This is a genomic window from Allobosea sp. GW822-FHT05A11 (genome assembly GCF_058800455.1).
The window spans coordinates 681,101-737,583 of sequence record NZ_JBXAMI010000002.1; the positions used below are offsets into that span (position 1 = coordinate 681,101).

At 66.8% G+C, this 56,483-nt stretch carries 52 protein-coding genes (2 of these 52 running past the window's edge); 31 read left to right on the forward strand and 21 right to left on the reverse strand.

Going from position 1 to position 56,483, the window contains the following annotated elements; genetic code table 11:
- A protein-coding gene (locus AC1RLU_RS08500; protein WP_492794963.1) for a hypothetical protein crosses the window boundary here: on the forward strand, positions 1–269 show its 3' portion. 85 nt of this gene lie to the left of the window's left edge; only the last 269 of its 354 coding nucleotides appear in the window; the start codon falls outside the window, past its left edge; its stop codon occupies positions 267–269.
- Positions 270–350: 81 nt separating this feature from the next.
- Here the strand turns inward: AC1RLU_RS08500 and AC1RLU_RS08505 are convergent, their stop codons facing one another.
- Positions 351–554, reverse strand: coding sequence for a hypothetical protein (locus AC1RLU_RS08505; RefSeq protein ID WP_492794965.1), 204 nt, complete (start codon positions 552–554; stop codon positions 351–353).
- On the opposite strand from AC1RLU_RS08505, the gene AC1RLU_RS08510 reads away from it, so the two are divergent.
- Positions 553–936, forward strand: coding sequence for a hypothetical protein (locus AC1RLU_RS08510; protein WP_492794966.1), 384 nt, complete (start codon positions 553–555; stop codon positions 934–936). The two genes, AC1RLU_RS08505 and AC1RLU_RS08510, sit on opposite strands and share 2 nt — an antisense overlap.
- A 76-nt stretch (positions 937–1,012) precedes the next feature.
- Here the strand turns inward: AC1RLU_RS08510 and AC1RLU_RS08515 are convergent, their stop codons facing one another.
- The 4 genes from AC1RLU_RS08515 to AC1RLU_RS08530 all read right to left on the reverse strand — a co-directional run bounded on the left by AC1RLU_RS08515 (position 1,013) and on the right by AC1RLU_RS08530 (position 4,801).
- Positions 1,013–2,257: a L,D-transpeptidase family protein gene (locus AC1RLU_RS08515; RefSeq protein ID WP_492794967.1), complete on the reverse strand. Its 1,245-nt coding sequence runs from the start codon at positions 2,255–2,257 to the stop codon at positions 1,013–1,015.
- 302 nt (positions 2,258–2,559) lie between these two features.
- Positions 2,560–3,072, reverse strand: a complete 513-nt coding sequence (ldtR, locus tag AC1RLU_RS08520; protein ID WP_061964053.1) for a transcriptional regulator LdtR — start codon at positions 3,070–3,072, stop codon at positions 2,560–2,562.
- Positions 3,073–3,302: 230 nt separating this feature from the next.
- The gene (locus AC1RLU_RS08525) at positions 3,303–3,743 is read right to left on the reverse strand and encodes a DUF6163 family protein (RefSeq protein ID WP_091855549.1); all 441 of its coding nucleotides are present in this window, start codon (positions 3,741–3,743) and stop codon (positions 3,303–3,305) included.
- Between the two features lie 2 nt (positions 3,744–3,745).
- Positions 3,746–4,801 (reverse strand): enoyl-CoA hydratase/isomerase family protein, encoded by a 1,056-nt coding sequence (locus tag AC1RLU_RS08530; protein WP_492794969.1) that lies wholly within the window; start codon positions 4,799–4,801, stop codon positions 3,746–3,748.
- Positions 4,802–5,025: 224 nt separating this feature from the next.
- Between AC1RLU_RS08530 and hemB the strand changes: the two genes are divergently transcribed.
- From hemB to AC1RLU_RS08595, 13 genes are all read left to right on the forward strand, one after another.
- Positions 5,026–6,075: a porphobilinogen synthase gene (gene hemB / locus AC1RLU_RS08535; RefSeq protein WP_492794971.1), complete on the forward strand. Its 1,050-nt coding sequence runs from the start codon at positions 5,026–5,028 to the stop codon at positions 6,073–6,075.
- Positions 6,076–6,313: 238 nt separating this feature from the next.
- Positions 6,314–6,652, forward strand: coding sequence for a GatB/YqeY domain-containing protein (locus AC1RLU_RS08540; RefSeq protein WP_185745237.1), 339 nt, complete (start codon positions 6,314–6,316; stop codon positions 6,650–6,652).
- Positions 6,653–6,784: 132 nt separating this feature from the next.
- Entirely contained in the window at positions 6,785–8,164 is a 1,380-nt protein-coding gene (locus tag AC1RLU_RS08545) for a branched-chain amino acid ABC transporter permease (RefSeq protein WP_492794973.1), read from the forward strand.
- Positions 8,165–8,206: 42 nt separating this feature from the next.
- Positions 8,207–9,451 carry a threonine ammonia-lyase gene (locus tag AC1RLU_RS08550; RefSeq protein WP_492794975.1) on the forward strand — a complete coding sequence of 415 codons (1,245 nt, stop codon included), beginning with the start codon at positions 8,207–8,209 and terminating at the stop codon, positions 9,449–9,451.
- 58 nt (positions 9,452–9,509) lie between these two features.
- Positions 9,510–9,983 (forward strand): RDD family protein, encoded by a 474-nt coding sequence (locus tag AC1RLU_RS08555; RefSeq protein ID WP_185745235.1) that lies wholly within the window; start codon positions 9,510–9,512, stop codon positions 9,981–9,983.
- A gap of 114 nt (positions 9,984–10,097) precedes the next feature.
- Positions 10,098–10,862 (forward strand): arginyltransferase, encoded by a 765-nt coding sequence (locus AC1RLU_RS08560; RefSeq protein WP_091855553.1) that lies wholly within the window; start codon positions 10,098–10,100, stop codon positions 10,860–10,862.
- 112 nt (positions 10,863–10,974) lie between these two features.
- Entirely contained in the window at positions 10,975–11,622 is a 648-nt protein-coding gene (locus tag AC1RLU_RS08565; protein ID WP_492794977.1) for an RraA family protein, read from the forward strand.
- 30 nt (positions 11,623–11,652) lie between these two features.
- Positions 11,653–11,967 (forward strand): UxaA family hydrolase, encoded by a 315-nt coding sequence (locus tag AC1RLU_RS08570; protein ID WP_142115231.1) that lies wholly within the window; start codon positions 11,653–11,655, stop codon positions 11,965–11,967.
- The gene (locus AC1RLU_RS08575) at positions 11,964–13,160 is read left to right on the forward strand and encodes a UxaA family hydrolase (RefSeq protein WP_492794979.1); all 1,197 of its coding nucleotides are present in this window, start codon (positions 11,964–11,966) and stop codon (positions 13,158–13,160) included. Before AC1RLU_RS08570 ends, AC1RLU_RS08575 begins: the two co-directional genes overlap by 4 nt.
- A gap of 60 nt (positions 13,161–13,220) precedes the next feature.
- Positions 13,221–13,610, forward strand: coding sequence for a hypothetical protein (locus AC1RLU_RS08580; protein WP_492794980.1), 390 nt, complete (start codon positions 13,221–13,223; stop codon positions 13,608–13,610).
- 36 nt (positions 13,611–13,646) lie between these two features.
- A complete protein-coding gene (locus tag AC1RLU_RS08585) occupies positions 13,647–15,008 on the forward strand; it encodes a PepSY-associated TM helix domain-containing protein (protein ID WP_492794982.1) in 1,362 nt (453 codons plus the stop codon).
- 154 nt (positions 15,009–15,162) lie between these two features.
- Complete coding sequence (locus AC1RLU_RS08590; RefSeq protein ID WP_492794984.1) at positions 15,163–16,185, forward strand: DUF2336 domain-containing protein; 1,023 nt, start codon at positions 15,163–15,165, stop codon at positions 16,183–16,185.
- A gap of 91 nt (positions 16,186–16,276) precedes the next feature.
- Positions 16,277–16,876: an outer membrane protein gene (locus tag AC1RLU_RS08595; RefSeq protein WP_061964086.1), complete on the forward strand. Its 600-nt coding sequence runs from the start codon at positions 16,277–16,279 to the stop codon at positions 16,874–16,876.
- Between the two features lie 157 nt (positions 16,877–17,033).
- On the opposite strand, the gene parC is transcribed toward AC1RLU_RS08595, so the two are convergent.
- The 3 genes from parC to AC1RLU_RS08610 form a co-directional block, all read right to left on the reverse strand.
- Positions 17,034–19,280: a DNA topoisomerase IV subunit A gene (gene parC / locus AC1RLU_RS08600; protein ID WP_061964088.1), complete on the reverse strand. Its 2,247-nt coding sequence runs from the start codon at positions 19,278–19,280 to the stop codon at positions 17,034–17,036.
- 121 nt (positions 19,281–19,401) lie between these two features.
- Positions 19,402–20,163, reverse strand: a complete 762-nt coding sequence (recO, locus tag AC1RLU_RS08605; RefSeq protein ID WP_492794985.1) for a DNA repair protein RecO — start codon at positions 20,161–20,163, stop codon at positions 19,402–19,404.
- A 54-nt stretch (positions 20,164–20,217) separates the two neighbouring features.
- A complete protein-coding gene (locus AC1RLU_RS08610) occupies positions 20,218–20,601 on the reverse strand; it encodes a tautomerase family protein (protein WP_091855561.1) in 384 nt (127 codons plus the stop codon).
- 112 nt (positions 20,602–20,713) lie between these two features.
- On the opposite strand from AC1RLU_RS08610, the gene AC1RLU_RS08615 reads away from it, so the two are divergent.
- Positions 20,714–21,553 carry a LysR family transcriptional regulator gene (locus tag AC1RLU_RS08615; protein WP_492794987.1) on the forward strand — a complete coding sequence of 280 codons (840 nt, stop codon included), beginning with the start codon at positions 20,714–20,716 and terminating at the stop codon, positions 21,551–21,553.
- 110 nt (positions 21,554–21,663) lie between these two features.
- On the opposite strand, the gene AC1RLU_RS08620 is transcribed toward AC1RLU_RS08615, so the two are convergent.
- The 3 genes from AC1RLU_RS08620 to AC1RLU_RS08630 form a co-directional block, all read right to left on the reverse strand.
- On the reverse strand, positions 21,664–23,874 hold the full coding sequence (locus AC1RLU_RS08620; RefSeq protein ID WP_492795247.1) for a RelA/SpoT family protein: 2,211 nt from the start codon (positions 23,872–23,874) through the stop codon (positions 21,664–21,666).
- A 186-nt stretch (positions 23,875–24,060) separates the two neighbouring features.
- Positions 24,061–24,450, reverse strand: coding sequence for a DNA-directed RNA polymerase subunit omega (gene rpoZ / locus AC1RLU_RS08625; RefSeq protein WP_061964096.1), 390 nt, complete (start codon positions 24,448–24,450; stop codon positions 24,061–24,063).
- A 102-nt stretch (positions 24,451–24,552) separates the two neighbouring features.
- The gene (locus tag AC1RLU_RS08630; protein ID WP_492794989.1) at positions 24,553–26,262 is read right to left on the reverse strand and encodes an ATP-binding protein; all 1,710 of its coding nucleotides are present in this window, start codon (positions 26,260–26,262) and stop codon (positions 24,553–24,555) included.
- A gap of 213 nt (positions 26,263–26,475) precedes the next feature.
- Here AC1RLU_RS08630 and AC1RLU_RS08635 point away from each other — a divergent pair, with 213 nt between their 5' ends.
- Together AC1RLU_RS08635 and acpS are read left to right on the forward strand one after the other, a co-directional pair.
- On the forward strand, positions 26,476–27,225 hold the full coding sequence (locus tag AC1RLU_RS08635; protein WP_492794990.1) for a pyridoxine 5'-phosphate synthase: 750 nt from the start codon (positions 26,476–26,478) through the stop codon (positions 27,223–27,225).
- Between the two features lie 69 nt (positions 27,226–27,294).
- The gene (acpS, locus tag AC1RLU_RS08640; RefSeq protein WP_061964102.1) at positions 27,295–27,696 is read left to right on the forward strand and encodes a holo-ACP synthase; all 402 of its coding nucleotides are present in this window, start codon (positions 27,295–27,297) and stop codon (positions 27,694–27,696) included.
- Between the two features lie 107 nt (positions 27,697–27,803).
- Here the strand turns inward: acpS and aqpZ are convergent, their stop codons facing one another.
- Complete coding sequence (gene aqpZ, locus AC1RLU_RS08645) at positions 27,804–28,517, reverse strand: aquaporin Z (RefSeq protein ID WP_061964104.1); 714 nt, start codon at positions 28,515–28,517, stop codon at positions 27,804–27,806.
- A 218-nt stretch (positions 28,518–28,735) separates the two neighbouring features.
- Here aqpZ and lepB point away from each other — a divergent pair, with 218 nt between their 5' ends.
- The 5 genes from lepB (at position 28,736) to AC1RLU_RS08670 (ending at position 32,476) form a co-directional block, all read left to right on the forward strand.
- Complete coding sequence (gene lepB / locus AC1RLU_RS08650; protein WP_061964106.1) at positions 28,736–29,503, forward strand: signal peptidase I; 768 nt, start codon at positions 28,736–28,738, stop codon at positions 29,501–29,503.
- Entirely contained in the window at positions 29,455–30,231 is a 777-nt protein-coding gene (gene rnc / locus AC1RLU_RS08655) for a ribonuclease III (protein WP_082617022.1), read from the forward strand. The genes lepB and rnc overlap by 49 nt, the downstream gene beginning before the upstream one ends.
- Positions 30,224–31,141 (forward strand): GTPase Era, encoded by a 918-nt coding sequence (gene era, locus AC1RLU_RS08660; protein WP_061964108.1) that lies wholly within the window; start codon positions 30,224–30,226, stop codon positions 31,139–31,141. Before rnc ends, era begins: the two co-directional genes overlap by 8 nt.
- Positions 31,142–31,158: 17 nt before the next feature.
- Complete coding sequence (locus tag AC1RLU_RS08665) at positions 31,159–31,704, forward strand: sugar O-acetyltransferase (RefSeq protein WP_492794993.1); 546 nt, start codon at positions 31,159–31,161, stop codon at positions 31,702–31,704.
- A gap of 139 nt (positions 31,705–31,843) precedes the next feature.
- Entirely contained in the window at positions 31,844–32,476 is a 633-nt protein-coding gene (locus AC1RLU_RS08670; RefSeq protein ID WP_113585578.1) for a LabA-like NYN domain-containing protein, read from the forward strand.
- 12 nt (positions 32,477–32,488) lie between these two features.
- On the opposite strand, the gene smpB is transcribed toward AC1RLU_RS08670, so the two are convergent.
- Entirely contained in the window at positions 32,489–32,962 is a 474-nt protein-coding gene (smpB, locus tag AC1RLU_RS08675; RefSeq protein ID WP_492794995.1) for an SsrA-binding protein SmpB, read from the reverse strand.
- Positions 32,963–33,125: 163 nt separating this feature from the next.
- Positions 33,126–34,019 (reverse strand): 4-hydroxy-tetrahydrodipicolinate synthase, encoded by an 894-nt coding sequence (dapA, locus tag AC1RLU_RS08680; RefSeq protein ID WP_492794996.1) that lies wholly within the window; start codon positions 34,017–34,019, stop codon positions 33,126–33,128.
- A gap of 167 nt (positions 34,020–34,186) precedes the next feature.
- Here dapA and AC1RLU_RS08685 point away from each other — a divergent pair, with 167 nt between their 5' ends.
- The 5 genes from AC1RLU_RS08685 (at position 34,187) to AC1RLU_RS08705 (ending at position 40,367) form a co-directional block, all read left to right on the forward strand.
- Positions 34,187–36,265, forward strand: coding sequence for a lytic transglycosylase domain-containing protein (locus tag AC1RLU_RS08685; RefSeq protein ID WP_492794998.1), 2,079 nt, complete (start codon positions 34,187–34,189; stop codon positions 36,263–36,265).
- Positions 36,266–36,519: 254 nt separating this feature from the next.
- The gene (locus AC1RLU_RS08690; RefSeq protein WP_492795000.1) at positions 36,520–37,674 is read left to right on the forward strand and encodes an amidohydrolase; all 1,155 of its coding nucleotides are present in this window, start codon (positions 36,520–36,522) and stop codon (positions 37,672–37,674) included.
- Positions 37,671–38,966 (forward strand): MFS transporter, encoded by a 1,296-nt coding sequence (locus tag AC1RLU_RS08695; RefSeq protein ID WP_492795002.1) that lies wholly within the window; start codon positions 37,671–37,673, stop codon positions 38,964–38,966. The genes AC1RLU_RS08690 and AC1RLU_RS08695 overlap by 4 nt, the downstream gene beginning before the upstream one ends.
- A gap of 13 nt (positions 38,967–38,979) precedes the next feature.
- Complete coding sequence (locus AC1RLU_RS08700) at positions 38,980–39,405, forward strand: MarR family winged helix-turn-helix transcriptional regulator (protein WP_492795004.1); 426 nt, start codon at positions 38,980–38,982, stop codon at positions 39,403–39,405.
- Between the two features lie 71 nt (positions 39,406–39,476).
- Positions 39,477–40,367 (forward strand): alpha/beta fold hydrolase, encoded by an 891-nt coding sequence (locus AC1RLU_RS08705; protein ID WP_492795005.1) that lies wholly within the window; start codon positions 39,477–39,479, stop codon positions 40,365–40,367.
- A gap of 6 nt (positions 40,368–40,373) precedes the next feature.
- On the opposite strand, the gene AC1RLU_RS08710 is transcribed toward AC1RLU_RS08705, so the two are convergent.
- The 6 genes from AC1RLU_RS08710 to AC1RLU_RS08735 form a co-directional block, all read right to left on the reverse strand.
- Positions 40,374–41,108, reverse strand: coding sequence for a helix-hairpin-helix domain-containing protein (locus AC1RLU_RS08710; protein ID WP_492795007.1), 735 nt, complete (start codon positions 41,106–41,108; stop codon positions 40,374–40,376).
- Between the two features lie 9 nt (positions 41,109–41,117).
- Entirely contained in the window at positions 41,118–43,478 is a 2,361-nt protein-coding gene (locus AC1RLU_RS08715; protein WP_492795008.1) for an OmpA family protein, read from the reverse strand.
- A gap of 268 nt (positions 43,479–43,746) precedes the next feature.
- Positions 43,747–45,042 carry a porin gene (locus tag AC1RLU_RS08720; RefSeq protein WP_492795010.1) on the reverse strand — a complete coding sequence of 432 codons (1,296 nt, stop codon included), beginning with the start codon at positions 45,040–45,042 and terminating at the stop codon, positions 43,747–43,749.
- Between the two features lie 408 nt (positions 45,043–45,450).
- Positions 45,451–49,770 (reverse strand): translocation/assembly module TamB domain-containing protein, encoded by a 4,320-nt coding sequence (locus tag AC1RLU_RS08725; protein ID WP_492795012.1) that lies wholly within the window; start codon positions 49,768–49,770, stop codon positions 45,451–45,453.
- Positions 49,770–51,782, reverse strand: coding sequence for an autotransporter assembly complex protein TamA (locus AC1RLU_RS08730; protein WP_492795014.1), 2,013 nt, complete (start codon positions 51,780–51,782; stop codon positions 49,770–49,772). Before AC1RLU_RS08730 ends, AC1RLU_RS08725 begins: the two co-directional genes overlap by 1 nt.
- A gap of 105 nt (positions 51,783–51,887) precedes the next feature.
- The gene (locus AC1RLU_RS08735; protein ID WP_492795016.1) at positions 51,888–52,643 is read right to left on the reverse strand and encodes a hypothetical protein; all 756 of its coding nucleotides are present in this window, start codon (positions 52,641–52,643) and stop codon (positions 51,888–51,890) included.
- A gap of 139 nt (positions 52,644–52,782) precedes the next feature.
- Here AC1RLU_RS08735 and AC1RLU_RS08740 point away from each other — a divergent pair, with 139 nt between their 5' ends.
- Complete coding sequence (locus AC1RLU_RS08740; RefSeq protein ID WP_061964138.1) at positions 52,783–53,304, forward strand: DUF4142 domain-containing protein; 522 nt, start codon at positions 52,783–52,785, stop codon at positions 53,302–53,304.
- Positions 53,305–53,317: 13 nt separating this feature from the next.
- Here the strand turns inward: AC1RLU_RS08740 and AC1RLU_RS08745 are convergent, their stop codons facing one another.
- Positions 53,318–54,583 (reverse strand): alkyl sulfatase dimerization domain-containing protein, encoded by a 1,266-nt coding sequence (locus AC1RLU_RS08745; protein ID WP_492795017.1) that lies wholly within the window; start codon positions 54,581–54,583, stop codon positions 53,318–53,320.
- Between the two features lie 248 nt (positions 54,584–54,831).
- Between AC1RLU_RS08745 and AC1RLU_RS08750 the strand changes: the two genes are divergently transcribed.
- Together AC1RLU_RS08750 and AC1RLU_RS08755 are read left to right on the forward strand one after the other, a co-directional pair.
- A complete protein-coding gene (locus AC1RLU_RS08750; protein ID WP_492795019.1) occupies positions 54,832–55,968 on the forward strand; it encodes an ABC transporter substrate-binding protein in 1,137 nt (378 codons plus the stop codon).
- Positions 55,969–56,119: 151 nt separating this feature from the next.
- A protein-coding gene (locus tag AC1RLU_RS08755; protein ID WP_492795020.1) for a branched-chain amino acid ABC transporter permease crosses the window boundary here: on the forward strand, positions 56,120–56,483 show its start. The gene runs 515 nt beyond the window's last position; the window shows 364 of its 879 coding nt (coding positions 1–364); the start codon lies at positions 56,120–56,122; its stop codon lies off the right edge, out of view.

Sequence of the window (56,483 nt, forward strand, 5' to 3'; positions counted from 1 at the left end):
TCGGCAGTGCGAGCGTCTTCGTCCTGTCGATGCCGCTGATCAGCCAGGATGCCGCAGCCGAAGGCTGGCAGGTGACCAGGCAATACTACCCGGGCGGCTCGACCAGCGTCCATCGCTGGTTCGACGGCGACGGCGACGGCAGCATCACGCGCCTCGGCAACCCCGCGCCGCGAAACAACTGCCCCGTCCCGGCCTTCGAGGTCATGAATCCAGGGCCCGGAGAAGCGCGCTGCGTCGGTTACGTCATGCCGTCCTGGCTGACGCGCTGAAGCCTGCCGGCGCCGGCTTCTCCAGTCTCGCAAGCAGCCAGCGCCGTTCAATCGCAGTGCAAGATCTCATCGAGATTCCTTCTAGCCTGTCTTGTCGTAGAGCGTAGCAGTCAAGATCACCGCCTTGCCAGCATCATGGGCGGAGAGCCGGCTATTGAGCAGGAAACGATAACTTAGTTGGCAGCCTTTCATTCGGGCCTGCCCCATCGACATCACGAAACGCTTGCCGTTGCTCATGCCATGCCCGAAGGTAGCCCCTTCAATAGCTTCAGGGAGGGCAGACATGCGCGTGCTCATCACCATGATCACCTACGTCGCCGTCGGATATTCGACACTTTCGGCCGCTCAGGCGGCCTGCACCGGAACCAACGGAAGGGGCTGGGGCACCGGCAACGGGGCCGGCCAATTCGAGATGAGCATAGCGGACAAGACATGCCGCATAAGCTTCCCGGGTGTGATCAACGAAACCGCCAAGACGAGAATCCCGGCAACCCAGGTCACCGTCACCAGAGCACCCGGCTCGGGCAAGGTCGCTGTGACAAGGAGCGGACTGACCTACACGCCCAACAAGGGTTTCCAGGGCAGCGACACGTTCTGCACCAGCAACACCACGCCGAAGGTACCGGGCGTCACCCTTTCGGGATGCATCACAGTCACCGTGCGCTAAGCCCCGCGAAGCCGCTCTCAAAGAAAAACCCGCCGGATCACCGGCGGGTTCGAAAAGCACAGCCGAAACCGGAGCGTCAGATGTCCTGATCGCCCTGCAGCGCGGCGACCGGCGCCGGCCCGAGGCCGTCCTTGTTGTAGATGTCGTCGCGGAACTGCACGCCGCCATCGGGCGTGGCCCAGGCGGTGATATAGACCCAGTAGCACGCCACCGGATCGGCGATGCGGGCGTTGACGCGCTGGCCGGACTGGATCGTCTCGTCAATCTTGGCGCGATCCCAGCCGGGCGTGTTCTTCAGGAGCCAGGCAACGTAGTCGCGCACGTTCTGGACACGCATGCAGCCCGAGGAGACGAAGCGATAGTCGTCGCCGAAGATGCCCTTCGACGGCGTGTCGTGCATGTAGACGCCGTGCGGGCTCGGAATGTTGATGCGCACGAAGCCGAGCGAGTTGAACTCGCCGCCCGGGTCCTGCCGGAAGGTGTAGCGCGTCGCCTCGTCCGAATTCCAGTTCACGCTGGCGGGCGAAATCTCGCTGCCGCTGGACGAGATGATGCGGATCTTGTTCTCGGTGAGATAGCCCGGCTCCTTGCGCATCTTCGGGATCAGATCCTTGCGGATGATCGAGGCGGGAACCGTCCAAGTCGGATTGAAATTGACTTCGGGGATCCGGGTCTGGAGCAAGGGCGACTGGCGGTCGATCTTGCCGACGCCGGCCGCATGGCGCGTCGCGACATGGCCGTTCTCGACGGTCTCGACCATAGCGGCCGGGATATTCGCGACGACATAGCGGCCGCCGAGATTGCCGGACCAGCTGCGCAGCCGGACGACATTGGTCTCGAGCTGGCGGATGCGGTGGTCGATCGGCACGTTGAGGGCAGCGACGGTCGCACGATTGATTGCGCCCGTCGTCGACAGGCCGACGCGCGACTGGAAGCGGCGCACGCCCGCCTCGACATAGGAATCATAGATGTTGCTGTCGCCGGCCGCGGCATCGAGATCGCCGGTGATGATCAGGCGGCGACGCAGGGTCACGACACCCTGCCCCTTGGCGCCTACGCCCATGCGATCGGGCAACTGGACCTGCGGCCAGCCGCCGCGCGCGGCGAGGTCACGGTAGGCCACGATCGCCTGCTCGGTCGCCTGCAGGGCCTCGGCCGACAGCATCGGCGTCGAGGATCGCGCCACGGCATTGCGCGCGCCGGCATCGTAGCTCTGGCGCCACTCGGCCTGCTGGGCGAGCACCGGTGCAGCGGCGACCGTGGCGGCGCCCGAAAGCAGGGCCAGCACCGTTTCGCGGCGGGTCAGGCTCAATTGCGACATCTCTTCCCTCTTCAAGGCTTCACGCTTGCAACGCAGGCCACAAGAAAACGCCGCCTGATGGGGCGACGCTGGCGACGCAATGGTGCGACGGCGACCTCTCGGCGATCGACGGTGTCCTAGCACAGTTAACGAGGCGTGATGACAGAGGCGATTTTAGGGCATGGCCACGTTTTGCCGCATGCATGGCAGCAAAACCACAGTCGAGGCTCAGCGCCGACCGAAAACGCGCCGGCGCGACCGGGACGTCGTCCCAGCCGCGCTCAGGCAGGCGGATATGATGCGGTTAGGAAAACCGCTTTATCTCAGAGCTTGTAGCGGATCTGGTCGGTCCAGAAGCGCTCCAGGCGCAGCAGGGCGTTGTTCATCCGCTCGAAATCGTCGGCCGCGATGCCGCCGATCTGTTCGACCGTGCGGACATGCTTGTCGTACACGCCCTTCACGATATCGTGCACGCTCGCGCCCTTTTCGGTCAGGCTGATGCGAACCGAGCGGCGGTCGATGCGCGACCGGGCGTGGTGGAGATAGCCGAGCTCGACCAGCTTCTTGACGTTGTAGGAGACGTTCGAGCCAAGGTAGTAGCCGCGGGTCCGCAGCTCGCTGGCCGAGAGCTCGGCATCGCCGATATTGTAGAGCAGCAGCGCCTGCACGCTGTTGACGTCGTCACGGCCGCGGCGCTCGAACTCATCCTTGATGACGTCGAGCAGGCGGCGATGCAGACGCTCCACCAGCGTGAGGGACTCAAGATAAAGAGGCTTCACGTTGAGATCTGCATCACCAGTCTTGGCAACCTCAGAAGTCTTGACGCTCGCTTTCATGGTATATCCCGCCTGTTGTGTGTCGGCCAGGATTTGTCTCCCGGTCCGCTTCTGAAACACACCATAAGCTGGACCGGATGAAAACGAGTTTAAATATCAGGATGAATCAGGGATTTACCCCTTTGGGTGAATCGTAAGTGAAGCCAGAAACGCTTAAGCTAAAGCGATTCTTACCATGACTCGGAGCAATCGACGGGCCGCGCGTGGTGGCCGGGCTGTCGCGGCACCCGCTATTCCGCCTCGTTCTCGGCCGCCCAGGTCGCCAGAAAATAGACGGCGATCAGCCCGATATAGAGGCCGACGAGCCAGGCCGTCATCGGCACGAAGCGCGGGAAGAGGAAGCCGAGCAGCATCTGGCTGATCGCGGCCAGCAGCCAGAGCACGCCGCCCCAGGTTGAGGTCAGCCAGAGGCCGACGGCGGCGACGAGGTCGATTACCGCGAAATAGACGATGATCGCCTGATAGCTCAGCAGGCGGTTCTCGAAGGGCGGCTGCGGGTTTCCGGGCAGGCCGAAGATCACGGCCCAGGCCGTCAGTCCCTTGGCGAGCCAGAAGGCCGAGAGCAGGCGCAGGAACCAGACGAGGACGAGCCGCCACCGGTTCGCCTGCTTGCCTTCGGCCTCGCCCGTCCCGGTGCCGCGCAGGGCCTCGCCGTTCCCACCCAAACCCAAGCTCAGCCCTCCAGCTTCAGTTCACCGGTGCCGAGCGACGCAAAATAGGCAGCGATAGCGGCCGGATCGACCGCATCGAGCGTCGATGGCTGCCAGCGTGGCGCCTGATCCTTGTCGATCACCACGGCGCGCACGCCCTCATAGAAGTCATGGCCGCGGGCGATGCGCGAGACGATGCGGTATTCGGTGCGCATCGCTTCCGCGAAATCGAGGTCGCCGCCGCGGCGCATCTGTTCGAAGGCGATGGCGACGCTTGTCGGCGATTTGACCGCGATGGTCTGCAGCAGCTTGCCGGCAAAGCCACTTCCGTTTTCGGCAGCCTGGCGCAGGCGCTGGATCACCTCCGGCAAGGTCGCTGCCGTGAAGGCCTCAGCCATCATCGCCCGCTCGCCATGCAGGGGGCCGGGCCCGCGCTGCAAGGTGAAGCCGGCGAGAATGTCGTCGATCGCGCCCGGCCGGGTGAGCGCATCCGCGAGTTCCGCCATCCGCTCGCTGGGCACGCCATGGGTCGCCAGCCCAGACGAAATCGCATCTGCCGCGCCGACGCGCTCGCCGGTCAGGGCCAGGAAGCTGCCGAAGCCGCCGTCGAGACGCGGCAAGGCATAGGTCGCGCCGACATCCGGGAAGAAGCCGATGCCGACCTCCGGCATGGCGAAGAGATAGCGGTCGCCGGCGATGCGGTGGCTGCCATGCAAGGAGATGCCGACGCCGCCGCCCATGACGATGCCGTCGATCAGCGCGACATAGGGCTTGGGATAGGTCTTGATGCGGTGGTTGAGGATGTATTCCTCGCCCCAGAAGGCGAGTATCTCGTCATGCCGCCCGGCCTTGCCGCAATCATGCAGCCAGCGGATGTCGCCGCCGGCAGAGAAGGCCTTCTCGCTCGTGCTGACGACGACGACACGCGCGACCTGCGGATCGTTTTCCCAGGCGTCGAGCGCGCGGGCGAGTTCGCGGACCATGCCGAGGCTCAGCGCATTCAGCGCCTTCGGCCGGTTGAGCACCACGACGCCGGCGGCGCCGCGAATCTCGCAGATGATCTCGCGATCCTGAATCATGGTCCGATCCCGCTTCGATGGGCTGCGGTTCTGGAAGGCGGGGCAAGGCTTGTCAACGCGACGGATCGGCGGGCGGCAGGCGGCCATGACCAGGGCGACGCCGGCAAACTTGCGACCATGCGCCCTGTTTTGGAATCGTTCCGATGTGTTATGGAAAGCCTCGGCCGGTTTCGCCCGCATGACGAAAGCCGCGCCTGTACCGATTATCGCTTGAGGCAATTGCCATGGAATCCCGGGTCGTGCGGCCTTTCCCCACCCCCCTGTCCCGCCAGGACGAGGCGCCTTCGCTCGGCCTGACGCGCCGCATGCGGCGCAACCGCAAGGCGGACTGGTCGCGCCGGCTGGTGCGGGAATCTGCGCTGACGACCGACGACCTGATCTGGCCGATCTTCCTGATGGATTCCAGCGAAGCCCGGTCCCCGGTGGAATGGATGCCCGGCGTCGACCGGCTCAATATCGACGAGGCGGTCCGCCAGGCGGCGGAAGCGGCCGCGCTCGGCATTCCCGCCATCGCGCCCTTTCCCTATGTCGACAAAGCCCTGCGCGACCCCACCGGCTCGGAAGCGCTCAATACCGGCAACCTGATGTGCCGCGCCGTGCGCGCGATCAAGCGCGAGGTGCCCGGGATCGGCATCATCTGCGACGCCGCGCTCGACCCTTACACCTCGCATGGCCATGACGGCGTCATGGAGGGCGAGCGCGTCCTCAACGACGCCAGCGTCCAGATCCTCGTCGGACAGGCGCTCGCACTTGCCGATGCCGGGGCCGACGTGATCGCCCCCTCCGACATGATGGACGGGCGCATCGGTGCGATCCGGGCCGCGCTCGACGGCGACGGCCATGAGGACGTGCAGATCATGGCCTATGCGGCGAAATACGCTTCGGCCTTCTACGGCCCGTTCCGCGATGCGATCGGCACCAATGCCACGCTCGTCGGCGACAAGCGCACCTACCAGATGGATCCGGCCAATTCCGACGAGGCGATCGCGGAAGTGATGCTCGATCTCGAAGAGGGCGCCGACATGGTCATGATCAAGCCCGGCCTGCCCTATCTCGACGTGGTGGCGCGGGTGAAGGACCATTTCCGCGTGCCGACCTTCGCCTACCAGGTCTCCGGCGAGTACGCGATGATCATGGCCGCCGCGAATAACGGCTGGCTCGACGGCGACAAGGCGATGCTTGAAAGCCTGCTCGCCTTCAAGCGTGCCGGCGCCGACGGTGTGCTCACCTATTTCGCGCCGCGCGTGGCGAAGAAGCTGAAGGCCGGCGCGTAAGCAAAAAGCGCAGCAGCAGACAGAGCATCGCCTCAGAGGGTGTCATCCCGCACGCGCTGCGGCGCGACAGTGCTGCTGCGCAGATGCGGGATCGCTTGCAGGAAAGGCGCCTTCTCGTCACGCGGTCCCGTGTCTGCGCAGCGGCATTGCATGCCGCAGCGCGCACGGGATGACAGCGCGGCCCAGGACCATCTACGGTTTCGACATGACGACGGATGAAAGCCAGAGCTTCCTGACCGTGCTGAAGGCCGACTTGCGGACGGCTATGCGGGAGCGGAACGCCGCCGAGGTAACAACCCTGCGCGGCTTGATCTCCGCGATCGACAATGCGCAGGCCGTTCCCGTCGGGGACAAGCACGACACCTATGTCTTCCATGCCTTCGGCGACAGCGCTGTTGAGGTGCCGCGCCGAGGACTGAGCCAGGATGATATTCGCCAGTTGGTCGAAGCCGAAATTCGGGCCCGGAACGACGCGGAAGCGGATTATCGGCGCCTCGGCCGGGATGACAAGGCGCAGGAACTGACGGACGAGGTTCAGATCCTGAGCCGCTATCTCGGCTCGCACGCTTCGAGCTAGCGCGTCTTCCCGCACGCGCTGCGGCGTGCAATGCCGCTGCGCAGATGCGGGACCGTCCCCAGGAAAAGGCGCCTCTTTCTGCCGACGGTCCCGTGTCTGCGGAGCACCGCTTCGCGCTGCACCGCGCACGGGATGACACCCCTGCCCCGCAAGCGCTACCGTGGTGCCAGCATGCGCTCGCTCCTCCTGTCGATTCTGGCCGTCGTTACGCTCGCCCTCGCGGGCTGCGGCAGCGATTTCGATACCGACCAGATGCGGCTCTGCCGACAGGCGATCCCGCCGCTCAATCCGCCGAACGCCCGCATCGAGATCGAACGGACCACCAACGGTCCGGTGCCCCGGGCGCTGCGGCTGTTCTACCGGGTCCAGCTCGGCGACGGGCTCTCGCGCCACCGGAGCATCGACTGCCTGTTCGCCGGCGAGGGCAGCGGGCCGAGCCGCGGTGCGCTTGTCGGCATCGCTTCCGATGGGCGGCCGATGGCCGATGCGAGCTTCTATCTGCTGCGACGCTTCTATCTGGAGGATCGGGCCTCGCCGCCGCCGGACCCGGCCGAACCCGCTGCCGAGACGCTGCCGGCGATCCCGGCCGGCCTCGCCTATGGCCTGCAGCAGGGTCTGAGCGCCCTGCCCTCTGCCGCGATCTACGGCATGCTCGCGGCGGCCTATGCGCTCGTCTACGGCCTGACCGGGCGGATCATCCTGAGCTTCGGCGAATTCGCTGCGCTCGGCGCGCTCGCCTCCGTCGTCGGGGTCGCGCTATTGCTCTCGCTTGCGATCTCGACGCCGCTCTCGGGCCTCGCCGTCGCCTTCACCGTCGCGATCGCTGTCTGCGCCCTGCACGGCTTCGCCATGGGCCGGTTCGTGCTGCGTCATCTCGAGCGCGCCACCGGCCAGCAGATGCTGATCGCCACGATCGGGCTCGCCATCGCGATGTCCGAATATCTCCGGCTGGCGCAGGGGCCTGAACTGCGCTGGCTGCCGCCGGTGTTCAACACGCCGATCGCGCTGGCGCATGCCGGCGATTTCGTGGTCACGCTGAATCCGCTCGCGCTGGCACTTGCCGTCATCGGCCTTGGTGCCACGCTCGGCGTCGTCCTGCTGATCCGGCGTACGGCCTATGGCCGGGCCTGGCGGGCGGTATCGGACGATGCGAAGACCGCCGCGCTGTTCGGCGTCGATGCCCGCGCCGTCCATGACGTCGCCGTCATCATCGCCTGCGCGGCCTGCGGCATCGCCGGTGTCATCGTCACCGCGATCTATGGCGGCATGGGCTTCGCGGGCGGCTTCTCGCTCGGGCTGAAGGCGCTCGTCGCGGCGATCCTCGGCGGCATCGGCTCGGTCAGCGGGGCGGCGCTCGGCGGCCTCTGCATCGCCGCCTTCGAGGCGGTCTGGTCGGCGGCGCTGCCGATCGAGCAGCGCGACCTTGCCGTCTATTGCCTGCTCGCCATCGTGCTGATCTGGCGCCCCGGCGGCTTTTTCGGCGATGGCGAATTGACGCCGCGACGGGTGTGAGGCCTGTTCTCCACCTGCGTCGACCGGAATCGAGACCCGAGCATGAGCGAGAGCTTCGCGATCACCCCCGAGGATATCGACGCAGCCGCCGGCCGGATCGCGGGGCATGTGCTGCGCACGCTGCTGGTGCCAGCGCCGCGCCTGTCGGAGCTGACGGGCGCGACCGTGCTGGTGAAGCACGAGAACATGCAGGCCACCGCCTCCTTCAAGGAGCGCGGCGCGGTCAACAAGCTACTCTCGCTGAGCGAGGCCGAGCGGGCGCGCGGCGTCATCGCGATGTCGGCAGGCAACCATGCCCAGGCCGTCGCCTACCACGCCAGGCGCTTCGGCACGCCTGCGACGATCGTGATGCCGGAGACGACGCCGCTGGTGAAAGTCGAGAACACCCGCGCCCATGGTGCCCGCGTCGTACTGCATGGCGAGACCCTCTACGAATGCGCCGACAAGGCTCACGAGCTCGCAGGCAGCGAGCAGCTCACCTTCGTCCACCCTTATGACGACGCGGCGGTGATGGCGGGGCAAGGGACGATCGCGCGCGAGATGCTGGCCGACGAGCCCGATCTCGACGTGCTGGTCATCCCGCTCGGCGGCGGCGGGCTGATGGCCGGCAACGCGATCGCGGCCAAGGCGATCAAGCCCGGCATCGAACTGATCGGCGTCGAGGCCGCGCTCTACCCGTCCTTCTTCAATGCCGTGCAGGCGCAGGACAAGCCGATCGGCGGGCCGACGCTGGCCGAAGGCATCGCAGTCAAGACCGTCGGCCAGCTCGCCCTGCCGGTGATATCGAGCCTCGTCGGCGACATCGTCCTCGTCGGAGAGGACCTGATCGAGCGCGCCGTCAACGCCTATGCGAGCCTTCAGCACAGCCTGGCCGAGGGGGCGGGCGCAGCGGGCCTTGCGGCGATGCTCAAGGAACCGGAGCGCTATGCCGGCCGCAAGGTCGGACTCGTGCTCACCGGCGGCAATATCGACACGCGCCTGCTCGCAGCGATCATGGTGCGCGAGCTGGAGCGCGAGGACCGCATCGTCGCCTTCCGCCTGACCACCAGCGACCGGCCGGGCCTGCTCGGCCGGATCGCGAGCCTGCTCGGCGAGGAAGGCGCCAATATCCTCGAGGTCAGCCATGGCCGCCTCTTCCTCGACGTGCCGGCCAAGGGCGTCTCACTCGACGTCACGGTGGAGACGCGCGGGGCAGCGCATTCGCGCGCGATCGAGGATGCGCTCGCCAAAAACGGCTTCGCACCACGGCGGATTCTGCCGCGCGGTCTTGCGGAACCGGCCCGTTGATCAAACATTATCTCCCGGGCGCCAATTTCCCGCGCGCCGATGGAGGATCGAAATCCCGATGAGCGATACCCGTTATGGCCAGCCGCCGATCACGGCGCTGGAGCCGCGTCCCTACCAGAACGTCAGCGGCGTTCTCGGCTCGCGACTGTTCGCCTGGCTCGTCGACATCGTCGCGTTGTTCTTTCTGGGCTGGCTGGTCTTCTTCCTGCTGTTCGCGCTCGGCATCGTCACCTTCGGCGCGACCTGGCTGCTGATTCCGATCGCCACGGTCGCGACCGCGCTCGGCTATGCCGCGCTGACGATCGGCGGGCGCAAGCAGTCGACCTGGGGCATGCGTATCGCGGGCTTGCGGGTCGAGACCGCTTCCGGCGGACGCCCCGACGGGCTCGCCGCTGCCGTGCATGCGCTGCTCTTCTATGTCGCGGCCGGCACCTTCCTGCTCTGGCTCGTCGACGTCGCCTGCGGCTTCGCCCGCGCGGACCGGCGCATGGGCCACGACCTGCTGACCGGACTGGTCGTCGTGCGCGCCTGACCGGTTGAGCCAGATCAAAAAGCCGAGAACCGCTTCCCGATCGGCCGCGCCGCGCTTGTTGCCGGTGCGGCCGATGCTACATTGAAGGTGGAAGCTTCCGGGGAGCCAACCGACGTGACGCGCCCATTGCGGGATGCCCCGCAATTCTACCTGACCTCGCCGACCGCGTGCCCCTATCTGCCGGGGCGCGAGGAGCGAAAGGTGTTCACGCACCTCGTCGGCTCGCAGGCGCGCGAGCTCAACGACGTGCTCTCGCAGGGCGGCTTCCGGCGCTCGCAGAGCATTGCCTACCGGCCGGCCTGCGAAATCTGCCGGGCTTGCGTCTCGGTCAGGGTCTGCGTCGACGATTTCCGCCTGTCGCGTAGTTTCCGCCGCGTGCTAGCCCGCAACAGCGACCTGATCGGCGAGGCCCTGCCGCCGCGACCGCGCTCCGAGCACTATTCCCTGTTCCGCTCCTATCTCGACGAGCGCCATCCCGATGGCGGCATGGCGACGATGTCGGCGCTCGATTTCGCGATGATGGTCGAGGACAGCCATGTCGAGACCAGCCTGATCGAATACCGCCGCCGCGGCCCCGATTCCGGCTTCACCGGACGCGGCGAAGGCGATCTCTTCGCGATGGCCCTGACCGATACGCTCAGCGACGGGCTCTCGATGGTTTATTCGGTCTATGACCCCGGTCTGGAGCTGCGCTCGCTCGGCACCTTCATGGTGCTCGACCATATCGCCCGGGCGCGCCGGCTCGGCCTGCCTTACGTCTATCTCGGCTACTGGGTCGAGGGCTCGCCCAAGATGGCCTACAAATCGCGCTTCCTGCCGCAGGAGCGCCTGATGCCGCAGGGCTGGGAGCGCGTCGACCACAACGATTCAACCGATTGAAACGCATTCGCGACGCGCGGAAAACGCGCTTGCCGCGCCTCGCTCCTCCCGACACTCTATCGCTAGCGGCCCGGCAGCAGATCCGCGCGACAGGGGCCGAACCGGAGGAATGATGAGCCAGGAACTGACCGACAGGCTGGAGCGCTGCTATACCGGCATCATCCACGACACGATGCGGGCGATGGGCCTGAAGGACTTCGTCCTGCCGCCGGAACTGCGCCCGCTCCTGCCCGGCCAGAAACTCGCCGGCCCCGCCTTTACGGTCGAGGGCAAGACCGGCGAATTCGACGCGCATGAGACGCTGCTGGGCTGGACCGGCCTGCTCTCCGCCGCCAAGCCCGGCCATGTCTGGGTCTGCCAGCCGAACACCAACGAGATCGCGCTGATGGGCGAGCTCTCGGCCGAGACGCTGAAGAACAAGGGCGTGCGCGGCTGCGTCATCGACGGTCTGTCACGCGATACCGAGTTCATGGTCGAGATGGGCTTCCAGGCCTATTTCAAGGCCTATACGCCACGCGACATCGTCGGCGCCTGGCTGCCCAAGGCGGTCGACGAGCCGATCAAGATCGGCGAGGTCTGGGTTCGGCCGGGCGACTACATCCTCGCCGACCGCGACGGCGTCGTCCGCATTCCCGTCGAGATCATCGAGGAGGTGCTGGACAAGTCGGAGACGGCGATCTCGGCCGAGAACAAGGTCCGCACCGCGATCCTCGCCGGCACCGATCCGCAGAAGGCCTATCTGCAATACGGCAAGTTCTGACGCGATCCCTCCTTCGAAGGGCGGCTCACCATGACCCACGATCCGCGCCTCATCCTGCTCGATCCGCGCGACAATGTCCTCGTCGCGCGGGTTCGGCTGAAAGCCGGCGAGAGCGTCGAGACCGGCGCCGGCCCGGCCGCGCTCGACCGCGACATCGCGCTCGCCCATAAGGTCGCGCGGCGCGCCATCGCAGCCGGCGAGAAGATCCTGAAATACGGCGCGCCGATCGGCGTCGCGACCGAGGCGATCGCGCCGGCCGCGCATGTCCATGTCCACAACATGCGCAGCGACTACACGCCGACCTACCATCTCGAAGACGAACGCAAGGCGGGAGCCTCGGCATGAGCACGATGCGCGGCTATCTCCGGTCCGACGGGCGCAAGGGCATCCGCAACACCGTCGCGGTCGCCTATCTCGTCGAATGCGCCCACCATGTCGCCCGCGAGATCGCCCTGCCCTGGCGCGAGGAAGGCGTCCACGCCATCGGCTTTCCCGGCTGCTACCCGAACCCCTATGCCGAGCGGATGATGGAGCAGCTCTGCACCCATCCGAATGTCGGCGCCGTGCTGCTCGTCTCGCTCGGCTGCGAGAGCTTCAACAAATACGCGCTGGAGCGGGCCGTGCGCGCCAGCGGGCGGCCGGTGAAGACCATCATCATCCAGGGCACCGGCGGCACCCGCGCTTCGATCCGCGAGGGCCGGGCCTGGATCGAGGAGCAGCGCGCCCTGCTCGACACGCAGGAGACCGTGCCGATGGCCGTCTCCGAACTCGTGATCGGCACGGTCTGCGGCGGCTCGGACGGCACCTCCGGCATCACCGGCAATCCGGCCGCCGGACGCGCCTTCGACCAGCTCATCGCCGAAGGCGCCGCCTGCATCTTCGAGGAAACCGGCGAATTGATCGGCTGCGAGCACATCATGGCGGCACGCGCGATTACGCCAGAACTCGGCGCCGAGCTGGAGAAATCCGTGGCCAAGGCGGCCCGCTATTACGCGACGCTGGGATACGGCTCCTTCGCCGCCGGCAATGCCGAGGGCGGGCTCTCGACCATCGAGGAGAAATCGATGGGTGCCTATGCCAAGTCGGGCGCCTCGCCGATCTCCGGCCTGATCAAGCCCGGCGACGTGCCGCCGCATGGCGGGCTCTACCTGCTCGACGTCGTGCCGGATGGCGAAGTGCGCTTCGGCTTCCCCAATATCAACGACAATGCCGAGATCGCCGAACTGATCGCCTGCGGCGCGCATTGCGTGCTGTTCGTGACGGGGCGCGGCTCGGTCGTCGGCTCGGCGATCTCGCCGGTGGTGAAAATCTGCGCCAATCCCGAGACCTACCGCCGGATGTCCGAGGATATGGATGTCGATGCCGGGCGCATCCTCGAAGGCCGTGCCGGGCTCGACGAGGTCGGCACCGAGATCCGCGATCTCGTCGTCTCGCTCGGCCAGGGCGGCCGGACCAAATCGGAAGAACTGGGCCATCAGGAATTCATCCTGACCTACAAGAGCTTCGAGCCGCTCGGCCCGGCCTGCCTGCCGGCATAAGCAAGGGCGCGTCACGAAGCCCGCTTCCGCTGGTCGAGCGGATTGGCTAAGCCTCGTCCCATGACGGGAACGGCAGGACGGACAAGCTGGCGGAGGAGCGCGATCGCGCTCGTCGCCGTCTATGTCCTCGTGCTGCAGACGACGCTGGTCGCGCTTGCGGCCGGCTTGTCGGCGCAGCCTTCGCCCGGCCTCCTGCATCCGCTCTGCGCGCCCGGCCAAACGGCTCCGTTCGACCCGGCTTCCGATAGCGGTGGCGCGAAACTGCCCGATTGCTGCGCGACGCTGTGCCTGTCGACGGCGATCGCGCTGCCGCCGCCATCTCCGGCCGCTGTCTTCGTGGCGCGCCGGCCCGCCGTCGCATTCGCCCGCCATCTGCCGTCCGAGCAAGTCTCGGCGCCGCCTGCGCCGGGCTATCCGCTGGGTGCCCGCGCTCCTCCTGTCCTGGTCTGAAGCCCTTCTCCCTTCAGCTCAGACCAGGATTTATCCATGACAATCGTCTCAACGGCGACGGCCGCGCCCGAACGCGCGGGCGGACCAGCCGCATCCGTCTATCGCGCCGTCTGGCGCTGGCATTTCTATGCCGGACTGATCACCCTGCCCTTCCTCATCCTGCTGGCCGTGACCGGCGGGCTCTACTTGTTCAAGGCTGAGATCGACGGCCTGATCCATCGCGACGTCAAACAGGTCGAGGCCCGCATGACGGGCGAGCGGCCGCCCAGCGAGATCGTGGCGCAAGCGGTGAAGGCCTTCCCCGGCCAGGCCGTGAAATTCATCCCGCCGGAAAGCGCGACCGCCTCCGCCGAGGTCACCATCCGCGATGCGGCGGGGGCGCGGATGGTCGTCTATATCGATCCCTACGATGCCCGCGTGCTTGGCCAGATTCCGGACAAGGGCACGGTGATGTGGGTGATCCGGCAGATCCACAGCCTCGCCTATTTCGGGCCGGTCGCGAATGGCGCCATCGAGATCGCCGGCGGCTGGGCGATCCTGCTGGTGCTGACCGGCCTCTATCTGTGGTGGCCGCGCAAGCAGAGCGGCGGGGTGGTCACGGTCAGGGGCAAGCCGCGCCAGCGCGTGTTCTGGCGCGATCTTCATGCCGTGACCGGGCTCGTCGCCGGTGGCTTCATCCTGTTCCTGGCGATCACCGGCATGCCCTGGTCGGTGCTGTGGGGCAACAAGGTCAACCAATGGGCCAACGGCCATAATTTCGGCTATCCGGCCGGTGTCCGCGTTGCCCTGCCGATGTCGGACGAGCATCTCGCCCATGTCGCACCGACCACATGGTCGCTGGAGCAGGCCAAACTACCGGTATCGCAGGTTGCAGGGGGCGAACCGATCGGCCTCGACGCCGCCGTCGCGGCCTTCGACCGTCTGGGCCTGACCCGCGGCTATGCCGTCAATCTCCCGGGCGGTCCGGGCGGCGTCTATACCGGCTCGGTCTACCCGAAGGACATGGCGCTCCAGCGCGTCATCCATCTCGACCAGTATAGCGGCAAGCCCCTGATCGACATGAGTTATGCTGATTACGGCCCGCTCGGCAAGGCGCTGGAATGGGGCATCAATGTCCATATGGGCCAGGAATTCGGGCTGGCGAACCAGCTCGTGCTGCTGGCTGCCTGCCTGGCTATCGTCCTGCTCTGCATCTCCGCGCTGGTGATGTGGTGGAAGCGGCGTCCGCAAGGGTCGCTCGGCGTGCCGCCGCTGCCTGCGGAGAAGGCGACGCTGCGGGGGGTCGTCGCACTGCTCGCCATCGGCGGGCTCGCCTTTCCGCTGGTGGGCCTGTCGCTCATCGTCATGGTCGCAGTCGACGGTATTCTGGTAAGAAAAATGCAACCTATAGGTGCATAAATGAAGATGCCTGCCTCTCCGAGCGGCAGGCCTCCACGGTCTGAACAACGGGGCACCATCGCCCCGTTGTTCAGATAAAGAGCGTTGTCGCCTTAAGAGTAAATCAAGCCGGACCTGCGCAGAGTGCTGCCACTGCTTTGCCGTGGGAGCCATCATGCTGCGTAACCTGACCCGGATGCCGGCGGACATGTCGTCGGATTCGCGCCGGCAGCTTCTCCATGCCGTCACGGACCTGTTCCTGCTCGACCACGACCCCAACGAGGCCGCGAAGGAGCATTACGGGGAGATCGCGGCAGGCTCGCTCGGCCATCTCGGCGACGAGGATCGCAAGGGCTATGCCGACCGCGTCGCCACCATGCCGACCCTGCCGCACAATGTCGCCGTTACGCTCGGCGGCGACAGCAATGCCGAGGTCGCGCGGCTGGTGCTGTCACTTTCCCCGGTCCTGACCGATACCGACCTCGCCGCGATCGCCGTCAGCCAGTCGCAGCAGCACCTCGTCGCCATCGCCGAGCGTGCGCGCCTGTCCGAGGGCGTCACCGACATCCTGGTCGAGCGCGGCGACCAGAAGGTGCTGCATACCGTCAGCGCCAACGAAGGCGCGGCCTTCTCCGATCGCGGCTTCGACCGGCTGCTCGAACGCGGCGAGGGCGACGCCGCCATCACCGACGCGCTCGCCCGCCGCTCCGATCTCGCGCCGAACCGGGCCCAGCGCGTGCTGCGGATCGTCGAGCAATTCTCTGACGGCGGCGGCGCGGCGCCTGCCTCGGACGCGAATGTCTCGCTCGCCCGGCAGGCCCGCCAGCAACGCCTCGAGGTCAAGCTCCTGCTCTCCGATCTCGCCGCCAAGGTGCGCGAAGTCGACGACGTGCTCACCATGCTGGCGGACGAGGATCGCGCCTATCACCTCTCGCAGGTGCTCGCGGAAATCGGCGGCATCTCGATCGAACAGGCGCTGCGCGTGCTGATGCAGCGGGATTCCAGCGGCATCGCCGTCGCCTGCCGCTCGCTCGGCATCGGCTCCACCGCCTTCCGCGCCATCCTGCAATTGCGGGCACGGCGGCTCTATTTCTCCTCCCGCGACGTCGACGACGATGTCGACGCCTATGACAAGCTCGATCTCGCGACGGCGGAGCGGACCCTGCGCTTCCTCAAGCTCAGGACCAAGATCGCCTGAGGCGCGGCCGGGCCCGGCCACAAAACCGCGACATTCGCCCCGCTCCATGCTAGCTTCCAACGGGGCACGCTGTCGCGAGGACGCTTTCGACGTGAGATTTCCGCTTCTTTCCGCCGCGACGCTCGCCGCCTTGCTGGGAGCCGGCGCATCGGCTGAGGCGCAGGCGCTCCTGCCTCTCTCCGGCTTCGCGCCGCTGCCCTCCTTCGCCTGGGACCAGCCCAGCCTCTCGCCGAAATGGGAGGGGTCCTATGCCCGAATCTCCTCGGGCTTCCAGGTCACCAGCGGCAAGCACATGCGCACCAGCGCCGGGCCGACGATCGGGCTTGAAGCCGGGACGATGCGGCGGGAAGGCAATTTCGTCTATGGCATCGCCGGCGCGATCGACTACATGCCGGCCATGGGCGGCTACGGCTATCCGAGCTTCGGCAATGCCGCCTATACGCGCGACCTCGCCGGCGCCTTCAAGGTCAAGGCCGGCGTCCTGGTGACGCCTGACGTCATGCTCTACACCACGGTCGGCATGAGCGCGGCCAACGAGACCTGGCGCTTCGGCCCCACCAATTTCTCCTCGCCTTTCAGCCGCAGCAGCATCGCCGTGCGGCCCGAGGCCCGCGCCGGCGTGCTCTGGGCCGTCACCGACAAGATCACGATGGGTCTCGAAGTCGGCGTCGTCGGCGAGGCGATCCGCTGAGGATTTGATTCAGGCGGTTACGGGATTGATTCCGCTTTCTCGCATAAGCTTTTGATCTGGCGTCGTTCTCGGGCTTGATCCGAGAATCTCATGCCGGGAGTGTGCTGGTTTCCGAGAGGCTCGGGTCAAGCCCGAGCATGACGCGGGGCGCCTCCCCTCATCCCCCGAACGTATTGCTCTTCGGGAAGCCCTTGGGCGGCAGGCGGCCGGCTTCGGCGCGGTGGCCGAGCCATTCCAGCAGATCGGCCTGCGTCACCGTCCAGGTCCGGCCGGAGGTGTCGAGCCAGGTCAGCCCCTCGGCAAGGTTGAAGGTCTTCGCGTCGGAGAGGCCGCCATCCTTGTAGCGCTGCAGGCGCACGCCCTTGCCGCGGCCCATCTCCGCGACTTCCGAGATCGGGAAGCAGAGCAGTTTGCGGTTCTCGCCGATGATCGCGACATGGTCGCCATCGGCCGGCACCGCCAGCACCGCGACCGTCTTGCCATCGACATTGAGCACCTGCCGCCCTTTACGGGTATTGGCGACGACATCGTCGGCCGGCGCGACAAAGCCCCTGCCCTCGCTCGTGACCATCAGCAGCTTCGAGCCCGGCTTGTACGGGAAGGCAGAGACGATCTCGGCCGTCTCCTCCAGTTCGATCATCAGGCGGATCGGATCGCCGAAGCCGCGCCCGCCCGGCAGCTTGGAAGCATCCAGCGTGAAGACCTTGCCGTTCGAGGCCAGCACCAGCACCTTCGCCGTGGTCTCGGTGAAGAAGGCGGTCTGGAGCGCGTCGTCTCCCTTGAAGGAGAAGCTGGAGCGGTCCTGGACATGGCCTTTCAGCGCCCTGATCCAGCCCTTCTTCGAGATGACCACGGTGATCGGCTCGCGCTCGACCATGGCCTGGGTCAGGTCGATATCGGTGGTGTCCGGCATGTCCGCGAAATCGGTGCGGCGCTTGCCGATCGCCGTTTCCGGGCCGAAAGTCTTCTTCACCTGCCGGATATCCCAGGCGATCGTCTTCCACTGCGTCGCCTCGGAGGCGAGCAGGCCTTCGACCTGCTCCTTCTCCTTGGTCAATTCGTCGAGCTCGGTCTTGAGCTGCATCTCCTCGAGCTTGCGCAAGGCACGCAGCCGCGTATCGAGGATCGCGTTGGCCTGGACTTCCGTGAGCTCGAAATACCGCATCAGCTCGATCTTCGGCTCGTCCTCCTCGCGGATGATTTTGATCACCCGGTCGAGGTCGAGATAGACGATCAGCAGACCGCGCAGGATTTCGAGGCGCTTGTCGATCTGGCCGAGCCGGAAGCGCGAGCGCCGCTGCAGCACCTCGCGGCGATGGTCGAGCCAGGCACGCAGCGCCTCGGCAAGGCCGAGCACGCGCGGCACCAGCCCACCGGTCAGCACGTTCATGTTCATCGAAATACGCGCTTCGAGCTCGGAGAGCCGGAACAGCGATTCCATCATCAGGTTGGGATCGACATTGCGGGCGCGCGGCTCGATGACGATGCGGATGTCTTCGGCGGACTCGTCGCGCAGGTCGGCGACCAGCGGCAGCTTCTTGTCATTGAGCAGTTCGGCGATCTTCTCGATCAGCCGGCCCTTCGAGACCATGTAGGGGATCTCGGTGACGACGACCTGCCAGGCACCACGGTCGAGATCCTCCTTCACCCAGCGGGCGCGGGTGCGGAAGGCGCCGCGGCCGGTGCGGTAGGTCTCCGCCATCGAGGCGCGGGTCTCGACGATGATACCGCCGGTCGGGAAATCCGGGCCGGGGACGAAGGTCATGAGCTGTTCGGAAGAGGTTTCCGGATGCTGGATCAGGTAGAGCGCGGCGTCGCAGAGCTCGGCCGCGTTGTGCGGCGGGATCGACGTCGCCATGCCGACCGCGATGCCCTGCGAGCCGTTGGCGAGCAGATTCGGGAAGGCGGCCGGCAGCACGACCGGCTCCTCGTCCTCGCCGTTATAGGTCTCGCGGAAATCGACCGCGTCCTCGTCGATGCCCTCGAGGAGGAGCCGCGCGACCTCGGTCATGCGCGCTTCGGTGTAACGATAGGCGGCGGCGTTATCGCCGTCGATATTGCCGAAATTGCCCTGCCCGTCGACGAGCGGATAGCGCTGGGCGAAATCCTGGGCGAGGCGCACCAGCGCATCGTAGACCGACTGGTCGCCATGCGGGTGGAACTTGCCGATGACGTCGCCGACGATGCGGGCGCATTTCTTGTGGACCTGGCCGGGATCGAGCCGGAGCAGCCGCATCGCGTGCAGGATGCGACGGTGGACCGGCTTCAGCCCATCGCGCGCATCCGGCAGGGCGCGATGCATGATGGTGGAGAGCGCATAGGCGAGATAGCGCTCTTCGAGCGCCGATTTCAGATCGATGCGCTCGGCTTCATCTTCCGGCGGCGGATCGACCGGTTTGCCCATGCTGCGTCAGCCCTCGTCTCGTCGTATTTCGCGCGGTCTCTATGGCACAGCGCGAGTCGCCCCGCCAGAACAATGCAGGTACGAAGCGGCCCGCGCAAACGCGGAAGCCGCTATTTCGCGCTTAGTCGGTGGATGATTCGGCCGAGGGCGAATTCGCCGCAGCGCGCGTCGCCAATTCGACCAGTCGCGCCCGCTCCGGAGGCTCGCGCAGGCCACGCGGATCCAGGATGTGGCGGCGCAGGAAGAAGCCGGTCAGGGCGAAGCCCGCGAGGATATCGGCCGGCGAAGGGCGGCGCCCGCCCTGCCCCTCGACGAGGAACGCTGGCAGCTTCAACAGGCGATCGAGATAGGGTTGCGCTGCCCGCCGGCTGACGGCCTTGCCGGATTTCGGCGAGACATGGCTGAGATCGTCAGGCGAGCCGGTGACGGCGCAGCGCGCCAGATCGAGCCCGAAGCCGAGTTCGGTGAGCATCGCCAGTTCGAAGCGGATGACCAGGGCCGGCGCCATCTCCGCCTCGTCGAGATGAGCGACGAGAACGGAGAGCCCTTCATGGAGGCCGGGATGCGGATCGCGCTCCGGCAGGAGGCGGAGCAGGCCGGCGATCGTGCCGAGGCCATAGAGCGCGACCGGCGCGGCGATCAGGCGCGCGGCATGCGACGTCAGCAGCTCGACCTTGTACTCGCCGAGATGCTCGTCGAGCCGGGCGCGCCAGGTCAGCGAGACATGATTGCCTGGCTGGAGCGAGGCTTGCGCCTTGGCCGAGCGCCCGCCCCTGACCAGGCCGAGATGGCGGCCATGCCCGCGCGTCATCGCCTCCAGGATCACGGCGCTCTCGCCATGAGCCTTGAGGCCGATGATCGTGCCCTCGTCGGTCCATTCCATGAGGACAGGATTTAGGGCAGGAGCGCTTCGGAGGGAACCGCGGGCGCAGCGCCTTCAGGCTACGTATTGCGCGATGCCGCCGCCGAAGGACCAGTCCTCGCGCTTGACCTCGACGAGGTTGATGAAGACGTCGTCGGGCCTGAGGCCTGGTTCGCGGGCGAGGTTCGCGGCGATAGCCGCATAGAGCTTCTTCTTCTGCGTCACGCCGCGGGTATTGGCGACGGTGAGCTGAATGATCACCAGGCTCTCGCTGCGGTTGAAGCCGAAATAGTTGGCGTCGAAGACGAACTCGTCGGCGTCGTGCTGGTGGACGATGGCGAAGAGGTCCTTCTCGGGAACCTCGAAGGTCTCGCGCAGCGCCTTGTAGACGCCGTCGACGATGGCGGCGGGCTCGGAGGCCGGGCGGCCACGGCGCATGGAAATCCGGATCAGGGGCATGGCTCGTTTCCTTGTCGAGGCGCGACAGCGCCTTTCGAGGGCAACCCTAGGCCAGCTCCAATGATCTGAAAACCATATCTATCTCTATATCAATGATATGGTATAATGATGTATGATTTCACTGGATATCGACGCCGTCGCCTCCTTCCTGCGCGCGGCCGAGCTGAAAAGCTTCACCCGCGCCGCCGAGGCGCTCGGCACCACGCAGTCGCTGATCAGCACGCGCGTGAAACGGCTGGAAGACGGGCTCGGCCGTTTGCTGCTGCAGCGTCATCCCCGGCTCGTCCGCCTGACGGCCGAGGGCGAGCGCTTCCTGCCTGCCGCGCGCGACTTGCTGGCGGCGCATGGCAAGGCGCTCTCGGCCTTCACGGTGGCGCCGGAGCATATTGCGGTCGGCATCAGCGAACAGGCTGTTGGTGCCGAGGTTCCGGCGGTGCTGGCGCGCCTTGCCGCCCATGATCCCGGCATCGTGATCAATCTCAGGATCGAGCCGTCACGGGCTCTGGAGGAGGCGTTCGAGCGGGGCGAACTCGATGTCGTGGTCGTCCGCCGGCTTGGGCCGGGCCGCACCGGAGAGGTCCTGCGCAATGATGCCGTCGGCTGGTTCGCGGCACCCGATCTCGTAAGGCAAGCCGACGCGCCGGTGCCGCTCGTCAGTCTCGTCGCCGAATGCCGCCTGCGCCGGCACAGCATGGACGCGCTCGATCGCGCCGGTATCGCCTGGCGCGAGGCCTTCGTCGGCGGCGGCATGGCGGCGGTCGCGGCCGCCGTTCAGGTCGGGCTCGGCGTCTCGCCGCTGGCCGCGCGGATCGCGCCGGCGGGCAGCGTGGATGTCGGGCCCGCATGGGGCCTGCCGTCGCTCGGCGGATCGCAGGTCGTGCTCAGAAGCAATGTCGCGACGCCACGCGCGGGCGCCTTCGTGCGCGAGTTGGCGGCGGCGTTCCGGGGATAATCCCGTCATTCTCGGGCGACGCGCAGCTTCGACCCGAGAATCTCATGACGAGACGAGCTGGTTTCCGTCATGCTCGGGTCAAGTCCGAGCATGACGGCGTTGGCAGCGCCCTACCCGACGACGCGCTCCACGCGGCTGATCACACGCTTCTCGCGCAACTCGCTGATGATCGCCGAGAGATGCTTCAGGTCCCAGACCGTGAGGTCGATGGTGACGTCGGTGAAGTCCGGGTTCGGCCGGTTCATCGAAACGGAGTCGATGTTGCCGTCATGCTCCGCGATCGTCGTGGTGATCTGGGCGAGCGAGCCGGGCTCGTTGATCGACTTCAGGGCGATGCGGGCCGGAAAGCGCTGCGGCGCCTTGTCGTCCAGGTCCCAGCGGACATCGAGCCAGCGATCGGGCTCGTTGTCGAAGGCGGCGAGCGCCGGCGACTGGATCGGATAGATCGTCACCCCCTCGCCCGGCGTCAGGATGCCGACGATGCGGTCTCCCGGTACGGCCCCGCCCTGCGGCGCGAAGCGCACCGGCAGGTCGCCGCCAAGGCCCCGAATCGGGATGGCGGTGTCCGGCTCCTCGCCCGGCAGTTTGAACTTGAGGTTCTCGCCCTTGCGCAATTCGAACCAGCCCTTGCCATCGGCAGCGGCGCCCGGCTTGCCCTCAGTCGAGACACGCTTCTCCGGTTCGAGATCCGGGTAGACCGCCTTGACGACGTCGCCCGAATACATCTCGCCGCGCCCGACTGCTGCCAGCACGTCGTCCACGGTGTTGCGGGCGAGGCGCTTCAGCGCCGCCTTGAGCTTGTCGTCCGAGAAGGCGCGCTCGGCGCGCGAGAAGGCGCGTTCGAGAATCTGGCGGCCGAGGCCGGCATATTGGCGGCGGACCGCGGTGCGGGTGGCACGGCGGATGGCGGCGCGCGCCTTGCCGGTGACGACGAGCGATTCCCAGGCGGCCGGAGGGGCCTGCCCGTCGGCGCGGGTGATCTCGACCTCGTCGCCGTTCTGCAACTCGGTCAGCAGCGGGGCGATGCGGCCATTGATCTTGGCGCCGACGGCGCCGTTGCCGACATCGGTATGGACGGCATAGGCGAAGTCGATCGGCGTCGCGCCGCGCGGCAGGGCGATGAGCCGCCCCTTCGGCGTGAAGCAGAAGACCTGGTCGTGGAAGAGCTCGAGCTTGGTATGTTCGAGGAACTCTTCCGGGCTGTCACCCTCGGCCAGCAGGTCGACGGTGCGGCGCAGCCATTGATAGGCGCGGCTCTCGTCAGCCAGGCTGATCGGCTCGCCGGCCCGGCCATCCTTGTAGTGGGCATGCGCGGCGATGCCGTATTCGGCGATGCGGTCCATGTTGTCGGTGCGGATCTGCAATTCGACGCGGCTATGGCCGGGCCCGACGACGGTCGTATGGATCGAACGGTAGTCGTTCTGCTTGGGCGTCGAGATGTAGTCCTTGTAGCGGCCCGGCACCATCGGCCAGGTCATGTGGACGATGCCGAGCACGCGGTAGCAATCCTCCGGCTTCGCGACGATGACGCGGAAGCCGAAGATGTCGGAGAGCTGCTCGAAGGAGACGGATTTCCGCTCCATCTTCTTCCAGATCGAATAGGGCCGCTTGCGGCGCCCGAAGACCTCGGCCCGGATACCGCTGGCGGCGAGCTTGCCCTTCAGGTCCTCCTCGATCTCGCCGATGACCTTGCCCTCCCGCACGGTCACCTCCTCCAGCCGCTTGGTCACGGTGGCATGGGCCTCGGGCTTGATGTGGCGGAAGGAGAGTTCCTCCAGCTCCTCGCGCAGTTCCTGCATGCCCATCCGCCCGGCGAGCGGGGCGTAGATCTCGATCGTCTCCTCGGCGATGCGCAGGCGCTTCTCGGGCGGGACGAAATGCAGGGTGCGCATATTGTGCAGCCGGTCGGCGAGCTTGACCAGCAGGACGCGGATATCCTCGGCGATGGCGAGCAGCAGCTTGCGGAAATTCTCGCCCTGCGCCGCCTTCTTCGAGACGAGGTCGAGCTTCTTGATCTTGGTGAGGCCGTCGACCAGCCGGCGGATATCCGGCCCGAACATGGTCTCGATCTCTTCCAGCGTCGCGGCCGTATCCTCGACCGTATCGTGCAGGACGGCGGCGACGATGGTGGCGTCATCGAGCTTGAGATCGGTCAGGATCGCCGCGACTTCGAGGGGATGCGCGAAGAACGGATCGCCGGAGGCGCGCTTCTGCGTGCCATGCGCGCGCATGGCATAGACATAGGCCCGGTTGAGCAGGTCCTCGTCGGTATTCGGATTGTAGCTCCTGACCCGGTCAACGAGCTCGTATTGCCGCATCATGCCCATGCGGGCCCCAGCCTCATCCTGCGATCATTGCAACACATTATTATTTGCACAGGCATTGGCGGCAGCAAGGCGTTTTCCGGAAGGGGGCCATGAAAAAAGCCCGGCACTGCCGGGCTTTAGCGGAAAACGGTGAACAATCGATTCACATTCGATCAGCGCACCGGATTTCCTGACCGAGGATCAGTCCTCGTCGTCGGCGCTCTCGGTCGGCGGCACGAGGCCGTCGAGGCCGCGCAGAAGGTCTTCTTCGCTCATGCGGTCGAACTGGACTTCGCTGTCGGGCGTCGCAGCGCTGGTGGGGCTGGCGAGCAGCGGAACGGTCTCCAGCTCCGGCTCATCGACCTCGACATGCTTCTGCAGCGAGTGGATCAGGTCTTCCTTCAGATCCTCGGGCTTGAGCTTCTCGTCGGCGATCTCGCGCAGTGCGACGACGGGATTCTTGTCGTTGTCGCGGGTGACGAGGATCGACGAGCCCGACTGGATCATCCGCGCGCGGTGGCTGGCGAGCAGCACCAGCTCGAAGCGGTTCTCGACCTTGTCGATGCAGTCTTCAACGGTAACGCGAGCCATGGCCGGCTTCTTCCGATCTCAGCGATGCAGGGAATGGATTGAGCACGGCCTTACAGGCAAAGCCACAGCGATGCAAGAATTTCACTCGCCGCCGGCACCGTGTCAGGAGCCCATGCGGCGCACCATGTCGTCCAGTGTCGGTTCGAACCGGCTCGTGACCTCGCCGCCGCGCGCGCCCATCGCCGGCAGCTCGTGCGGCTTGAGCTCGGCGAAGCGCATCCGCATCGTGGTGGCGACGCCCTCGCCGAAGGCGATCGCCTCACGATTGCCGATCGAGGACAGGAAATTGATCGTGCTGGCGGAGGCGTCGGAGATCGCCGAGCGGATGATCTGCTGGTCGCGCTCGTTGGCCAGCCGCATCGCGAAGATGGTCGAGCATTGCGACAGGATGGTCGGGTCGAGCTCGCCCGGGCGTTGCGTCACGATGCCGAGATAGGCGCCGTATTTGCGGCCTTCCTTGGCGATGCGGGCAAGGGCCTGGCGCGTCGGGGAGAAGCCGAGCGAAGGGTCCGAGGGGACATAGCGATGCGCCTCCTCGCACAGCACCAGGATCTCGCAGGCGCCCTGACTGGCGGTGGCGAGATCGAAGGCCAGGCGCGACAGCACCGAGGCCACCGCATTGACGACCTCGCCCGGCAAGCCGCCGAGCTGGAACGCCGTGATCGGCCGGCCATGCATCGGGATGCGGAAGATCTGGGCCAGGATCGGCGCGACGGTCTCGTACATGTTCGCCCGCCCGAACATGAAGCGGTAGCGCGGATCGGCATGCAGCGATTCCAGCCGCACCTTGAGCGAACGCAGGGCCGCGCGGGGCCAGCGCTGCTCGTGCAGGCCGATCAGCTCGTCGATGACCGTGAAGACGTCCTTCAGCCGATAGGGGGTGACCGCATCGACAGGCCCGACCTGCGGTGTATCAGCCGACTGGCGCGCGATGCCGAGATCCAGCGGACGCTTCAACAGGCTCGAGCCGAGATCGCGCGCCCTATCCTGCGCATTGGGCATGCGGTAACGCGCCCGCGCGGCCGAGACGACCTCGCGCAAGATGTCCGGCTCGTCGTCGAGGGCGGCGCGCGCCCGAAACACGACATCGGCCAGCTCATCCTGCTTGAACATCCAGAATGGCAGATCCAGGCTTTCGCCGTCGATGGTCAGGGCGAGGTCGGGAAAGGCGCTGGAATATTCGTTGTGCGGATCGAGGATCAGCACGCGCAGGCGCGGCCGCACCGAGACGGCACGGCGCAGCAGCAGCGCAACCGCGCTCGACTTGCCGACGCCGGTCGTCCCGACCAGCGCGAAATGGCGCGAGAGCATGTCCTGGACGCTGACGGTCGCAGGGATGCTCGCGTCCTGCGTGACATGGCCGATCTCGACGCCGGCGCGGTCGCCGAGGTCGTGCACGAGCGCGAGATCGCCGGAGCGGATGCGATGGGCGATCGCGCCGATCGGCGGAAAGTTGCTGATGCCGCTCTGGAAACGCAGCCGGCCCTCAGCGCTTTCCAAGACCTCGCCAAGAAACTCCACCTCGACCCGGATCGGGTTCTCCTCCGCCTCGTTCCAGGCGTCGTCGACGGCCTGCAGCTTGTAGACCAGCGCGACGATGCGGCTCGAACCCAGGTTGATCGACACCATACGGCCGATGGCCCAGGCATCGGTCGCCAGCCAGTTGCCGGTCGAGACCGCGCTGAGGATCGTGGCACGCGAGCCGTCGCAAGCGATGACGCGGCCGAGCGCCCGATCCGGCGGCTGATGGCCATCGCGCCTGTCCGGCTGAACATCCGTGTGGAAAGTCGCGTTCTTCAGTGGGAGTTGCATCGGCCCGATTGAATTCTGCAATGTCGGATGTCGACGTTACGGAGTTCCGGTTACGATTACCTTCACGCGGAGCGTTTATTCCGCTTCATCGAATGGTAATGGTTCGGCACGCTTTCGGACCGATCACAATTCGTGAGCCCGGCATCACAATCCCTGCATTGAGCCGGTGCGCTGCTTTCGTCTAAGCAGGACGCAAGAACACAGGGGGGCACCATGGCCGATCGGCTGCGTCTTGGCATCAATATCGACCACGTCGCCACGGTGCGAAACGCGCGCGGAGGCGCCCTGCCCGACCCGCTCCGGGCGGCGCATCTCGCGATTGCCGCCGGCGCGGACGGCATCACCGCCCATCTGCGCGAGGACCGGCGCCATATCCGCGACGCCGACATGGAGCGCCTCGCCACCGAACTGACCAGGCCGCTCAATTTCGAGATGGGCGCCACCCCCGAAATGATCGCGCTGGCGGAGCGGCTGAAGCCGCATGCGGCCTGCCTCGTGCCGGAGAAGCGCGAGGAGCGCACCACGGAGGGCGGGCTCGATGTCGTCGGGCAGGAGAGCCACCTGACGCCGGCGATCGCCCGGCTGAAGGCGGCCGGCTGTCGCGTCTCGCTGTTCATCGAGCCGGACGAGGCGCCGATCGCAATGGCCGCCAAGCTCGGCGCGCCGGTCATCGAACTGCATACCGGAAGCTGGTGCCATGCCGTCCTGGATGGCGAGGCAGCGAAGGCGAAGGTCGAGTTCCAGCGCCTGACGGACGGCGCCGCTCTGGGTGCGAAGCTCGGCCTTGAGGTCCATGCCGGGCACGGGCTCGACTACGACACGGCCCGCTCGCTCGCCCGGGTACCGGCCTTCGTCGAGTTCAATATCGGCCACTTCCTGATCGGCGAGGCTATCTTCATCGGCCTCGAAGCGGCGATCCGCCGGATGCGGCAGGCGATGGACGAGGGCCGCGCCGGGGGCTGAACGACCGCTCCCGCCTTTTCAGCTCCGGAAGCGGTTCCTGTCAGGCGAAAAGCGCGCTACATCGCGAGCATGATCCTCGGCATCGGCTCCGACCTCTGCGACATCCGCCGGATCGAGCGCTCGCTCGAACGCTTCGGCGATCGTTTCACCGAACGCGTCTTCACCGAAGGCGAGCGCACGAAATCCGATCGTCGCGCGACCCGTGCCGCCTCCTACGCCCGACGCTTCGCAGCCAAGGAGGCCTGCTCGAAAGCGCTGGGCACCGGCTTGCGCGCCGGTGTCTTCTGGCGCGACATGGAGGTGGTCAACCTGCCGGGCGGACGCCCGACGCTGCGCCTGACCGGAGGCGCCGCCGAGCGGCTGAAGGCCATGACCCCACCAGGCCATGAAGCCTTCGTCCATGTCTCGCTGACAGACGACCCGCCTTTGGCGCAAGCCTTCGTGGTGATCGAGGCCCGGCCGGTCGCCTGAGGCACCCTCGCTTCGTGCGAAAGCCGCCGCCATTCCGGGGCACCGCATCGCGATGCGCCCGGGACGACGACGGCTTTCCTTGAGGCTCTACCTGCCTGCCCGGCCGCTCAGCGGCCGGTGATTTCGCCTTCCGGCTCGTTGCTCAGCCAGCGATAGATCACGCCGCCGAGCACGCCGCCGATCAGAGGCGCCAGCCAGAACAGCCAGAGCTGCTGCAGCGCCCAGCCACCGACGAAGAGCGCCGGGCCGGTGCTGCGGGCCGGGTTCACCGAGGTATTGGTCACCGGGATGCTGACGAGATGGATCAGGCAGAGACCGAGGCCGATCGCCAGCGGGGCGAAGCCGGCCGGCGCCTTGCCATGGGTCGAGCCCATGATGATGAAGAGGAACATCATGGTCATCACGACTTCCATGAGGAAGGCCGAGACGAGGTTGTACTTGCCGGGCGAATGCTCGGCATAGCCGTTCGACGCGAAACCGCCGGCAAGATCGAAGCCCGGCGCGCCGCTGGCGATCTGATACAGAACGGCCGCCGCCACGACGGCGCCGACCACCTGCGCAATGATATAAGGAACGACCTGCCCCGCCGGGAAGCGCCCGCCGGCCGCGAGGCCGACCGTCACTGCCGGGTTGAGATGGCAGCCGGAGATATGGCCGATCGCATAGGCCATCGTCACAACCGTGAGGCCAAACGCAAGCGAAACGCCGAGCAACCCGATACCGACATTCGGAAATCCCGCGGCGATGACCGCGCTGCCGCAACCCGCGAAGGTCAGCCAGAATGTGCCGATGGCTTCGGCGGCTAATTTCTTCGTGCTCATGAATGATTCCCCCATTAACGCGCAATCGTGATGCTGTTGGCGAAAATCCGGGCCGTCAATCTGCGTCCGAGGCAAAAGCCGCCCTGATATCGCCACTCTCCCATTCTCGATTCGCATGCGCCATCCGCCGATGCCCTCCTCCTCCCGCTCTTGCGCGTTGTCGCAGGCGCGATAGTCGGCTAGACCGCGCGCAGGATCGCAGCCTCAGGAGCGCCCGCGTGGCCAACGACGTCGACAGCAAAAGCAAGGCGGCCAAGGAAGAGGGCGGTGTCCTCGAGACGATCAAGGTCGTCGTCCAGGCGCTGCTCATCGCGCTCGTCATCCGCACGCTGCTGTTCCAGCCGTTCAACATCCCGTCCGGCTCGCTGATTCCGACGCTGCTGATCGGCGACTATCTATTCGTGTCGAAATACACCTACGGCTATTCCAAGCACTCGATCCCGTTCAGCCCGCCGCTGTTCTCAGGGAGGGTCTGGGCGGCCGAGCCGAAGCGCGGCGACATCGCCGTGTTCAAGCTGCCGAGCGACAATTCGACCGATTACATCAAGCGCGTCATCGGCCTGCCCGGCGACCGCATCCAGATGATCGACGGCATCCTGCACATCAACAACACGCCCGTGAAGCGCGAGCGCATCGCCGATTTCGTCACGACCGACAATTGGGGCCGCAGCGCTCCGGTGATCCAGTATCGCGAGACCCTGCCCAACGGCGTCAGCCACCAGATCATCGAGCGCGAGGGCGATACCGGCACCTTCGACAACACGCAGGTCTTCATCGTGCCGCCCGGCCATTTCTTCATGATGGGCGACAACCGCGACAATTCGCTCGACTCGCGTGATCGCAGCGTCGGCTTCGTGCCGTTCGAGAATTTCGTCGGGCGAGCCGAGATCATCTTCTTCTCGATCGACGACGGTGCCTCGGCCTGGAAGATCTGGGAATGGCCCTCCACGGTTCGCTGGAGCCGCCTGTTCAGCTCCATCAAGTGAGCAAGGTGGGCGACGGCGGGCGCAAGGCCCCGGATACGGCGCGGCTCGAGGCCGTGCTCGGGCATCGTTTCGCAGACCAGAGCCTTCTCGCGACGGCGCTGACCCATATGAGCGCAGAGGACTCGCGGCTGGCGAGCTACCAGCGCCTCGAATTCCTCGGCGATCGCGTGCTCGGCCTTTCGGTCGCCGAATTGCTGTTTCGGCAGTTTCCGCAGTCTGAAGAAGGCAATCTCTCGCGCCGGCTCGCCGATCTCGTGCGCAAGGAGACCTGCGCGGAGGTGGCCGAAGGCTGGAATCTCGGCCAGTTCATGCGACTCGGCGAAGGCGAGATCCTCGGCGGCGCCCGCAAGAACAAGGCGATCCTGGCCGATGCGTGCGAGGCGATCATCGGCGCGGTCTTCATCGATGGCGGTTACGAGGCGGCGCGTGCGCTGATCGAGCGCGCCTTCGGCGAACGCATGCTGAAGCCGGTCCGACCCTTACGCGACGCCAAGACCGCGCTGCAGGAATGGGCGCAAGGAAAGGGCTACCCGACGCCGACCTATAGCGAGCGCGGCCGCTCCGGCCCCGACCATGCGCCCGTCTTCGTCGTCGCGGCGAAGATCACGGGGCTTGCCGACGCCGAGGCGCGCGGCCCATCCAAGCGACTGGCCGAGCAGGCCGCAGCCGAAGCCTTTCTCAGGCGAGAGGGCCTGTGGAACGACAACCCGGAAGGCGACAATGTCTGAATCCGACCAAGCCACGCACTGCGGCTTCGTCGCGCTGATCGGCGCGCCCAATGCCGGCAAGTCGACCCTGCTCAACCAGCTCGTCGGCGCCAAGATCTCGATCGTCTCGCGCAAGGTGCAGACGACGCGCACGCAGGTGCGCGGCATCGCCCTTTCCGGCACGGCGCAGGTCATCTTCGTCGACACGCCCGGCATCTTCGCGCCCAAGCGCCGGCTCGACCGCGCGATGGTGACGAGCGCCTGGGGCGGCGCCACCGATGCCGACCTGATCGGCGTCCTCGTCGATGTCGCGCGCTTCGACCACGAGGAAAACACGGCGCTGTTCGAGAAGCTCGCCGAGCTGAAGCAGCCGAAATTCCTGATCCTCAACAAGATCGACACGGTGCCGAAGGAGAAGCTGCTCGAAATCACCGCCAAGGTGAACGAGCTCGGCAGCTTCGAGACGACCTTCATGGTCGCGGCGCTGACCGGCTACGGCGTCAAGGACATCCTGGCCTGGCTGGAGAAGCGGCTGCCGCTCGGCCCCTGGCTCTATCCGGAAGACCAGATCTCGGACGCGCCCTTGCGCTTCCTCGCCGCCGAGATCACCCGCGAGAAGATGTTCGAGCGGCTGCATGACGAACTGCCCTATCGCTCCACCGTCGAGACCGAGAGCTGGCAGCAGAAGTCCGACGGCTCCGTCCGCATCGAGCAGACGATCTATGTCGAGCGCGAAGGCCAGCGGAAGATCGTGCTCGGCGAAGGCGGCCAGACGATCAAGGCGATCGGCCAGAAGGCCCGCGTCGAGATCGCGGAAGCCGCCGAGGCCAAGGTGCATCTCTTCCTGTTCGTGAAGGTGCGCGAAAACTGGAGCGACGACCCGGAACGCTATCGCGAGATGGGGCTGGAATTTCCGAAGGGCAAAGGCTGAGCGGCACGGAAGGCGCGATGCGCAGCGAGAAGGACAAGATGCTGGCCGGCGAGCTCTATCGCGCCGACAGCCCCGAACTCGTCGCTGACAATCTCCGTACCACCGCCTGGATGGAGCGCTTCAACGCGCCCGGTACGGCGCCAGAACAGCGGCTGCCGTTGCTCCGCGAGGCGCTCGGTCACGTCGGGCAAGGCGTCGTCATCCGCCCGCCCTTCCATTGCGATTACGGCTACAATATCAGCCTCGGCGACGGCGTTTTTCTCAACTTCAACTGCATCATCCTCGACGTCGTCGCGGTCACCATCGGCGACGGCACGCAAATCGGGCCCGGTGTCCAGATCCTGACCGCCGATCATCCGCGCGATCCCGGCCAGCGCCGGCAGATGCTGGAATTCGGGCGCCCCGTCAGCATCGGCAGCAATGTCTGGATCGGCGGCGGCGCGATCATCCTGCCCGGCGTCACGATCGGGGACGATGCCATCATCGGCGCGGGCAGCGTCGTCACGCGCGACGTGCCGGCCGGCGGCACCGCGGTCGGCAATCCGGCGCGCCTGCGACCCTGACGTAACGGAAAACCGAACTGCGTCAGTGTGCCACGGCCGCTCCTTGTAACTTGTCAAATTTCAGTCGCAAAACGACATTGTTAGAACGCGTTTGGTGCCCATTTTCATACCTAAAGATATTTTAGCAGGAGTGATTGCCATGAGCGCCGCACCGCGCATCGCGCTGTTCATCGACGGCGCCAATCTCTACGCGACTTCGAAGCAGCTCGGCTTCGACATGGACTATCGGCGCCTGTTGCGGGAGTTCCAGGGCCGCGGCAACCTGATCCGCGCGTTCTATTTCACCACATTGGTGGAAAGCGAAGAGTATTCCTCGATCAGGCCGCTGGTCGACTGGCTCGACTACAACGGCTACCGGGTCATCACCAAAGCGGCGAAGGAGTTCACCGACGCCACTGGCCGGCGCCGCGTCAAGGGCAACATGGATATCGAGCTGGCGATCGAGATGCTGGAGCTCGCGCCGCATCTCGACCAGATCTACCTGTTCTCCGGCGACGGCGATTTCCGGCCGCTGGTCGAGGCCGTGCAGCGCAAGGGCGTCAAGGTCTCGGTGGTCTCGACGATCTCGACCAACCCGCCGATGGTCTCGGACGAGCTGCGCCGGCAATGCGACGAATTCGTCGACCTCGCCCAGCTCATGCAGAAGATCGGCCGCGACCCGGCCGAGCGCGCCAATCGCACGGGGGCCGGCGCCGCACCAGGCACTCCCGGAAACCCGTCACTGGAGCGGCGCTACGGCATTCGCCAGGGCGACGAGCCGGTCGAGGGGTGAGGCCAGCGGCCCCTACCCGCCCGTCTTCAGCAGGCGCTGCTTGTCGCGGTTCCAGTCGCGCTCTTTCTCGGTCTCGCGCTTGTCGTGGAGCTTCTTGCCCTTGCCGAGGCCGAGTTCAACCTTCGCCCTGCCCCTGTCGTTGAAGTAGACCTTGAGCGGGATCAGGGCCATGCCCTCGCGCTGGACCGCGCCCATCAGCTTGTTGATCTCCCGCCGGTGAAGCAGGAGCTTCCGCGGCCGGCGGACCTCGTGATTGAAGCGGTTCGCCTCGAGATATTCCGGAATATGGGCGTTGAACAGAAAGAGCTCCGTCCCCATCCGGCCGGCATAGCTCTCTCCGATCGTCGCCTTGCCGCCGCGCAGTGACTTGATCTCGGTCCCCTGCAAGGCGATGCCCGCCTCCACGGTTTCCTTGATCTCGTAGTTGAAGCGCGCCTTGCGGTTGTCCGCTGCTAGGCGATAGCGCTCCGGATCAGGTTTCTTCATGCCGTTCCGCTGAATCCATGCTGCTCGACCGGCGCTGCCAGAACCTGAGAATCCGATTCGGGATCGGCACCCAAGCGCCTGGAAACGCCGACCTTGTCGTTCTACCGCCCGCCGCGATCGGCCAGCGAATAACCGCGCCGGGCGGCGCGGCCACCTATCTCACTTAAGCATTCAACAGCCCGGCGAAAACCATGGCCTCGCGAATGACCTTGCCCGTCGCCGGGGTCACCGGCATCAGCGGCAGGCGGACCTCCTCCTCGATGCGGCCGAGCAGCGCCAGGCCATGCTTGGCCCCGGCGAGGCCGGGCTCCTTGAAGATCGCGTCATGCAGCGGCACCAGCCGGTCCTGCACCTTCAGCGCCCCCGCATAGTCGCCCTTCTGGACGGCCTCCATCAGGTCGGCGCAAAGGCGCGGCGCGACATTGGCGACGACCGAGATGCAGCCATGGCCGCCGGCCGCCATATAGGACAGCGCGGTCATGTCCTCGCCCGAGAGCTGGATGAAATCCGCGCCTAAGGCGTGGCGCTGCTGCGAGACGCGGGCGAGATTGGCGGTGGCGTCCTTCACCCCGGCGATGTTCTTGAGCTCGTAGAGCCGCGCCATCGTCTCGACCGACATGTCCACTACCGAGCGCGGCGGGATGTTGTAGATGATGATCGGAATCCCGATCGCATCGTTCACCGCCTTGAAGTGCTGGTACATGCCCTCCTGGGTCGGCTTGTTGTAATAGGGCGTCACCACGAGCACGGCATCGGCGCCGGCCTTCTCGGCATGGACGGCGAGGTCGATCGCCTCGATCGTGTTGTTCGAGCCGGCGCCGGCGATGACCGGGACGCGGCCCTTGTTCTGGTCGATGACGATCTCGACGACGTGCTTGTGCTCGTCATGGGAGAGCGTCGGGCTCTCGCCGGTGGTGCCGACGGGCACGAGCCCGGTCGAGCCGTTGCCGATCTGCCAATCGACCAGCGCGCGCAGCGCCACCTCGTCGACTTTGCCGGCTTTGAACGGCGTGACCAGAGCGGGCATCGAGCCGGTAAAGGCAATGTGCTTGGTCATGGGACGATCCTGGGACGAAAACGCGGGTTGCGGGGCCGCCACACATAAACCGTCATCCCGCCAAGGCAAAGCCGGCAAGCCATGAAAATGCGTGGCCTCATAGTTAAGCGTTCATCAACCTGCTTCCCCGACCATCACAGATATCCGTTCGAGCCTGGAGTTCCGCCATGGCCTCGCCTGCCGCCGCGAGGAGACTGATCGGCCTGCTGCTGCCTGCCCTGCTCTCCGCCTCGACGACGCAGGCGGGCGACGACGGCATGCTCGCCAGCCAGCGCAAGCTCGCCATGCTCGGCGATGTCGAGACGACGAGCGCGCTGCCGCCCTACCCGCCCAACGCGCTGCGGGGCGAAAGCCCGATCAATGCGGAGGCCGTCAAGGCGGCTGTCGCCGCCTATCGTCGCAATGCGCTTGCCGAGGGCGACGATCTCGCGGCGCGCATCGATGACCGCTCCGCGCGTTCGCTGCTCGAATGGGTGGCGATCCATGCCAATGCCGGCGCCGTTCCCTTCACGCGGATCGACGCCTTCCTGCGCGAGCATCCGAACTATCCGGCCACGACCCGTTTTCGACGCCGCGCCGAAGAGGCGCTGATCGCCGAGAAGAAGAGCCCGGCGATCGTGCGCGCCTTCTTCCATGGCCAGCAGCCCGTCTCGGCGGCCGGGCGGATCGCGCTGGCGCTCGCGCTCAAGGAGGAAGGCAAGGCCGAAGAAGCCGCCGACATCATCCGCCAGAGCTGGCGCAAGGATTCGTTTGGGCAGGCGCTCGAAAAGATCGTGCTCAAGGATTTCGAGGCGGCGCTGACCAAGGACGATCACCGCCTGCGCACCGAGCGCTTCCTGTTCCGGGAGAGCGGTCAGGCGGCTCTGCGCAATGCCGCCCGGGTCTCGCCCGATTATATCGTGCTGGCCAAGGCGCGGCTGGCGAGCGCCAAAGCGCGTCGGCCGATCTCCGAGAAACTGATTTCAGCAGTGCCAGCCTCACTCCGCGGCGATGTCTCCTTCGCTTTCCTGCAGGCCCAGCAGGCGCGGCGCGGCGACAAGCTCGACGATGCCGTGAAGGCGCTGACCGCGATCCCGCGCGACCCGGCCCTGCTGGGCGACGGCGATGGCTGGTGGGAGGAGCGGCGCATCATCGCGCGCAAGCTCCTCGATGCCGGCCAGCCGCAGAAGGCCTATGAGGTTTCCTCCGGTCACGGCGCCGAGGATGCGGCCGAGCGGATCGAAGCCGAATGGAGTGCCGGCTTCGTCGCGCTGCGCTTTCTCAAGAAACCGGATGTGGCGCTGAAGCACTTCGATGCCGCTGCTGGTATCGCCGAGACACCGATCTCGGTCGCACGAACCACCTATTGGCAGGGCCGCGCCTATGAGGAACTGGGCAAGGCGCATGAGGCCAGGGCCGCCTATGGCAAGGCCGCGGAGCAGCCGGTCGCCTATTACGGGCAGCTGGCCCGGGCGAAGCTCGGGCTACCCGGCCTGCCGCTGCGGCGCACGGTTGCCGCCGGGCTCGAGACCCTGCCAGGGCACCGGGCCGTGCGCCTGCTCTATCGTATCGGCGAGCGCGATCTCGCCACGCTGATGCTGAAGGACCTGGCGCAGCGCCTGCATACCACCGAGGCGCTGGAGGCGATCGCCGCCATTGCCCGGCGCGAGACCGATGCGCGTGCGCTGGTCGGCATCGGCAAGGCGGCGCTGCAACGCGGCTTCCCGCTCGACATGGCCGCCTATCCGGTCGATGGCATCCCGGAATTCGACGTGCTCGGCGATCCGATGGAGCGCGCCATCGTCCATGCGATCGCAAGGCAGGAGAGCGCCTTCGATCCGACCGCGATGTCGCATGCCGGCGCGCGCGGGCTGATGCAGATGATGCCGGCGACCGCGCGCGAGACGGCGCGCCGCGCCGGCCTGCCCTTCGACTGGCAGAAACTGGGCCAGGACCCGCTCTATGCGGCGCGGATGGGCGCGGCCCATCTCAACGACCTGCTCAAGGAGTGGCGCGGCTCCTATATCCTGACCTTCGCCGCCTATAATGCCGGCTCGCCCAATGTGAAGAAATGGATCGCGGCCTATGGCGACCCGCGTGATCCCGAGGTCGACGCCGTCGACTGGGTCGAGCGCATCCCCTTCTCCGAGACGCGCAACTACGTCCAGCGCGTGATGGAGAACCTGCAGGTCTATCGCGAGCGATTGAACCAGCGCACCGCCTACCTGATCGACTACGACCTGAAGCGCGGCGGCAAGCGGGACTGACTAACCCCGGCCAGCCACCGCACCGTCATTCTCGGGCGAAGCGTAGCGCAGACCCGAGAATCTCGTGATGAGATGACACTGGTTTTCGAGATGCTCGGGTCAAGCCGAGCATGACGCGTTGACGCGGTCATCGGGTTCGCGCCTGCGGCGCGCGCCGGAATGACAACCGCCATTGCCCCTCGGCAACGATCTTCCCTGACGATTGCAATATTTGAAATTTTCAACTACCTCTGCGGAGCAGCGGAGGAATTTCGATGCTGCAGGACATTGCCGATTTCGCGCCCACGCTTGAGGCCTGGCGCCGCGACCTTCACGCCCATCCCGAAATCGCCTTCCAGGAATTCCGAACCTCGGATTTCGTTGCGAAGACGCTCGCCTCCTTCGGCATCGAAGTGCATCGCGGACTCGGCGGCACCGGGCTCGTCGGCGTCATCAAGGGCGCGGCGGAGGGGCCGACCATCGGATTGCGCGCCGACATGGATGCGCTGCCGATGGAGGAGGATACCGGGCTCGACTACCGCTCGACCACCAAGAACCAGTTCCATGGCTGCGGCCATGACGGCCATACTGTGATGCTGCTCGCCGCAGCCCGCCATCTCGCCGCCAACCCGCCGAAGCGCGGCAAGGTGCATCTGATCTTCCAGCCGGCCGAGGAGATCGGCCAGGGCGCCGAGCGCATGATCGCGGACGGCCTGTTCGAACGCTTCCCCTGCTCCGAGGTCTACGCGCTGCACACCATCCCGCTCTATGAGGAGGGTACCGCCGCGGTGCGGCCCGGCCCGACACTGAGCGGCACGACCGTGTTCGAGATCACGATCAAGGGCAAGGGCGGCCATGGCGCCGCGCCCCATACGACCGATGACCCGCTGCAGGTCGCGGCGCGGCTCACGACCGAGATCTCCTCGATCGTCGGGCGCCATGTCGACCCGATGCAGCCCGCCGTGATCAGCCTCGGCAAGCTCGTCGCCGGCACCGCCTCGAATATTATCCCCGACTCGGCCGAGCTCAGCGGCACGATCCGCAGCTACAACCCCGAGACGGAGGCGCGCATCGTCGACAAGCTCGACGCGGCCTGCAGGGGCTTCGCGCTGATGTCGGGCTGCACGATCACCTGCGTGAAGAAGGCGAGCTGCCCGCCCTGCCTCAACGATCCGCGCGCTGCGGCTGCGGCGGCCTCTGCCGCGAGACAGGTGCTCGGCGAGGCCAATGTGCAGACCGACCTCACGCCCCTGCCCTTCTCCGACGATTTCGCGCTGATGCTGGCAGAGTGGCCCGGCGCCTATATCTTCCTCGGCCAGCCCGGCGCGATGTGCCACCACCCGACCTTCGATTTCGACGACCGGCTGCTGCCGGTCGGCGCCAGCATGCTGTGCCGCCTCGTCGAGCGCCAGACCGGAGCCAACGCATGACCGCCGCCGCAATCCAGGGCGCCGAGCCGCGCTCCCCGGCCATGGTCCGCCGCGCCGTCATCTCCTCGGTGATCGGTAACGGCCTCGAATGGTACGATTTCCTCGTCTACGGCTTCTTCGCCACGGTGATCGCGCAGGTCTTCTTCCCGACCTCCGACCCGCTGGTCTCGGCGCTGCTGACAGCGGCAACCTTCGCGATCTCCTTCCTCGTTCGCCCGGTCGGCGGCGTGCTGCTCTCGACCTATGCCGACCGCTTCGGCCGCAAGCCGATCCTGACGGTGATGATCCTGATCATGGGCTTCTCGACCGTGCTGATCGGCCTGACGCCGGGCTATGCGACGATCGGCATCCTCGCGCCGATCCTCGTGATCCTCGCCCGCATCCTGCAAGGCATCTCGGTCGGCGCCGAATTCGCCTCGGCCACCGCCATGCTGGTCGAATATGCCCCGCCCGGCCGCAAGATGATGTTCGGCAGCTTCCAGATGTGCTCGCAGGCGCTGGCGCTCGCGCTCGCCGCCTTCTCGGGCTATGCGCTGGCGACGCTGCTGACGCCGGAAGCTCTGCAGGGCTGGGGCTGGCGCATCCCCTTCCTGCTGGGCTCGCTGATCACGCCGCTCGGTTTCTATATCCGCCGCTTCGTCGATGAATCCCCGGAATACGAGAAGGACACCAAGCAGGGCGAAGGCCAGACGCCGTTCCGCACCGTGCTGTCCGAGCACCGCAACGCGCTGCTGCGCTGCTTCGGCATCATGATCCCCGGCACGGCCTCGAACTATGTCTGGTTCATCTTCCTGCCGGGCTATGTGATCCGCCAGCTCAAGCTGCCCTTCACCAGCGCCATGCTGAGTTCGCTCATCGGCGGTATCCTGCTCTTCATCTTCGTGCCGATCATGGGCCATCTCGCCGATCGCTGGAGCGCCTTCCGCGTCTGGTTGCTGGGCATGCTGAGCTTCGCGCTGCTCTCCTACCCGCTGCTCGCCTATGTCGTGGCGGAGCCGAGCTTCGAGCGGCTCCTGACCGCGCAGGCGATCTGCGCGCTTTCCATCGCCGCGATCTGGGCACCGACGCCGGGTCTCCTTGCCGGCATGTTCCCGACACAGGTGCGCTCGACCGGCATGTCGATCGCCTACAATATCGTGGTGCTGTTGTTCGGCGGGCTCGCGCCCTTCACCCTGACCTGGCTGGTGGCGAAGACCGGCTCGGACATGGTTCCGTCCTATTATCTCCTCGCTTGCACGGCAGTCTCCCTGCTTGCGCTGGGCCTGGCGAACCGGACGCGCACGCAAGGCTGAGCAAGGGAGCAAGATGGCCCGCGACTCGTTCCTGACCTTCCGGCTCGACCAATTGAGCCAGACCGCGATGGCGAAGGCCTCGCAGGTCTACAAGGAGCGGCTCGGCCTCAATATCCGTGAGCTCAGGGTGATGCGGGCCATCGGCGACCAGCCGGGGCTGTCGTCCCGGGCCTTGTCGGAAGCGACCTTCATCGAGCAGACGCTTGTCTCGAAACACCTGCGCAAGCTGGTCGAGGCGGGGTTGGTCCAGCGCGAACTGGAAAGCGCCGATGCGCGGCGCGTGGCGCTACATCTCACCGCGCAAGGTGAAGTCATCCGCGAGGAAGCCGACCGGCTGGGCGAAGCGATGGAGCGCGACTTCCTCTCGGTGCTGACACCGCAGGAGCTCGCCCAGTTCAATCATTGCCTCGCGAAGCTGCAACGCTGGGGCGCCGCCTGAACCGAAAGCCGGCTTCCGCAGGCGCCGGCGCCATGGTTAGGTGCGTCCCCCTGCATCCTTCGAGTCCCCTGATGCCCGAATCCGGTTTCACCTCCCGCTTCGTCAGCGCCAGCGACGGGCTCAAGCTGCATTTTCGCGATTACGGTCCGCTTGCCGGGACCGCGCTGCCGGTCGTCTGCCTGCCGGGCTTTGCCCGCACCGCGGCCGACTTCCACGAGCTGGCTCTCGCCTTGTCGCAGGACGAAGCCAAGCCGCGCCGCGTGCTCGCGCTCGACTATCGCGGCCGCGGGCTCTCCGGATACGACAAGGACTGGAAGAACTACGACATCCGCATCGAGCTCGACGATCTCGTCCAGGTGCTGGTCGCAAGCGGGATCGAGCAGGCGATCTTCGTCGGCACCTCGCGCGGCGGCCTGTTGACCATGGCACTGGCGGCGGCGCGGCCCGCGATGATCCGCGGCGTCGTCTTCAACGATGTCGGCCCGGTGATCGACGCGCGCGGCCTGCTGCGCATCCGCGGCTATGTCGGCAAGCTGCCGGTTCCACGGAGCTTCCAGGAAGGCGCCGAGATCCTGAAACGGCTCTCCGACCAGCAGTTCCCGATCCTCGGCGAAGAGGAGTGGGAGATGATGGCGCGCCGCACCTGGACCGATCGCGACGGCGCTCTCAGGCCCGATTACGACGTCAGGCTGATGAAGGTGCTGGAGGAGCTCGATCTCGAAGCGCCCTTGCCGGTGCTCTGGACCTATTTCGACGCGCTCAAGACCGTGCCGATGCTGGCGATCCGCGGCGCCAATTCCGATCTCCTGGCGGAGAAGACGCTGGAGGAGATGGCGGAACGCCATCCCGATTGCGAGATCTACACCGCGCCTGGACAGGGCCATGCCCCGCTGCTCGGCACGAAGGACATGATCCGGCGGATCGGCAAGCTGATCGCGCGGGCCGAGCGGCGCGCGGGCTGATCCGTTTCAGGGTTTCGAACGCCCATCCTCGGCGATGTCGGCGACATTGCTCTGCCCCGCTGTGCCGTCATCGCGCGAGCTTTCGACCTCGCCCGCCTTGGCCCGCCTGGCGAACTCGGTCTCTGTTCCCGCCGCCAGGAGCTTTGCCTGGCCAACCCAGTCCTCGCGCTCGATCCGGCCGGGAAAGGCGAGATAGCCGCCAACCCATTCGACGTTCTCGGAGGTCCAGCCGGCGATCTGCTCGAAATGCCAGATGCCGAGGCCATGCAGACGGCCCTCGTTCTGCCGGCCGATGCCCTTGATCAGCTTCAGGTCATCGGCCTTGCCGTCGCGGGCCGCGACAAATCCTGCCGGTCGCTGGCCGGGCAGCTCAGCCTCGTTCTCGACAGGCGGCAGTTGGGCCTGTGGTCGCGCGGGCGATACTGCCGGCGAAGAGGCGGCCGCGACACCAGCCTGCGAAGCCCGCAGGGCGGCCGGCTTGCGAAGAAGGCTCGCGCAGACGCAGCCCACCCAGTAGGCCGCCGTGAACAGCAGCGCGGTCTCGACCCAGGTCGCCGGCATGCCGTTCAGAAGCTGCAGCCAGGTCAACGCGGCGCCGGCGACCCAGAGTGCGGCGACCGCGGTCCAGGCGCCGCTCCAGAAGCGGGCCTTGCCGCCGTCATGGCTGATCCAGCCCATGGCAAAGCCGAGGCCGAAGGCGGCGACCAGGAACCAGAGGAACTGGCTGGCGAGATAGAGCATGTCGGACTCCTACTTCGCCACGGTGAACTGCACGCGGCGGTTCATCGCTCGTGCTTCCGGCGCTTCATGCGGCACAAGCGGCCGGGTGCTGCCATAGCCTTTGACGGCAAGCTGGCCTGTCTCGATACCGCGACGCGCCAGCTCGTCGCGCACGCGCAACGCCCGGCGCAACGACAGATCCATATTGTCGAAGCCGCGCCGCTCGCCATCGCGATTGGCGTGCCCCTCGATCACGACAGGGGAGCCCGGGCACTTCTTGAGAATGGCCGCGGCCTCACTGATGACGCGCTCGGTCGTGGCATCGAGTTCCACCACCGAAGTCCCCTGGCCGAACAGAACGGTGTTGCTTTTGGTCAGCCCGTCGAGATCGTTCTGGCAGCTTGCCGGCGGATCGACCACGCAACCGGTCTGGCGCAGGCTCACCACCGCATCGGCCTTGTAACCCTGCGGCAGGCCGGTTGCAGCGCTGGTCTCGATCTCGCTTCTGATCAGGTCACGGCAGGTCAATCCGCGCAGCGTCACGCGGTCGTCGACGATGGAGGCCGAACCGAGATCGAGCCGCAGCAGATCGGCGAGGACGGCACGGGCCGCCTCGGCGAAGCCGGCCGGAGCGCCCGGAATGAGGGTCGTCGCGTCCTCGAAGCGGTCCTTCAGCGGGGAATCCGCGACCAATGCCCGCAACGCAGCCTGTGCTGCCCGGTCAGGCAGATATCCGGAGAGCCGCAAACCGGTCCGGTCCGCCGATAGCGACAAGCCGTATGGTCGCACGACGACGCTCTCCGGCATGGCGGCCAATGCCAGGCCGGCGGGCGCATTGCGCGCGAACAGGTCGCGCAGCGCCGCAAGGCTCGCGGCATCCGCAGCCTCGCCGGTGATGGCAAAGGCCTTGTCGCGGATGCTGACGGAGCCGGTCCGGAGCTTCGACAGAGCCTCGAGCGCAAAGGCGGTCGAAGCCGGCAGGTCGAGATCGGAGCGCAACGCCGGCTCGACAGTCATGCGATCGTCGACGACCGCTTCGCCGAAGAGACCCCGCACCGTGGCGAGCAGGTTCGTGTGCGCCGCCTCATCCGGCAGCTTCCCGTTCAGGCGCAGGCCGCTGTCACTGCGAGCCGCGCTCCATTCCAGCGGCACGGGCGCCACCACACGGGGCGGCACCACCGGCGTGCTCGCTGGCGGCGTGCTTGCCGGCGGCGGGACAGAGGTTTGCGGCGTTGCAGGAGCTGGTGCCGGAGCGGACGCAGAACCCTGCGGCTTGGGCGAAGCGGGCAGCACGTCATGCAGGATCAGCCCCGGCACCTCCGGCATCGGCACGACGACCGGCACTGGCGGTGAGGGCATTGGGGGACATTCGATCGCAGCCCGAGCCACCGAATCCGGCCCGTCCAGCTGGGCGATCTGCAGGCGCAATGCCTGGCAGGCCTCGTAGGTCTCGGGCCCCTTCCCGGTCAGTGCGTAATTCTCACCGTCGATCTCGGCTTTTCCTTGCCGAAGCCGCGCCAGATCGCCGAGAGCGCGCGTCACTTTCACAAGGAAAGCCGAAGGCGCCCCGAGCGCCGGCTTCATCTCGTCGCGAAGAGCAGCCCCGGCGCCGAAGGCCTGACGCGCCGCCGCGAGCATCTGCTTGCGCGCGTCCTGATCGGGGTAGAAGCCGCGCATGACCAATGCTGCGCCGGCCTCATGCTCGGCGCTCCAGCGATAGGGGGCCACGGTCGGCGGCTCGATATCGCATTTGACGGAGCGGAAGCCCGGCCGCTGCGCCTGTGCCACCGCCGCTTCGAGGGCCAGGAACGAATCCGAGCTGGCCGCCTTGCCTTCGATGCAGAAGCGGCCGTCGTCGAGGGCGACGCGGCCCGAGGCCAGTTTCGGCAGCTCAGCGAGCATCGCCACCGCCATTGCGGCAAAGCCCTCGGGCGCGCCGAAGGCGACGGTCTGGCGATCGTCGATCCGCAGGCCGGGCAAGGCTGCCGATGCCACCGCCATATTGGCAGCCGCAGTGTCGAGATCGGGCACGAAGCCGCCGAGCGTCACACTGTCGGACTGGCGGCTGGCGAACCAGGAATAAGGCTTCTGGGCGACGACCTGCGACAACCCGCCGAGCGTCCTGCGCACGCCGAATTCGCCATGCAGCCGGGCCATCGCCTTGTTCGCGCCGTCCGAGGACAAGACCTCGCCGCCGATGGTGACGTCGCGGCCATCGACCTGGGCAACGACCGGGCGGGCACCAGGCGTCGTGCCGGCAACCGCAGCGACGGCCTGCTCGGCACGCAGCCCGACATCACGTTCGATCGCGGTATCGAGCGCGAGATTGCCGGCTCCCCACAACAGGCCCAATGGGATCAGGCCCCAGAGCCAACGCGCCGGTTGAGACATGCATAGCCCCCTGCCCCGCGCCGACCGAGGGCCTGGCGCGGTACCCTATGACCGGGATCGCCCTCGTTTTCTCAAAGGCTTGTCGAGCGATCCGCAGATATCGATTCAACGGGCGCCCGTAGACGATCCCTGGCGGGATCGTGGCTCAGACGCCTATGCCAGATCAGGCCGGGGGACGGGCTCCCGTCAACAGTGAAGCCGGAACAACCCACATAAAAAAGAAGCCCCGGGTTTCCCCGGGGCTTCCTGACTAGAGATCGGAGACCGATCAGAAGTCGCGCTGAATGCGCAGACGGCCAGTCCAGGCGTCGTCCGACTTGATCGTACGACCGTTGACGGCGAAGGCCTTGGCGTCCGGAACGCGAACACCGTACTCGGTGCGCGAGTAGAGGACCTCGACACCGATGTCGAGACCGGCGACCGGCATCCAGACCAGGTTGGCGCCGAGCATCAGCTCCTTCGGGTCGACCGACTTGATCGCGAAGTCGTTCGTCTGAAGAGCCGAGTACGAAGCCAAGAAGTCCGAACGGATCGACGGGGTCCAGAAGTGGCGCAGAGCCGCGACCAGGTTGTAGCCGGTGTTCGACTTCAGGTTGCCGAAAGCGTTGGCGCCGAAGTTGTTGACCGCGTAGGCAGCCAGGCGGCCGTGACCGGCCGTGCCACCCCAACCGAGGTACTCGAGAGCGCCGTCGGCGTAACCGGCCTGCAGCCACAGGCTGTCGCCGGCAGCCAGCATCGGCAGGTTGAACTTGACGCCGGCCTGGATTGCCCAGCCCATCTCGTCCTTCTTGGCACCATTGCCGGCGGGAACCGCCCACGGCGACGAGTAGATGCCGCGGTCACCGATGGCGCCCGACAGCTGAGCCGAGCCCCAGCCCTGATCGACGCGCAGCGAAGCGACGACGTCAGGATAGGTCGTGCCCTGATAGGCCAGAACCGAAGCGCGGCGGTTGGTCGTCTTCGGGTCTTCGAGCGAGACCGTGGCGCTGAAGCCGCCGCCGAACGTGGCGGTGTAGGCGAGGACGTTGACCTGACGGTCAGAGGTGCGCAGGACCTGGAAGCCGATGTCGTTCGCGTAGAACGAGTAGAACGACTGGATCTTACCAGCGGTCAACGGGCCGAGCTGAACGAAGGCGCTATCGAGGAAGGCAACGTCGCCGTTGACGCCGTTGACACCCGAGAAGCGGTTCGCGCCAGCGTTCGAGCCGCCGTACATGTACGAACCGGTGCTGGTCGTCAGGTCGTAACGAACGAACGTGCGCAGCGTGCCGTAGGCAGTCTGGTTACGAGCGTCGATGTAGATACGGCCGCGAGCGCGGGTGCCGTACGAGTCCTGACCAGCGTTCCAACGCTCACCGAAGGTGTACTCGGCGCGAACACGACCACCGATGCGAAGGCAGGTGTCGGTGCCCGGGATGTAGAAGAAGCCGGCGCCGAAAGCGGAGCAGACACGAACGTATTCGACCGGAGCGGCCTTCCGCGAGGGAAGGTCGGCGGCCTGAGCCCCGGCGACCGCGGCGATGCCGGCGGCGGAACCGAGGAGGAGGCTCTTGACGAGCTTCATTTGGTAACCTCCAAAAGAGTTTCGAGACCCTCGGGCTTCAGCCTGCCCCCCGCCCCAAGCTTTCTAGCCTGATCGCAGAACCTGCCTGTTCCCGGTATTTCGCCTGCGTCACCGACCTATTTCGGAGGCGAAGGCGAAAAACAGCGACCGGGAACGTCCCGACGCATTCCCACCATACGAAAGCCGCCCCGCCGATCAACCTCGATCCGCCGCCCGAGCCTGTGAATGGGGTGCTTTGGAAACCGGTGTTGCAGGGGAGCCACGCTTTGACCGGCAAAATTCACCAAGCATTAACCGAAACGGCACCGCGCAAGAGGTTTTCGGCTTGCCTCGCCCGGGAATCGCGTCCCCGAAAAGCAGAATCGGGCCGAATCCCTTCGCGCGCCATTTTCGGGCAACGCGGCCTGCTCAGTACTCCCACTCGGCCCCGATTCCGACGGCAGCGCTGCCATCGGCCCCGGTCTCGGCCTGGAGCTTCAGGCGCTTGGTCAGGTCGATGCCGACCGAGACGCCGCTATCCTCCGGCTTGGAGCCGACCTTCACGCCAACGGAGACATTGTCGCTGATATAGCGCGACGCTCCCACGGTCGGCCCACCCTCGCCCATCTGGATGTCGAGATTGTCGACGCCGAGCGATTTGCGCAGCCGCTCGAAGGTATCGTCGCCGCCGCCGCCGGCGAACTGCGCCGCCGCCTGGGCGAGCTGCAGGGCCTGGAACGCCGAGAGCGAACCCGAGGCACGGGCGAAGAGCAGCCGCGACAGCACTTCGTCGGGCGGCAGTTCGGGCTGCGAGGTGAATGCGAAGACCGGCTGGTCGGCGGGGCCGCTGATGATGATGCGAGCGGTGACGTCGCCAGCGCTGGTCTGGGCGATGAAGTCGAGGTCGGGAATCAGCCCGCCGGCGAAGGTCAGCCGGCCGCGGCTGAAATCGAGCCGCTGGGTCAGGACGCTGAGCCGCCCGCGGCGCAGTTCGAAGCCGCCGTCCAATGCGGGCGCGGAGGACGTGCCGCCGACACGAATCTCGCCGCCGAGCTCGGCATCGATGCCACGGCCGCGGATGAAGACCTTGCTGGGAGCGGAGACCGTCAGGGCGAGCGCCGCATCGAAGGCCGGCGCCGCACGGCCACCGCGCCCCTTGGCCTTCTGCGCCTTGCGCGCGGCGGCGAGGCGGGCAGCCGCCGCGCCCTTGGCATTGACATGCTTGATGCCGTCGACCGGCCGCAGCGTCGCCGGCAGGCGATCCGGCACGGAGACTTCGAGCGAGGCGATATCGATCCGGCCGCCGAGGCGGGGGCGCTGCGCCAGCGGGCCGGTGATTTCGAGGTTCAGCCCCGCCACGGCGGTGACCAATCCGCTCGAGACGAGCTGGGCGCGATCGCCGCGAATCCGGATATTGCCGGGGAAGCCGGCGACCGGATCGACCTTGACCTGGCCGCTGGCGGAGATCGTGCCGCCATTCGGCGTCCGGGCGGAGGCGCGCTCGATCGTCAGGTTGTCGCCGTTGGCGGCGATCCGCGCTTCGATGGCATTGAAGCGGATGCCTTGCAGGGCGTCGGTGAAGCTGCCGCCCGTCAGGGTCGCGTTGCCACTGAGGCGCGGGGCCGACGCAGTTCCGCCGGCGCGCATGTCGAGGGCGACCGCGCCCGTGACGCGCTGGCCGCCTGCGGCCAGCATGGTATTGGCGAGTGCGGCATCGACCCGGCCTTGTGCGGTGAGGTCGAGCGGGCCGGTGGCGTTGAGCGGCGCAGTGCCGCGCAATGTCAGGCTGGCGCCCTTGCCGGCGTTGACGGTCGCGGAGATGCCGGCGGCATCGCCCTTGAGCGCGCCCTCGCCCTGGATCTCGACCGGCGGCAGGCCGGCCTGACGGGTTTCGGGCGTAACGAGCTGCGCGATCCTGAGCTTCCACGGGCCCGAGAGGTCGCCCGGCTTGCCCTTGACCTGCGCCTCGGCGTTCAGCGTGCCGCCGAGCTTCAGGCTGGGCACTGCGATGCTCGCGGCGGACAGCGGCACATCGCGGGCGGCGAAGTGCAGATCGAGCGTCTCGCCGGCGCGACCGTCGAGCGTCACCCGCCCCTTGTCGATCCGCAGGGCGAGATTGGCGATCTCGACGCCGGAGGCCGGGAAGCTGAATGCAGCGGGATTGGCGAGTGTGATCGCGCGGCCATCGCGGCGCGCGTCGAAAGAAGCGAGCTCCAGCTTCAGCGGCTCGCCCGGAACCAGCCGACCCGCCCCCTTCAACGCGAAACCGCGGGCATTGGCGCTGAGCGTAAAGGCGCTGGCGTCGGGCGCGCCCTTCGAATCGAAGCGGATGCCGCTGATTGCCTCGCCAGCCGCAACGGCGCGGTCGATGGCGATCGCTGCGTCGAGCATCGGGCGGCCGTAGATATCCCTGGCATTGGCGCGGGCATCGAGCTTGTCGATGGTCAGCGACGGACCGACGAGACGCGAACCGCGGGCCGTCAGGTCGATATCCTGCCGGCCTTCCGGCGCCGCCAGCACGATATCGGCATCGAGCTGGCCCCCGAGCTTGGTCAGCGCCAGGGCCGAGAGATCGTCGAGATTGCGCGCCGCGAGCGTCAGGCGGCCGGCGGCACGGCTCGCCGGATCGAGGGTGAGGCCGCCATTCAGGCGGACCGAGCCGAGGGCGAAATCGAGCGTCGAGAGGTTCCAGCCATCGTCAGGTTGGCGGGCGAGATGCAGCGAGCCGGTCGCGGGCTTGGAATCGACCTCGCCGGCCAGCGTGACGCTGGCGTCGAGCGCGCCTTGCAGATCCTTCGCGACGGCATCGATGGTCAGGCGCGGGATCGGCCGGGCGAGCGCGGTGGCGTTGGCGACGGCGATGCGGGCGGTGGCATCGAGCCTGTTCTGCGGGCCGGTGATCTGGGCGGTGACGTCACCACGGCCGGACAACCGCGGATCGGCGCGCTTGAGATCGGGCAGGTTCAGCGCGAGCTTCAGGTCGGATTGTTGCTGTCCGATCGAGCCGTCGGCGGTGAAGGCCGCGTGCTGGCCGGCGACGCGCAAGCCGCTCACCGTATAGTCGCCGGCGAGCGCATTGACGCGGCCGGCCAGCGTCAGGCTGCCGGCGAGCAGGCGGTCGAGCGCGGCTTCGCCGGTCGCAAGGCGCTCGGCCTTGCCCGCGAGCGTCGCGGTGTAGTTGTTCGTGCGCGGGGTCGCGTCGAGATCGGCAGTGATATCCGCCCTGCCCCCTAGGGGTCGGCCGGCCAGGCCGCTCAAGCGGGCGAGATCGGGCAGCACCGCCTTGAGCTGTCCGAGCATGCGGGCCTGGCCGAGCTTGCCCTTGTAATCCAGCTCGACGCCGGAGAGCGCGAGCTTCAGCATCTCGAAATCGGCCGTGCCGTCATCCTGCCCGGTGCCGCGCAAGGTGAAGGTAACCTTGTCGCCGACCGCGCGCATCAGTGCCTTGTCGGCCAGCACGATGCCGCTGGCCTCTCCGTCAGAGGTCAGGGCGATACGGGTGCCGGGCTCGCCGATCGTGCCGGTCGGCGTCGCGTTGAAGGAAAGAGCGAGCTTGCCGAATTGCCCGGCCGGTAGCTTGGCGTCGTTTGCGTCGAGCTTCGCGACGACGGTCGGTCCGGCCACCGGGCCGCGGATCGTCGCGTCGAAGGCGAGCTTGCCGATCTCAGTGCCGGACGCGACCGTGCGGCCGCCCTCGTTGGGACGCGAAGCCGCGGTGACGCGCAGATCAAGCGTCTTGTCGGGATTGTAGCGGCCGAGCACGTCGAGGCGCGCCAGCGCCGAGACCAGCGCGAGATTGCGGATGTCGATGCCGCTATCGTCGCGGAAGCCGACCGAGCCATCGAGCCGGGTCGAGCCGGCGAAGACCGGCGCCACCGGCGCCGGCATCAGCCCTTCGATGCGGGCATCAAGGGCCAGCGCGAGCTGACGTTCGGTCCCGGCGCGGGTGAGCGTCGCGGAGCCATCGGCGCCGATGGTCGGGCCCGCCGTGAAGACGAGACTGGAGCGGAAGGAATCGAGCGGGCCATCGCCCTTGAGGTCGAGCTTCACCGGCGGCTCGCCCGGCAGGCCGGCGACCTTCGAGATCAGGCCGCCCGCCGGCTCGTCGAGCTTGGCGGCGAGCTGCAGGCGCGTGCTTTCGGGCACGAAGGACATGGTGACGTCGAAGAGTCCGCCCATATCGAGCCGCTTCGCCTCGAGCTTGAGGTCGAGCCCCTCATTGGGCGGCCCCAGCCGCGCCGCGCCGCTGGCGCTCAAGCGGGCGGCGACGCCGAGTACCGGCTCGCCCAGTGCGAGCTCGTTGAGCTGGAGCGCCCGGATGATCACCTTGAGCGGCAATTCGGGCAGGATCGGCTCATTGCTCGGCGGAGCCGCGCCGGCCGGCTGCGGCGCCGGCTTGCGCAGGATTTCGAGCTTGCCGATTTCCAGCCGGTCGACATCGAGCCGGCGCAGCAGCAGGGCGCCGCGCGTCCAGATCAGGCGGACGCGGTCGAGCCTGAGCCAGGCGCCATCGCGATCCGAGAGCACGATGTCGCGGATCTCGACATCCGAGGAAAGCGCGCCGTTGACCTCGCCGATCGAGACCTGGCTCGTACTGCTCGACAGGGCCTTGGAGATCAGGTCGGCAATGACGCCACGATCGGTCTGGGCGTTCTGGGCGAAGCCACCGAAATGCGCCGAGAAGAGGAAGCCCGCCGTCAGCAGCAGGGCCAGGAGAGCGAGACGCGGAATGGTCAGGAGCCGGCGCATCAGAAAGCCTGCCCGATGCTGACATAGAGCGCGACCGGCTTGTCGCCCTTGCGCGGATTGAGCGGCGCGGCGATGTCGACCCGGATCGGCCCGATGCCGGTATAGTAGCGGAAGCCCAGGCCGGCGGCCATCTGCAGCTTCTGCTTGCCGTCCGGCAGGCTCGATTCGAAGGCGGTGCCGGCATCGAAGAAGGGCACGATGCCGATGGTGTCGGTGACCTTGATCCGGGCCTCGACCGAGGCTTCCAGCAGGCTGCGGCCACCAGTGATCTGTCTGAACGGGCCGAGCGGCGACAGGCTGCGATAGGCATAGCCGCGCACGGAGCCGCCGCCGCCGGCATAGAAGCGCCGCGTCGCCGGGATCTCGTCGAGGCTGGCGCCGGAAATCGAGCCGAAGCCGACGCGACCCGCGAGGATGTAGCGCTTGTCCTCGTCGAGCGCATAATAGCCGGAGACCGTCGCCTTGGTCTGGTAGATGCCGACCGTCGAGCCGAGGAAGGTCGGATAGGGCGTGAAGGAGGCCGTGGCGCGGAAACCGCGGGTTGGATCGAGCAGATTGTCGGTGGAATCGTATTTCACCGAGAGCGGGATACCGACCAGCGTGTAGTCGACCTGCCCCAGCACGTCGCTGGTCTGGCCGCGCTCGACCTCGATGCCGGCCTGGACCGAGAAGGTGTCGCTGAAGCGGTGGCGGATTGCCGAGGTGACGTTGCCGTAGCGCGCCGTATAGCCGCCATAGCGGTTGAGGCCGACGCGCTCGCGCGTCGCGACGCCGTCAAGCAGCCAGTCGTTGCGGCTGCCGCCCAGCGCCGGCTTCATGAAGCTGAAGGCGAAGCGGCCGCCGAGATCGGATTCCTTGAAGTCGCCAAAGCGCTGGATCTTGGTGCCGTCGATGCGCGGCGCGAAGAAGACGCTGGCCTCCAGCCGCAGGCGCTCGGCGCCGCCGAACAGGTTGCGGTGCTCCCAATAGGTCTTCACCGCCGGGCCGTCGATCGTCGAATAGCGGGCCGAGAAGCCGAGCAGGCGCTTGGGCCGCTCGGTCACCTCGACGAAGATCGGCAGATTGCCGGCACCGTCGAGCTTGTCGCCCTCGCGGAGCCGGACCGAGCCGACAGCGGGGATCGTCGCGATCGAGCGACGGGTATCGGCCAGCGCCTTCGGCGAGTAGGGATCGCCCGGTTCGAGATAGATGAAGGAGCGCACGACCTCCGGCGGGATCTCGTCGGTCTGGCCGACCGTGATGTCGCCGAAGCCGGCGAGCGGGCCGGGCGCGAGGACATAGGTCACGTCCATGATGCCGGCAGCGTGGTCGACGACCGGGCGCAGCTCGACGACCTTGGCAAGCGGACGCGATTGCGCCCGCATATGATCGACCAGGGCCGCCTGCGCCGCCCGCAAAGCCGCAGCGGTCGCGGGATCGCCGGCCTTCAGGCGAGAGACCTTGACCGCATCGGCGATCGCGGGGGAGCCGGACTCGTCGCGCTCGACAATGTCGATCCTGCGCAGGCCGAAGATCTTGCCGGGCCGGGCGACGACCGTGATCGGCACGGCGTCGCGGTTGCGATGCGCCTCCAGCGCCCGCACCAGCGTGGCGTTCGGCTCGGCCCCGACCTTGAGCGGGACGCCGTCGACGATCAACGTCACATCGGCGTTGAAATAGCCCTGCGACCAGAGCGCATCGAGCATCGGGTTGAGATCGGTCGCCATCCGGCGCGACAGGCTCTCGCCGTCGGGCGGGGCGTCCTGGCGCAGGCGATAGAGCAGCGAGGCGTCCTGCAGCGAGCGGGTCAGGGCCTTGGCATCATCGGCCTCGCCGAGATCGAATTCGAGCTTGTAGGGCAAGGCAGACGGGCGAGGCGCCGGCGGCTCGTCCTTCTTGGTGAAGAGGCCGAACACGTCGAGCGACGAAAGGTCGAAAGCCCGGGCAGGTTCCGCCTGCAGGCTCAGCAGTGTGGCAAACGCACAGCCGCCGCTCAGCGCGACCGCATGCCTTGCCCTACGCCAGAACCGCATCCACCCTCCAAGCAACCCCCGCCACACGCAAAATCATGCCCATGCCCGCCGCCATCATAGGCAGCGAGCCCACATGCGCAATGCTCAAGGACTCGACCGATCCCGCTAACGAAGGGTTAAGGTCACCGTCGCGAGCGGCGAAAGTCGCGTCACGACCTCGCCCTTGCCCGGCGAGAGCACGCCGCCGCAGAGGCTGCCCGTGGTCACGATCTGGCCCGCCTTCAGGCTGCCGAGATCGTCGCTCTGGCGGTTGGCCCAGGCGAGGAAAGGCGTCATCGGGTCGCCGTTACCGTGAACGGCCGGCTGGTCGTAGATCGTCACGCCGTTGAGCGAGATGAAGCAGCCGAGGCCAGTGAGATCGTCCAACGTGGCGATGTCGAGCTCGGGGCCAATGAGGTAGCCGCCATGGCCCATCGCGTCGGCGAGCCAGAGCGGGAACGCGACATTGCCGGACCAGTTGGCGAGGCGGCTCTCGACGATCTCGATACCGAGATAGGCCTTGTCGCAGCAGGCGAGCAATTCGGCGCGCGACCAGGGCTGGCCCGGGCGGAACGGCACGTCCCGGGCAAGCCTGAGCGCGATCTCGATCTCGATGCGCAGCTCGGCACCTATCGCACCCTCATAGACCTCGCCGGGCGCGAGCCAGGGTCCGGGCATCAGGCCGGCGACCGCCGTGCCGTCTTCGGCGATGCCGACCTTCCAGCCGGCCTCGGCCAGGCCAAGCGCCTCGCCCACGGCCGCCTGCGCCTTGAGCCCCTCGGACAGGGTCGCCGGCACCGGCAGGCTCGCGATCTCGGCCAGCGAGCGGTCGCGGCGGGCCTTCACCAGCGCATCGCGCACGGTCTCGATGGTAGTCGGCATGGGAATTCCTCTGCATCCGGACGGGCAAGCGCGTCACGTCCTGCTATCGCAGCCGGCCGGGCGCGACAAGGCGAGGCGAGGCACCGGTGCCCGGCTTCGGCGCCATGGAACCTCCGGGCGGCTTTTCGGTTCCCCGAACATGACCCAGATGATCCTTCGTACCCGGCGGACGCTTTTGCAGGGGGTCGCCGGCCTTGTTCTGCTCGGCTCCGCCGCCACAGCGCAGTCCGCCGTTCCGGCCGCGGAATTCGTGCGCCAGACCGCGATCGCCCAGATGTTCGGCATGGAATCGGCGACATTGGCGCTGCACAAGAGCAGTTCGCCCGCGATCAAGGATTTCGCGCACGCTCTCGCGAGCGAACAGGGCGCGGTGACGAGCGGCCTGCGCCGCATCATCGCCAAGCGTTCGGATATCGCCCTGCCCGACCGGCCGGACGGGCGCCATCTCGACCTCCTGCGCGACCTCACCGACAAGCAAGGCGCCGCCTTCGACAAGGCCTATGTCGAAGCCCAGCGCAACACGCATCGCGAAGCCGCGCTGATGATGGAGCGCTATGCCAACGAAGGGGACGACGCCGAGTTGAAGAGCTTCGCAGCGCAGTCGCTGCCGGTGTTCCGCGCGCTCGACCGGAAGTCCCAGGAACTGGCGGTCACGCCATAGACAAAACCCGCCCTCAGCCCTTCGAACGCCCTTCCGCCTCGCGCTCGTAGACGGCAAGGAAGGCCTTGCCCATCAGCGAGGATTCGCTGTCGATCAGCTTGCGCAACGTCGCGGCGCGGATCGCCTGGAGCTGCGGATCGCCCGGTGCGGCCGCCGCCGCGAGTTCCGCCAGCGCCACGGCGAGCCGACTCTGCCCCTGCCCCGCCAGAGCCTCGGCACGCTCGGCCAGCTTGCGGGCGCCACCGGCCAGTTCGGCGAGTTCGGCAGCAAGTTCCGCAGTCCGGGCCGGTTTCAGATGGGCGGCGTTGCCGTCGAACCAGCCGGCATTGAGATGATAGATGCTGCGGACCAAGAACTCCGGATCATCGTATTTCGGCAGCAGGTAGGGCTTGGCGAGATAGCTCTCGGGAACCTTGACCTTGTTCAGGACGTCTTCGAGCGTTGCCCCTGCATTCATCAGCGCCAGCGTCTCGCGGACAAGATGCTCCAGCGCCTCGGCGCCGTCGCTCAGCATCCGCGACACCCGTTTCGCGCCGAAGACGACGGGCCCGTGGCCGGGGATCAGCGTTTCCGGCTTGAGCGCTTCCATCCGCCGGAGCGCCTGTGCCCATTCGGCGGCGTAACGCTGAACCTTGCGGGGGTTGCCAGCATTGGGAAACACCCAGATCACGAAATCGCCGCTCGCCAGCACGCGCCGCTCGGGCAACCAGACGAAGGTCGCGTCATCGGTCTCGCCGCGGCCATGGAAGAGTTCGAGCCGTTCCCCGCCGATCGCGAGCGACAGGGTGTCGTCATAGACCTCGTCCGGGCGGCGCTGGCCGATCGGGTAGACATAGCCGGGCATGTTGAACTGCTGGCTCTGCACGAGGCTGTTGAAGCCGTGCGAGTCGACATATCGCTGCATGCGCCGGGCGACATTGCGATGGGCGACGATGCGCGGACGTGGAACGCCCCGGCGGTCGGCTTCCTCGTCGATCAACTTGATGCCGCTGGTATGGTCGATATGGCCATGCGTGAAGATCACCGTGTGGATCGGAGCATCGTCCCAGGAGCGGATGACGTCGAGTGTCTGCTTGGCGGTGTCGGGCTTGGCCGTGTCGATCAGCACAAGGCCTTCCGCCGTGCGGATCGCCGTCACGCTGCCGCAGAAATAGGTCGTGTGAACGGTGATGATATTGTCGTCCACCTGGGTGATCGCGCCATGCGAGACTGCGGCGGTCCATTCCTCCATCGCGGCGGTGCCGTCCCAGAGGCGTTCGAACAACGGGTCCTGTTTCATGCGGGGTCCTCCGGCTAGGCTCCACCTGTCTAGCACCATCGGCCCGTCGCAGCAGGCCGATCCGGCCGCATGCTGACAGCCCGCGTCAGCGGCCGTTCCAGCGCCATCCCCGGCAAAGCGAAAGCCTCGGCGCCGCCCGGCCTCGACGCCTCTGGACATCACGCCCCAAAGCCGCGCAAAAAGCCGACGAGCGCCCGCGGCATCAAGACCGCGCATGCGACAAGACACGTCCGGGAGGAAACAGGAACATGAAATCGCTTTGGGTCATGGCGGCCGCGCTCGGCGCCACCCTCAGCCTGCCCGTGCAGGCACAGGACAAGGTCAAGCTGGTCGACGTCATCGAATTGTCGGGTGCGGGCGCCGCCGCCGGGACCAACTGGAAGAACGGCGCCGACATGGCCGCCGCCGACATCAACGCCAAGGGCGGCATCCTCGGCAAGCCCGTCGAGATCGTGCATTACGACACGCAGACCAATCCGGGGAACACCCGCGCCGCCGTGCAGCGCGGCATCGACGAGGGCGCCTATGCCATTCTCGGTCCGATCTTCTCCGGACCGATCGGCGCCTCCATGCAGATTTCGCAGCGCGCCGAGATCGCGCAGATCGTCGGCGGCGAGGCGGCCGGCTTCACCAAGCAGGGCAATCCCTACATCTTCCGCACCTCGCTGAGCCAGACGGCGGCGATGCCGAAGATCGCCAAGTATCTCAAGGACACCGTCAAGGCCGGCTCGATCGCCGTGGTCTGGGTCAATAACGACTTCGGCAAGGGCGGCCGCGATGCCATCCTGCCCGAACTCGAAAAGGCCGGCATCAAGGTCGCCGTCGACGTCTCGACCGAGCAGGGCCAGGCCGATTTCACCGCCGACGCGATCAAGGTGAAGAACGCCAATGCCGACGCCGTCTTCGTCTATCTGAACGAAGAGGAGAGCGCCCGCTTCCTGCGCGCCGCCAAGCAGCAGGGCATCGCCAAGCCGATGATCGGCGAGACCACCCTGCTCGGCGCCAAGGTGCTGGAGCTGGCCGGCGACGCCGCCAACGGCGCCAAGGGCCATGTCGGCCTTTCGACCGACGCGCCGATCCCGGCGTTGCAGGAATTCGGCAAGCGCTACCGCGAAAAGTACGGCTTCGCCTCCGACCATAACGGCGTGAAGGGCTACATGGCCGTGTTCATGGTGAAATGGGCGACCGAGAAGCAGAAGAAGCTCGACAAGAAGGGCCTCGCCGACACGCTGCGCGGCGCGACGATCAAGGCGAGCGAGGAGCCGGGCATCCTGATCGACACCGTGATCGAGCAGAACGGCGATCTCGACCGCGAGAGTTTCCTGGCTGAAGTCGTCAACGGCAAGCAGGTGATCAACACCACCCTGCCTCGGATCAAGCCGTAAGCAGCCAGCATACCCTCGACGTCATCCCGGACGGAGCGAAGCGAAGATCCGGGATCCATGCCTGAGCCTTCATCGGAAAGGTTCCGAAATGGATCCCGGGTCGCCCTGCGGTCGCCCGGGATGACATGAGTTTGGGCACAAAGCGGAAGCCATGGCCGAATTCATTGCCTATCTCATCGCCGGCATCGCCACGGGCGCGATCTATGCGCTCGCCGCGATCGGCTTCACGCTGGTCTGGCAGACCTCGCAGACGATCAACTTCGCCCAGGGCGAGTTCGTCATGCTGCCGGCCGTGCTGATCCTGCTCGCGGTCAAGCTCTTCGGCCTGCCGCTCTGGGCCGGCGGATTGCTCGGCATCGCGGTCTTCCTGCTGATCTTCGGCGCGGGCTTCAAGCTCGTCGTGGTTGATCCGATGATCAAGCATGGCGTGCTGCCGCTCGCCATCGCCACCATGGCGCTGTCGATCGTGATGAAGGAAGGCGCCAAGGACGGCTTCTCGGCCGAGGCGCAAAGCT

Bases quoted from the DNA above. Each gene is read 5' to 3' on its own strand.
- AC1RLU_RS08510 (WP_492794966.1), top strand. From the start codon at position 553: ATGCGCGTGCTCATCACCATGATCACCTACGTCGCCGTCGGATATTCG.
- AC1RLU_RS08505 (WP_492794965.1), bottom strand. From the start codon at position 554: ATGTCTGCCCTCCCTGAAGCTATTGAAGGGGCTACCTTCGGGCATGGC.
- AC1RLU_RS08515 (WP_492794967.1), bottom strand. From the start codon at position 2,257: ATGTCGCAATTGAGCCTGACCCGCCGCGAAACGGTGCTGGCCCTGCTT.
- ldtR (WP_061964053.1), bottom strand. From the start codon at position 3,072: ATGAAAGCGAGCGTCAAGACTTCTGAGGTTGCCAAGACTGGTGATGCA.
- AC1RLU_RS08530 (WP_492794969.1), bottom strand. From the start codon at position 4,801: ATGATTCAGGATCGCGAGATCATCTGCGAGATTCGCGGCGCCGCCGGC.
- hemB (WP_492794971.1), top strand. From the start codon at position 5,026: ATGGAATCCCGGGTCGTGCGGCCTTTCCCCACCCCCCTGTCCCGCCAG.
- AC1RLU_RS08545 (WP_492794973.1), top strand. From the start codon at position 6,785: ATGACACCCCTGCCCCGCAAGCGCTACCGTGGTGCCAGCATGCGCTCG.
- AC1RLU_RS08550 (WP_492794975.1), top strand. From the start codon at position 8,207: ATGAGCGAGAGCTTCGCGATCACCCCCGAGGATATCGACGCAGCCGCC.
- AC1RLU_RS08555 (WP_185745235.1), top strand. From the start codon at position 9,510: ATGAGCGATACCCGTTATGGCCAGCCGCCGATCACGGCGCTGGAGCCG.
- AC1RLU_RS08565 (WP_492794977.1), top strand. From the start codon at position 10,975: ATGAGCCAGGAACTGACCGACAGGCTGGAGCGCTGCTATACCGGCATC.
- AC1RLU_RS08570 (WP_142115231.1), top strand. From the start codon at position 11,653: ATGACCCACGATCCGCGCCTCATCCTGCTCGATCCGCGCGACAATGTC.
- AC1RLU_RS08575 (WP_492794979.1), top strand. From the start codon at position 11,964: ATGAGCACGATGCGCGGCTATCTCCGGTCCGACGGGCGCAAGGGCATC.
- AC1RLU_RS08580 (WP_492794980.1), top strand. From the start codon at position 13,221: ATGACGGGAACGGCAGGACGGACAAGCTGGCGGAGGAGCGCGATCGCG.
- AC1RLU_RS08585 (WP_492794982.1), top strand. From the start codon at position 13,647: ATGACAATCGTCTCAACGGCGACGGCCGCGCCCGAACGCGCGGGCGGA.
- AC1RLU_RS08590 (WP_492794984.1), top strand. From the start codon at position 15,163: ATGCTGCGTAACCTGACCCGGATGCCGGCGGACATGTCGTCGGATTCG.
- parC (WP_061964088.1), bottom strand. From the start codon at position 19,280: ATGGGCAAACCGGTCGATCCGCCGCCGGAAGATGAAGCCGAGCGCATC.
- recO (WP_492794985.1), bottom strand. From the start codon at position 20,163: ATGGAATGGACCGACGAGGGCACGATCATCGGCCTCAAGGCTCATGGC.
- AC1RLU_RS08610 (WP_091855561.1), bottom strand. From the start codon at position 20,601: ATGCCCCTGATCCGGATTTCCATGCGCCGTGGCCGCCCGGCCTCCGAG.
- AC1RLU_RS08615 (WP_492794987.1), top strand. From the start codon at position 20,714: ATGATTTCACTGGATATCGACGCCGTCGCCTCCTTCCTGCGCGCGGCC.
- AC1RLU_RS08620 (WP_492795247.1), bottom strand. From the start codon at position 23,874: ATGATGCGGCAATACGAGCTCGTTGACCGGGTCAGGAGCTACAATCCG.
- rpoZ (WP_061964096.1), bottom strand. From the start codon at position 24,450: ATGGCTCGCGTTACCGTTGAAGACTGCATCGACAAGGTCGAGAACCGC.
- AC1RLU_RS08630 (WP_492794989.1), bottom strand. From the start codon at position 26,262: ATGCAACTCCCACTGAAGAACGCGACTTTCCACACGGATGTTCAGCCG.
- AC1RLU_RS08635 (WP_492794990.1), top strand. From the start codon at position 26,476: ATGGCCGATCGGCTGCGTCTTGGCATCAATATCGACCACGTCGCCACG.
- acpS (WP_061964102.1), top strand. From the start codon at position 27,295: ATGATCCTCGGCATCGGCTCCGACCTCTGCGACATCCGCCGGATCGAG.
- aqpZ (WP_061964104.1), bottom strand. From the start codon at position 28,517: ATGAGCACGAAGAAATTAGCCGCCGAAGCCATCGGCACATTCTGGCTG.
- rnc (WP_082617022.1), top strand. From the start codon at position 29,455: ATGGCCCTCCACGGTTCGCTGGAGCCGCCTGTTCAGCTCCATCAAGTG.
- era (WP_061964108.1), top strand. From the start codon at position 30,224: ATGTCTGAATCCGACCAAGCCACGCACTGCGGCTTCGTCGCGCTGATC.
- AC1RLU_RS08665 (WP_492794993.1), top strand. From the start codon at position 31,159: ATGCGCAGCGAGAAGGACAAGATGCTGGCCGGCGAGCTCTATCGCGCC.
- AC1RLU_RS08670 (WP_113585578.1), top strand. From the start codon at position 31,844: ATGAGCGCCGCACCGCGCATCGCGCTGTTCATCGACGGCGCCAATCTC.
- smpB (WP_492794995.1), bottom strand. From the start codon at position 32,962: ATGAAGAAACCTGATCCGGAGCGCTATCGCCTAGCAGCGGACAACCGC.
- dapA (WP_492794996.1), bottom strand. From the start codon at position 34,019: ATGACCAAGCACATTGCCTTTACCGGCTCGATGCCCGCTCTGGTCACG.
- AC1RLU_RS08685 (WP_492794998.1), top strand. From the start codon at position 34,187: ATGGCCTCGCCTGCCGCCGCGAGGAGACTGATCGGCCTGCTGCTGCCT.
- AC1RLU_RS08690 (WP_492795000.1), top strand. From the start codon at position 36,520: ATGCTGCAGGACATTGCCGATTTCGCGCCCACGCTTGAGGCCTGGCGC.
- AC1RLU_RS08695 (WP_492795002.1), top strand. From the start codon at position 37,671: ATGACCGCCGCCGCAATCCAGGGCGCCGAGCCGCGCTCCCCGGCCATG.
- AC1RLU_RS08700 (WP_492795004.1), top strand. From the start codon at position 38,980: ATGGCCCGCGACTCGTTCCTGACCTTCCGGCTCGACCAATTGAGCCAG.
- AC1RLU_RS08705 (WP_492795005.1), top strand. From the start codon at position 39,477: ATGCCCGAATCCGGTTTCACCTCCCGCTTCGTCAGCGCCAGCGACGGG.
- AC1RLU_RS08710 (WP_492795007.1), bottom strand. From the start codon at position 41,108: ATGCTCTATCTCGCCAGCCAGTTCCTCTGGTTCCTGGTCGCCGCCTTC.
- AC1RLU_RS08715 (WP_492795008.1), bottom strand. From the start codon at position 43,478: ATGTCTCAACCGGCGCGTTGGCTCTGGGGCCTGATCCCATTGGGCCTG.
- AC1RLU_RS08720 (WP_492795010.1), bottom strand. From the start codon at position 45,042: ATGAAGCTCGTCAAGAGCCTCCTCCTCGGTTCCGCCGCCGGCATCGCC.
- AC1RLU_RS08725 (WP_492795012.1), bottom strand. From the start codon at position 49,770: ATGCGCCGGCTCCTGACCATTCCGCGTCTCGCTCTCCTGGCCCTGCTG.
- AC1RLU_RS08730 (WP_492795014.1), bottom strand. From the start codon at position 51,782: ATGCGGTTCTGGCGTAGGGCAAGGCATGCGGTCGCGCTGAGCGGCGGC.
- AC1RLU_RS08735 (WP_492795016.1), bottom strand. From the start codon at position 52,643: ATGCCGACTACCATCGAGACCGTGCGCGATGCGCTGGTGAAGGCCCGC.
- AC1RLU_RS08740 (WP_061964138.1), top strand. From the start codon at position 52,783: ATGACCCAGATGATCCTTCGTACCCGGCGGACGCTTTTGCAGGGGGTC.
- AC1RLU_RS08745 (WP_492795017.1), bottom strand. From the start codon at position 54,583: ATGAAACAGGACCCGTTGTTCGAACGCCTCTGGGACGGCACCGCCGCG.
- AC1RLU_RS08750 (WP_492795019.1), top strand. From the start codon at position 54,832: ATGAAATCGCTTTGGGTCATGGCGGCCGCGCTCGGCGCCACCCTCAGC.